Genomic DNA, 55,885 nt, shown 5'->3' with positions numbered 1-55,885 from the left:
TCCCGCCGCGCGGGCAGCAGGCCCCGTGCCTCGTAGTACCTGAGCGTGCGCGTGGTGGTCCCGGCCCGTTCGGCCAGCTCGCCGATTCGCATGCCTACGAACGTAAGCCTTGACGTCGGCGTCAAGGCAACACCGAGGTCAAGGCCGGCAAGGCAGAGCCCGGGCGGCTGAGCGACGGGGGGAGCATCTCAGCCGCCCGGGCGTCGGGGGTGGTCTCTGCCCGGGGAGGAGCGAGGGGTCAGGCCTTGGCCAGTTCCTTCTCGCCCTCCGTGCCGCCGCCGCGCTGCTCCGGCACCTCGGTGTCGTCGGCGGCGCCGCCGCCGTGGCCGTCGTCCAGCAGCGTCTTCTCGTCGAACGGCAGCCGGCCCGCGAGCACCTCGTCCACCCGCTCCCTGTCGATCTCCTTGGTCCAGGTACCGATCAGCACGGTGGCCACGGCGTTGCCCGCGAAGTTGGTCAGGGCACGGGCCTCGCTCATGAAGCGGTCGATGCCGACGATCAGGCCGACGCCGTCCACCAGGGCGGGCTTGTGGGACTGGAGACCGCCCGCGAGCGTGGCCAGGCCCGCCCCCGTCACACCGGCGGCGCCCTTCGAGGCGACCAGCAGGAACAGCAGCAGCGGGATCTGCTCGCCGATGCCCATCGGCGTGCCCATGGCGTCGGCGATGAACAGGGACGCCATGGTCATGTAGATCATGGTGCCGTCGAGGTTGAAGGAGTAGCCGGTCGGGACGGTGATGCCGACGACGGGCTTGCTGACGCCCAGGTGTTCCATCTTCGCGATGAGCCGCGGCAGCGCGGACTCGGAGGAGGAGGTGGACAGGATCAGCAGGAACTCACGGCCCAGGTACTTGAAGAACGTGAGGATGTTCAGGCCGGAGACGAGCCGCAGCATCGCGCCGAGCACGATGAAGACGAACAGGACGCAGGTGACGTAGAAGCCGAGCATCAGCACGGCGAGGCTCTTGAGCGCGTCGATGCCGGCGGAGCCGGTGACGGCCGCGATGGCGCCGAAGGCACCGATCGGGGCGGCCCACATGATCATCGCGAGGATGCGGAAGACGAGCCGCTGGATGTGCTCGATGCCGCGCAGGATCGGCTGTCCGGCGGAGCCCATGGCCTGCAGCGCGAAGCCGGCGAGCAGCGCGATGAGCAGGGCCTGGAGCACCTCGCCCTCGGTGAAGGCGGAGACGATGGTGGTCGGGATGATGCCGAGCAGGAACTCGCTGGTGTCCTTGGCCTCCGCGTCCACCTGTGCGTGCCCGGTCTCGCGGACGGCGTCGGTGACGGCGAGGCCGGTGCCCGGGTCGAGGATGTTGCCGACGACCAGGCCGATGGCGAGCGCCACCAGGGACATCACCAGGAAGTAGACGAGGGCGATACCGCCGACCGCGCCCACCTTGGCGGCCTTCCGCACGGAACCGATGCCCAGCACGATCGTGCAGAAGATGATCGGCGAGATCATCATCTTGATCAGGTTCACGAAGCCCGTGCCTATGGGCTTCAGCTCGACGGCGAAGTCCGGGGCGGCCAGGCCCACGGCGATGCCGAGCGCGACCGCGACGATCACCGCGATGTAGAGATAGTGGGTGCGGTCCCGCTTGGCGCGGGGTGTGGCAGGTGCCGTGTCGGCTGCGCTGGTCACGACTGCCCTCCTTGACGACGTCATCGGCATCACCGGCGTGCGGCTCACGTCCGGGGGAACTGTCCGGGGCGTTGCCCGCGGACGAAGGAATGCCGTGACTATCTCCCGTGCTGTGAGGGCGGTCACCCTTCCGTTCATTTAGTTCACGCTTAACCGGGGAGGCACACTGACGGCATGCGCATCCCGGTCCCGAGAGCCCGTAGCCTGGCCGGCCAGCTGTTCGCCATGCAGGCCGTGCTGATCGCGGTGCTCGTCGCCGGTTACGCGCTGTTCACCTACGTGAGCGACCGCAACCAGGCCGAGGACGCGGCGGGCCGCCAGGCGATGGCGGTCGCCCGCTCGATCGCCGACTCCCCGTCGGTGCGGGAGGCCATCCGTACCTCCGACCCGACGGCACCGCTCCAGCCGTACGCCCTGCGCGTGATGCGCGACACGGACGTCGACTTCGTCACGATCATGGATCCGGGGGGCATCCGCTGGACCCACCCCGACCCGGCGCAGATCGGCGGCCGCTTCCTCGGCCACATCGAGCCCGCCCTGCGGGGCGAGTCCTTCACCGAGACCTACACGGGAACCCTCGGCCCGTCCGTCCGCGCGGTCACCCCCGTCCACGACGGCCCGCGCATCGTGGGTCTGGTCAGCGCCGGCATCCGGGTCGAGGCGATCAGCGAGCGGGTACGGGGCCAGCTCACCGCCCTGATCGGCGCCGCGGGCGGCGCCCTCGTGCTGGGCGGCGTCGGCACCTACGTCGTCAACGCCCGCCTCCGCCGCCACACCCACGGCATGAACGCCACCGAGCTGAGCCGGATGCACGACTATCACCAGGCCGCCCTGCACGCGGTGCGCGAGGGGCTGCTGATGCTCGACGGCCAGTACCGGGTGGCGCTGATCAACGACGGCGGGCAGGAACTGCTCGGCGTGCCCGGTGACGTGGTGGGCCGCTCGGTGGCCGACCTGGGCCTGCCGGCCCCGCTGACGGGCGCGCTGCTGTCCTCGGAGCCACGGGTGGACGAGGTCCAACTGACGGCGGACCGGGTGCTGGTGCTGAACACGTCACCGGTGTCGGGCGGCGAGCGGCGCGGAACGGTCGTGACGCTGCGGGACGTGACGGAACTCCAGTCGCTGATGGGCGAACTGGACTCGGAGCGGGGTTTCACGCAGGCCCTCCGGTCCCAGGCGCACGAGGCGGCGAACCGCCTGCACACGGTGGTGTCCCTGATCGAACTGGGCCGGGCGGAGGAGGCCGTCGACTTCGCGACGGCGGAACTGGAGCTGGCCCAGGCCCTGACCGACCAGGTCGTCGCGGCGGTGAGCGAGCCGGTGCTGGCGGCGCTGCTGCTCGGCAAGACGGCCCAGGCGAACGAGCGGGGTGTCGAGCTGGTGGTGTCGGAGGACAGCGGCCTGGACGACGGGCTGCTGCCGCCGTCGCTGTCCGCCCGGGACCTGGTGACCATCCTGGGCAACCTGATCGACAACGCGGTGGACGCGGCGCAGGGCAGCGCCCGGGCGCGGGTGACGGTGACGGCGTACACGGCGGACGGCGAACTGGTCCTGCGGGTGGCGGACACCGGCGAGGGCGTGGATCCCGAGCACGCCGAACGGGTCTTCCAGCGGGGCTTCACGACCAAGCCGTCCGGCCCCGGTGGACGCGGGCTGGGCCTGGCCCTGGTCCGGCAGGCGGTGCACCGGCACGGCGGGACGCTGGCGGTGGCCGGGGCCGGTGACGGAGGAGCGGAGTTCGAGGTGCGGTTGCCGCTGTCCGAGGAAGCCCTGGCGAGCGGTGCGCCCGGTGCCGCCGCGGACACGGCCGGTACGGGCGCTGGAGGCCACGCATGACCCACGAGGAACCGATCCGTGTGCTGGTCGTCGAGGACGACCCCGTGGCGGCGGACGCTCATGTGATGTACGTGGGGCGCGTCCCCGGGTTCGTCGCCGTCGGGAAGGCGCACACGGGCGCGGAGGCGCGGCGGGCGCTGGAGCGGACGCCGGTCGATCTGCTCCTGCTCGACCTGCACCTGCCGGACGTGCACGGCCTGCAACTGGCGCGCTCGCTGCGGGCGGCGGGCCATCACGCGGACGTGATAGCGGTGACCTCCGCCCGGGACCTGGCGGTGGTGCGGGAGGGGGTGTCGCTGGGAGTCGTCCAGTACGTCCTCAAGCCGTTCACGTTCGCCACGCTGAGGGACCGTCTCGTGCGCTACGCCGAGTTCCGGGGCGCGGCGGGCGAGGCCAGCGGCCAGGACGAGGTGGACCGCGCCCTGGCCACCCTGCGGGCACCGACACCGGCGGCGCTGCCGAAGGGGCTGAGCGGACCGACGCTGGAACGCGTGACGTTCGCACTGCGCGAGGTCGAGGAGGGCCTGACGGCGGCGGGGGTGGCCGAGGCGATCGGCATCTCCCGCATCACGGCACGCCGTTACCTGGAACATCTGGTGGACGCGGGGAGAGCGGGCCGGAGTCCGCTGTACGGACAGGTGGGGCGGCCGGAACTGGTGTATCGGTGGGTGCGGGGGCAGCGGGGCCAGAGAGCAGAATGTCATGTCAATCCTCCGCAGACTCATTGACCTGACTAGACCACTCCTCATACGTTCACCGGGCCACAACCCCCAGGCCACAACGACGTAGGCCCCAGGAGGTCATGCTCGTGCGCCCCAACGCCTCCCTCCCCGCTCTCCTCGCACTGACCCTCGCCGCCGCAGGCACCCTCACGGCCTGCGGCGGCGGAGCCGGTAGTGATCCGGACACCGTGAAGGTCTCCTTCAAACAGTCGACGGACAACTCCGTGAAGGTGATGGACACCTATCTCGCGGACATCAAGAAGCAGTTCGAGAAGGCCAACCCGGGCAAGAAGGTCGAGCTCGTCCCGATCAAGGCCCCGGACTCGGAGTACTACACCAAGCTCCAGCAGATGCTCCGCTCCCCCAAGACCGCTCCCGACCTGGTCTACGAGGACACCTTCCTGATCAACTCCGACATCACCAGCGGCTACCTCAAGCCGCTCGACCCGTACCTCGCCAAGTGGCAGGACTGGAACCAGTTCATCGACACGGCGAAGGCCGCGGCCAAGGGCGAGGACGGGAAGACGTACGGCGTCCCGGACGGCACGGACACCCGGGGTCTCTGGTTCGACAAGGGCATCTTCGCGAAGGCCGGTCTGCCCGCCGACTGGCAGCCGAAGACCTGGGACGACGTCCTGGAGGCCGCCCGCACGATCAAGCGGAAGGTCCCCGGCGTCACCCCGCTCAACGTCTACACCGGCAAGCCCGTCGGCGAGGCCGCCACCATGCAGGGCTTCCAGATGCTGCTCTACGGCACGAACGACGGCGCCTCCGACCCCCTGTACGACGAGCAGTCCAAGAAGTGGATCGCCGGCGGCAAGGGCTTCAAGGACGCCCTCACCTTCGTCGAGACGGTCTACAAGGAGAAGCTCGGTCCGGACGTCTCCGACGCCCTCGACCCCAACATCGGCACCCGCGTCCGCGGCGAGCTCCTCCCCGAGGGCAAGCTCGGCATCAACCTCGACGGCTCCTGGCTCCCCCAGGACTGGCTGGAGGGCAGCGGCCACGAGTGGCCCGAGTGGTCGGACAAGCTGGGCCTCGCCGCGATGCCCACCCAGAACGGCCAGGCCCCCGGCAAGGTGAGCATGTCCGGCGGCTGGACCTGGGCGATCCCCGCCAAGGCGGGCAACCCTGACCTCGCCTTCGAGTTCATCAAGACGATGCAGACGAAGGCGAACGCCCAGAAGTGGTACATCGCCAACTCCGGCATCGCGGTCCGCGAGGACGTCGCCGCCGACCCGGCGTACGTCGACGCCCAGCCCGGCATCAAGTTCTTCACCGACCTGGTCGCCACCACCCACTACCGGCCCGCCTTCCCGGCGTACCCGAAGGTCTCCACCGCGATCCAGGAGGCGATGGAGGGCGTGACGACGGGAGACATGTCGGTCGAGGAGGCGGCGAAGGCGTACGACGAGGAACTGAAATCGGCGACGGACAACCAGGTGATCGAGAAGTGAGCCGCAGTTCATGACGACAGCCCCCGCCACGGGCTCCGGCACCGGTCCCGGCCTCGCCAAGAGGCCGGACCCGGTCGGCCCGGACCCCGCGCCGAAGCAGCGCAACCGCTCCCGCGTCCTCCTGCGGGCCCTGCCCCTGTCCCCCGCAGTGGTCCTGCTGGTGCTCTTCCTGGCCGGCCCGATCGCGTACTGCGCCTGGATCGCGTTCACCGACCTCCAGCTGACCGGCCAGGCGCAGGAGTCGTTCGTCGGCTTCGAGAACTTCCGTACGGCGTTCGGGGACAAGGCGTTCCTGAACGCGGTGTGGCTGACCCTGGTCTTCACGGTCGTCTCGGCGCTGATCGGCCAGAACACCCTCGGCCTGGGGCTGGCGGCGCTGATGCAGCGGGCGTCGAAGCCCCTGCGCACCCTCACCGGCGGCATCGTCATCACGGCGTGGGTCCTGCCGGAGGTCGTCGCCGGCTTCCTCCTCTACGCCTTCTTCCGCCGCGAGGGCACCCTGAACGCCATCCTGGACTGGCTCCATCTCCCCTCTCAGAACTGGCTGTTCACCCTTCCGATCCTGGCGGTGTCGTTCGCGAACGTGTGGCGGGGCACGGCGTTCTCGATGCTGGTCTACTCGGCGGCACTGGGCGAGATCCCCAAGGAGATCACGGAGGCCGCGGAGGTCGACGGCGCGGGCGGCTGGCGCCGCCTGTGGCACATCACCCTCCCGATGATCCGCCGCTCGATCGGCACGAACCTCATGCTGATCACCCTTCAGACGCTCTCCGTCTTCGGCCTGATCTGGGTGATGACGAGGGGCGGTCCGGGCGGCAAGAGCCAGACGCTCCCGCTCTTCATGTACGAGGAGGCGTTCCAGAAGAGCATGATCGGCTACGGTACGGCGGTCGCCCTCCTGCTCCTCGTCGTGGGCTCCCTGTTCTCGGTGATCTATCTGCGCCTGCTGCGGACGGAGGTCTGAAGCGCCATGTCCCGAACCCCCTCCTCCCGCACGACCACCCACCGCCTGGCCGCGGACGCCGGCCTCCTGGTGGTGGCCGCCGCCTTCTCCCTCCCGCTGCTGTGGGTGATCCTGGCCTCACTGGATCCCGGCGCCGACCTTCAGGTGCAGCTCCCGGACGGCGTGACGCTGGACAACTTCGACGCCGTCCTGAGGCCGGAGATCACCTTCACGCCGCTCCTCAACAGCCTGCTCCTGTGCGGCGGCGGCACCCTGCTGACCGTGGCGTGCGCCGCCCTCGCCGCCTACCCGCTGTCCCGCTTCCGCTCCCGCCTCAACCGCCCGTTCCTGCTGACGATCCTCTTCGCGACGAGCCTGCCCATCACGGCGATCATGGTTCCGGTGTACGCCCTGTTCGTGCAGGTGAACCTGATCGACACGATGGAGGGAACGATCTTCTTCTTCGCCGCCTCGCAACTCCCGTTCGCCATCTGGCTGATGAAGAACTTCATGGACGGCGTGCCGAAGGAACTGGAGGAAGCGGCCTGGACCGACGGGGCCTCGTCACTTCAGTCACTGCTGCGGATCGTGCTGCCGCTGATGGGGCCCGGCGTGGCGGTGGTGACGGTGTTCTCGTTCGTGATGATGTGGGGGAACTTCTTCGTCCCCTTCATGCTGCTGCTCACACCGGACCAGATGCCGGCGGCGGTGAGCATCAACGAGTTCTTCGGTAACCGCGGGACCGTGGTGTACGGCCAGCTGGCCGCCTTCTCGATCATCTACTCGACGCCGGTGATCCTGCTGTACGTGCTGGTGGCACGGCGGATGGGCGGGGGGTTCGCGTTGAGCGGGGCGGTCAAGGGGTGACAGGCCCGGCGGTGTCCGGTCGGCGGGTCACGGGGGAACCGTATGTTCCTACAATACGTGTTCCTGGCCGAACAGAGGGTAGTCAGGACACCGCCGCACCCCTAGCTTGTGCCCGTGCGCCAACCCCCGGTCAAACCGAACCAGCCCACCCCGCCGTTCAACGCCCCCGCCGCCCGCCGCCTCCGTGCCGCCCTCGGTATGGGGCCCGAGCACGTGGCCTACAGCATGCGCTCCTCGTACGGACTGCCGTACGTCACCCCGGACCTCGTCATCGCCTGGGAACGCGGGGTCACCCACCCCAGCAGCCCGGAACTTACCGCCCTCGCGGGCGTGTTGTGGTGCTCGCCGGGTGAACTGATCGGCCGTCCCCGCACCCTGCGCGAGCACCGCATCTCGCGCGGTCTCGCGCCGGAGGACGTCGCCCGCGGAGTCGGCCTCGAACTCGCCGCGTATCAGCGGATGGAGGAGAGCGACACCTGGCGCGGCAACGAGCGGCAGTCCGCCGCCCTCGCCGACGTCCTCGATCTCGACCTGCCCGACTTCGTCGCCGTCACCGGCCGCGAGGCCAAACTCGCCGACCTGCTGCACAGCGCGGTGACCACCCGCTGGCAGGCCTACGTCCGCCCGGTGGGCAGGACGGTGCCCCTGGACCGCGGCGTCCTGGAGGCCGTACTCCAGGAGCTGCACCGCGAGTACCAGGGGCAGATGGTCGCCACCCTCAGCTGGGGCGGCGGCGGCCAGGAGAGCGGCGACAACGGGCGGGAGTTCCTCGACCGCATCATCGACCACTTCTGGACGGCCGTCGACCGGAGCAGACCACCGGGGTACTGAACCGGCCCTAGAACACCGACTCCGCCTCGTCCATCCGGCCCTTCGGCACCGTCTTCAGCTCGGTGACCGCCTCCGCCAGCGGCACCATCACGACGTCCGTCCCCCGCAACGCGGTCATGCGGCCGAACTGCCCGCGATGCGCCGCCTCCACCGCATGCCAGCCGAAGCGCGTGGCGAGCACCCGGTCGTACGCCGTCGGGGAGCCGCCACGCTGGACGTGGCCGAGGATGACCGGCTTGGCCTCCTTGCCGAGGCGGCGCTCCAGTTCGTAGGCCAGTGCCGTGCCGATGCCCTGGAAGCGCTCGTGGCCGTACTGGTCGATCTCGCCCCTGCCGTAGTCCATGCTGCCCTCGACCGGGTGGGCGCCCTCGGCGACGCAGATGACGGCGAACTTCTTGCCGCGCGCGAACCGCTCCTCGACCATCTTCACCAGGTCGACCGGGTCGAAGGGGCGCTCGGGCAGGCAGATGCCGTGCGCGCCGGCGGCCATGCCGGACTCCAGCGCGATCCAGCCGGCGTGGCGGCCCATGACCTCGACGACCATCACCCGCTGGTGGGACTCGGCCGTGGTCTTCAGGCGGTCCATCGCCTCCGTGGCGACCCCGACCGCGGTGTCGAAGCCGAACGTCCGGTCCGTCGACGAGATGTCGTTGTCGATGGTCTTCGGCACGCCGACCACCGGCAGGCCCGCGTCGGACAGCATCCGGGCCGCCGTCAGGGTGCCCTCGCCGCCGATCGGGATCAGCGCGTCGATGCCGAACTCGTGGATCATGTCGGACGCGTTCTCACAGGCCTCGCGGAGCCGGTCGCGCTCCAGCCGCGAGGAGCCGAGGATCGTGCCGCCACGGGCGAGGATGCCGCTGACCGAGTCGAGGTCGAGGCCGCGGTAGCGACCGTCCAGCAGGCCCGCGTAGCCGTCCTCGAAGCCGATCACCTCGTCGCCGTACTGCGCGACCGCTCGGTGCACGACCGAGCGGATCACGGCGTTCAGGCCGGGGCAGTCGCCGCCTGCGGTGAGCACTCCGATGCGCATCGTGCTGTGTCTCCTGCTCGCTGTTGATACCGGTGAGCCACTGTCGATTGTTTCACGTCCCTCAGGCGCTCAGCACGACGACACCTTGACGGGCGCCTTATCTATGTCGAGGGGTATTGTCAAGAGGGTTCCGCTCGCCCCGGCGGGCGATTTTTACGGTCCGAGGAGCCCGGGGCCTCCGATTCTCCACCCGGTCGGCCCCATCACCCCCGATTCAGGCAGACGACTCAGACGAAACGGAGAGCACGCGTGACGCGCAGCGTGTACGTGACCGGTATCGACCGCGGCGACGGCCGCCAGGTCGTCGAACTGGGGGTCATGGAACTCCTGACCCGGCAGGTCGACCGGGTGGGCGTCTTCCGCCCCCTCGTCCACGACGGGCCCGACCGCCTCTTCGATCTGCTGCGCGCCCGCTACCGGCTGTCGCAGGACCCGGCCACGGTCTACGGCATGGACTACCAGGAGGCCTCCGCGCTGCAGGCCGAACGGGGGACGGACGAGCTGGTCTCCACGCTCGTCGACCGCTTCCACCTGGTCGCGCGGGACTACGACGTCGTCCTCGTCCTCGGCACCGACTACGCCGACACCCAGTTCCCGGACGAGCTGGCCCTCAACGCCCGGCTCGCCAACGAGTTCGCCGCGTCCGTGATCCCGGTGGTGGGCGGCCGCAAGCAGACCGCCGAGTCCGTGCTCGCCGAGACCCGCAACGCCTACCGGGCCTACGAGGGGCTTGGCTGCGACGTCCTGGCCATGGTCACCAACCGGGTCGCCCGCGAGGACCGCGACCGGATCGCCGACCGGCTCGACGCCCGCCTCCCCGTGCCCTGTTACGTCCTGCCCGACGAGCCCGCCCTGTCCGCACCGACGGTCGCGCAGATCGCCCACACCCTCGGCGCCAAGGTGCTGCTCGGCGACGAGTCGGGACTGGCCCGGGACGCGCTCGGGTTCGTCTTCGGCGGGGCCATGCTGCCGAACTTCCTGGCCGCCCTGACCCCGGGCTGTCTGGTCGTCACCCCGGGGGACCGCGCCGACCTGGTCGTCGGCTCGCTCGCCGCGCACAGCGCGGGCACCCCGCCGATAGCCGGCGTCCTGCTCACCCTGAACGAGGTGCCGAGCGACGACGTCCTCACCCTCGCCGCCCGCCTCGCCCCGGGCACCCCCGTGCTCTCGGTGGCCGGCAACAGCTTCCCCACCGCCGAACAGCTGTTCTCCCTGGAGGGCAAGCTCAACGCGGCCACCCCGCGCAAGGCGGAGACCGCGCTCGGCCTGTTCGAGCGCTACGTCGAGACCGGCGGCCTGCTCAAGCGGGTGAGCGCGCCGAGCAGCGACCGCGTGACGCCGATGATGTTCGAGCACAAGCTGCTGGAGCGGGCCCGCTCCGACCGCCGCCGGGTGGTCCTGCCGGAGGGCACCGAGGAGCGGGTGCTGCACGCCGCCGAGGTGCTGCTGCGCCGCGACGTGTGCGACCTGACCCTGCTCGGGCCCGTCGACCGGATCCGCAAGAAGGCCGCCGATCTGGGCATCGACCTCGGCGACTGCCGGATCGTCGACCCGGCCACCAGCGAGCTGCGCGACACCTTCGCCGAGAAGTACGCCGCCCTGCGCGCCCACAAGGGCGTGACCGTGGAGCTGGCGTACGACGTCGTCTCCGACGTCAACTACTTCGGCACCCTGATGGTCCAGGAGGGGCACGCCGACGGCATGGTGTCGGGCTCCGTGCACTCCACGGCGGCCACCATCCGCCCGGCCTTCGAGATCATCAAGACCAAGCCGGACGCCGCCATCGTCTCGTCCGTCTTCTTCATGTGCCTCGCCGACAAGGTGCTCGTCTACGGCGACTGCGCGGTCAACCCCGACCCGAACGCCGAGCAGCTCGCCGACATCGCCGCCCAGTCGGCCTCCACCGCCGCCCAGTTCGGCGTGGAGCCGCGGATCGCGATGCTGTCGTACTCCACCGGTACGTCGGGCTCGGGAGCCGACGTCGACAAGGTCCGCGAGGCCACCGAGCTGGTACGGCAGCGGCAGCCCGACTTCAAGATCGAAGGGCCGATCCAGTACGACGCCGCCGTCGAGCCGAGCGTCGCCGCCACCAAGCTGCCGGACTCCGAGGTGGCCGGGCAGGCCAGCGTGCTGATCTTCCCCGACCTCAACACCGGCAACAACACCTACAAGGCCGTGCAACGCTCCGCCGGCGCGATCGCCGTCGGGCCGGTGCTCCAGGGTCTGCGCAAGCCGGTCAACGACCTGTCCCGCGGCGCGCTCGTCCAGGACATCGTCAACACCGTCGCCATCACGGCGATCCAGGCCCAGTCCCCCAGCGAGAAGGCAGCCCAGCGGTGAGTTCCCGAGTCCTCGTCCTCAACTCCGGCTCCTCGTCGGTGAAGTACCAGCTGCTCGACATGAGCGACAGCAGCCGGCTCGCCGTGGGCCTCGTCGAGCGGATCGGCGAGGAGACCTCCCGGCTGAGGCACACACTCGTCGCCACCGGCGCGACCCGCGGCTTCGAGGCGGCGATCCCCGACCACGAGGCCGCGCTGAAGGCCGTGGCCGCGGAGCTGGCCAAGGACGGGCTCGGCCTCGACTCGCCAGAGCTGGCCGCGATCGGGCACCGGGTGGTGCACGGCGGGAAGCACTTCACCGAGCCGACCGTCATCGACGACGCCGTGCTCGCCGAGGTCGAGCGGCTGATCCCGGTCGCCCCGCTGCACAACCCGGCCAACCTCACCGGCATCCGCACGGCCCGCGCCCTGCGCCCGGACCTGCCGCAGGTCGCCGTCTTCGACACCTCGTTCCACACGACGATGCCGGAGTCGGCCGCGCGGTACGCGATCGACGTCCGGACCGCCGACGAGCACCGGATCCGGCGGTACGGATTCCACGGCACCTCGCACGCCTACGTCTCCCGGGCGACCGCGGAGCTGCTGGGCAAGGCACCGGAGGAGGTGAACGTCATCGTGCTGCACCTCGGCAACGGGGCGTCCGCCAGCGCCGTACGCGGCGGGAAGTGCGTGGACACCTCCATGGGGCTGACGCCTTTGGAGGGGCTCGTGATGGGTACGCGTTCCGGTGACATGGACCCGGCCGTCATCTTCCATTTGATGCGAGTTGGCGGAATGTCCGCCGACGAGATCGACACTCTTCTCAACAAGAAGAGCGGACTGATCGGCCTGTGCGGTGACAACGACATGCGCGAGATCCGCCGCCGGATCGACGAGGGTGACGAAGAGGCGCAACTCGCCTTCGACATCTACATTCACCGTCTGAAGAAGTACATCGGCGCCTATTACGCGGTGCTCGGACGGGTGGACGCCATCGCGTTCACCGCCGGGGTCGGCGAGAACGCGGCGCCCGTGCGGGAGGCCGCCGTGGCGGGCCTGGAGGAGCTGGGCCTGGTGGTGGACGACGAGCTGAACGCCGTACGCGGCGACGCACCGCGACTGATCTCGCCCGGGTACGCGCGCGTGGCGGTGGCCGTGGTGCCGACCGACGAGGAGCTGGAGATTGCGACACAGACGTACGCGTTGGTAAAGGCGTCCCAGGTCTCTTAGAACTGCCACAGAGGCTCGGAGACGCCCTCACCTGAGCGGCATCCCGCCCTTTTGTATTTTCCGCCAGACGGAATATTCCGCAGCGAAACAAACCGATAGGATCGCCCCATGCGCCGTTCGAAAATCGTCTGTACTCTCGGCCCCGCGGTCGACTCCCACGAGCAGCTTGTCGCGCTGATCGAGGCGGGCATGAACGTTGCCCGCTTCAACTTCAGCCACGGCACGCACGCCGAGCACCAGGGGCGGTACGACCGCGTCCGTGCCGCCGCCAAGGAGACCGGCCGGGCCATCGGTGTCCTCGCCGACCTCCAGGGCCCGAAGATCCGGCTCGCGACCTTCGCCGAGGGGCCGGTGGAGCTGGTGCGCGGTGACGAGTTCGTCATCACCACCGAGGACGTGCCCGGCGACAGGACGATCTGCGGCACGACCTACAAGGGCCTGCCCGGCGACGTCTCGCGTGGCGACCAGATCCTGATCAACGACGGCAACGTCGAGCTGAAGGTGCTGGACGTCGAGGGCCAGCGGGTGCGGACGATCGTCATCGAGGGCGGCGTCATCTCCGACCACAAGGGCATCAACCTGCCCGGCGCGGCGGTGAACGTGCCCGCGCTGAGCGAGAAGGACGTCGAGGACCTCCGGTTCGCGCTGCGCATGGGCTGCGACCTGGTCGCCCTCTCCTTCGTCCGGGACGCCAAGGACATCAACGACGTCCACAAGATCATGGACGAGGAGGGCCGGCGCGTCCCGGTCGTCGCCAAGGTGGAGAAGCCGCAGGCGGTGGCCAACATGGAGGACGTCGTGATGGCGTTCGACGGTGTGATGGTCGCCCGTGGTGACCTGGCCGTCGAGTACCCGCTCGAGAAGGTCCCGATGGTGCAGAAGCGCCTGATCGAGCTGTGCCGGCGCAATGCGAAGCCGGTGATCGTGGCGACCCAGATGATGGAGTCGATGATCACCAACTCCCGGCCGACCCGCGCCGAGGCCTCCGACGTGGCCAACGCGATCCTGGACGGCGCGGACGCGGTCATGCTGTCGGCGGAGTCCTCGGTGGGCGCCTACCCGATCGAGACCGTCAAGACGATGTCGAAGATCGTCCAGGCGGCCGAGGGGGAGCTGCTCTCCAAGGGCCTGCAGCCGCTCGTGCCCGGCAAGAAGCCGCGCACGCAGGGTGGTTCGGTGGCCCGCGCGGCCGCCGAGATCGCCGACTTCCTCGGCGGCAAGGGTCTGGTGGCCTTCACCAAGTCCGGCGACACGGCCCGCCGTCTGAGCCGCTACCGCGCGAGCCAGCCGATCATCGCGTACACGACGGACGAGTCCACCCGCAACCAGCTGTCGCTCAGCTGGGGCGTGGAGTCCCACGTGGTGCCGTTCGTGAACAGCACGGACGAGATGGTCGACCTGGTCGACCAGGAGATCGCGAAGCTCAACCGCTTCAACCCCGGCGACATCGTGATCATCACGGCGGGCTCGCCCCCCGGCGTCCCGGGCACGACGAACATGGTGCGGGTGCACCACCTGGGCGGCGCGAACGACTGAGCCCCACACCGGACTGTGGCCCGGTCCCCCGCGAGGCGGGGGACCGGGCCACAGTTCTTTTGCGGCTCCCGAACGGGTCTGTGGGGGCGGGCGGCTCAGTCCGTGATGTACGACGAGAGTCCCGGCACGGTCAGGGTGCCGCCGAACTGACCGGCCTGCTGGACCTTCACGTCCGTGAAGTAGATCAGCGGGATGTTCAGCGGGGGCGGGTTCTCCGGACTGAAGGTGATCGGGATCAGGCCGAAGAGGTTGCCGGAGATCTTCTCGGTGTACATCACCGTGTCCCCGTCGGTGATCGTGGACTTGGAGCCCTTGTCGGCCTGGACGTGGTGCGTCTTGCCCGACTGCTTGTCCTTCACCGTCTGGTGCAGGTCACCGATGTCCGTACCGTCGGATATGACGTACTTCAGGACTTCCTTGACGTTGCCGGACGCGGTCTTGACCTTCACGATGCCCTGGTAGTCGGCACCCTTGAGCGTCAGCGAACTGGCGTCCAGGTACCAGGGGTCGTCGGGCAGCAGGATCTCGTTGTCTATCCCGCCCTCGACGTCCGTGGCGAGCGGGCAGTCGTCCGGGTCCGTGGTGGAGCTCGCGGAAGGGCTGGGCGTCGGCGAGGCGGTTGCCTCGTCCGCCGCTTCCTCGGTCTCCTCGGCCGCGTCCGACGCCGCGTCGGTGGGCTCGTCCGCGCTGTCCCCGGCCGGGTCGGTGTCCTTCCCCGTGCCGGCCGTGTCCTCCCCGGAGTTGCCGGAGTCACCGGAGTCGTCCGTGGCGCCGGAGGCGTCGTCCTGCTCGGACGTGTCGTCCTCGTCGCCCGAGGACGCGGACGGCGTCGGCGTGGGAGCGGCCTGGCTCTCCTCGCCCTTGCCGATCCCGGTGATGCCGTCGACGACGCCCGTGATCGTGTCGCCGACGGCGTCCAGCACGCCACCGTTCCCGGCCCCGGACGCGCTCGGCGTCGGGTTCGCGTCCTGCGGCTCGGAGTCCTTGTCCGCGGAGGCCGACGGGGACGGCGCCGGCTCGGCCTCGTCGTCGGAACCTGAATCCGACGAAGAGCCGTTGCCCGACCCGTTGTTGTCCGTGGCCTCGTCACCCGGGGTCTCGGGCGACTGGGGGGAGTCCGTCGCCGTGGCCGACGGGCTCGGCTCGCCGGACTCGCTCTCGCTCGCCGAGGCGGACGGCGACGACGAGGCGGCGTCACCTTCCTTCAGGAGTTCGACGCAGTCCTCGTACTCCTCGGCCGTCAGGCTCTGTGGAGTCGGCCGGTCGTCGGCGAGTGCCAGCTTCGGCGTGAGGCCCATGCCCATGAGGATCGCGGTGGGCATCGCCGCCACGGCTATCGCGCGGCCGGCCGGCACCTGGAATCTGGTGAACAGAGGCTTCTTGGGGGCGGCATGACGCGGCCCCGTCCTCGCCGGTTGCGGGGCCGCAGAGCTTTCGCCCCGGACCTCGTCAGCCGACACGGTGCGCCCCCTTCGGCTCATCTGCCCGAAAGCCGTCGGCCGTGCCGTACGGGGAGTGCGGCTCGCCCGGCTCGACAGGGTTGTCCCCCATGGCATCGGGAGCGGAGTCGGGGGCGACGCCGTCACCGCCGTCGTCGACCGGGCCCCGGTCGGCGTCACGGAGGCCGGCGTCCTCGGACTCCGGCTCGCCCGGCGCCCAGGAGAGGGCGAGCGCGCCGCCGAGCATGGCCAGCAGGAAGCCGACCAGGAAGCCACCGATGTTGGAGACCACCAGGGACACCAACGCCAGGAGGATCGCCGCGACACCGGCGAAGAAGCGGGTGGCCTGCTGGAACCACATCGTCAGGCCCAGCGTGATGAGCAGCACGCCGATGATCAGTGAACCGGCACCCGCGGTGGTCGCCATCGCGAGCGACATGGTGCCCAACTTGAGCGTGGCGTACGGGAAATAGGCGATCGGCACCCCGCCGAGCAGGGTGAACAATCCCGCCCAGAACGGCCGGGTGCCCCGCCAGTCACGGAATCGCAGACGCAACCGGGCGACTGTCCCGGCGCTCTGGTCCGGAGTCTCGGCACTCATGGAAAACAGCTCCCTGGGTCCGGTGGAAGTTCGTACCGGCTCGGCCGTAGGGCGTGAAGAAGCCGGAAGTGTGGGTCGGTGAGGGTGCCGACGCTCGGACGGGCCGGGCCGGCGGGGCGGAGAAGCGAAGGCTTCCCCGCCCCCGAGGGCAGTTCAGCTACCCCGATACACCCCGGTGACGGGAGCCGTCAGTAGCACTCCATCTTGGGGTTCGCGCCGAGACGCATCGACAGACCGCTGAGCTTGAACGTGCCGGCCGAGGTCGCCCACGCCGTCTGCTCGACGCCGTAGAGGTCGGCCGACTCCGCCTGCTGGGCGAAGCCGCCCGGCAGAGTGGTGGCCCGGTCCTTGTTGGCGGGCCCGCGCGTCTTGTCCTGGACCGCAACACCGATGTCGATGTTCTTGAACTCCGCATCGGCGTCCAGCTGCGCGACGTCGATGTAGAGGTTCTCGGCCTCGACCGGCTTCTTCGGGTCGTTGCCGGCCTCGAGACGGAGGTAGATCGATCCCACGAAGGGGATGTCCGTCTTGACCGACTGGCACATCTTGGTGATCGTCGCCGTGTCGAACGACGAGATCGCGACCGGCACCTTCTTCTTCTTCTTGCCCTCGACGGTCTCATAGACCTCGTCTATGCCACCGTACTGGGCAAAGCCCTCACCGTGCAGGTGAGAGGCCTTCACCTTGAACTGCTGGCCGGAGACACTGAAGGACGCGGCCAGCGCGCCCTGCGCCAGACCGACACCCACACATGCCGCGGCGGCGACGCTGGGCACCATGACCACAGCGAACCGCTTCCATCTGGTCCCACCACGCACTGGGGACTCCATATTTCCTCCTTCTCGGACGTACATCTCCTGGCCCGGCTCGCCCCAAAGGCGGCTGTACCGGACAGGGATGGGAGAAGTGCTACGTCCTCGGGAAGGAGAGCGCCCGCACTCGGCGGCGCACAACGGCGCCCGAATCACCGGCGATCACCCCCGAGCGACAACCACTGGTCGCGCCTGACACGCATCACGCACAACCTTGCTGGACAGGCTTCACCGGGTGGGCGAAGACCCCCCTGCCCAAGAGCCGGCGCCAGGGGCGTCGGCTCTGCTCGGTGGGGACCCAGGAAGTCCCGCGGCCCGATTGGATGTCGGGGTACGGGAATGGACCGAGCGTCGCCGATCGTGGTGCATTCTCGCCGCCCGCACAAGGGGGTTCGTTACTCGCTAGTAACGGCCGGATAACCGAACAACGACCAGCTGGACTCGGTCAGCGACTCTGGGTGCCAACTAGGGGTAGGACAAAACTATTGATCGCTGGACAGAATCCGACAGATGAACGCCCATGACTTACTCGCAGTAACAGCGGCCGCGATTACCAAGATTTGGTAAAGCGCGGCCGCCCTGACGCCCCGTCGGACACTTCCTCACTCAGGGCTTACACGTCCCGACGTTCAGCAACTGACCAGGACCCGGCCCCCCGCACCGCTCAGAACAGCGCGCGCGCCAGCGCCCGGCGAGCCGCGGTCACCCGCGGATCGTCCCCGCCGACCACCTCGAACAGCTCCAGCAGCCGCAGTCGTACGGCATCCCGGTCGTCGCCCGCCGTGCGGCGCACGGCGTCGATGAGTCGCCCGAAGGCGTCCTCCACATGACCGCCCACCAGGTCCAGGTCGGCGGCCACGATCTGCGCCTGCGCGTCGGCCGGCCGGTCGGCCGCCTCCTTGCGCACCCGCTGCACGTCCAGCCCCTGCACGCGCTGGAGCAACTCCGCCTGCGCCAGACCGAGTTTGGCCTCCGGGTGGGCGGGGTCGTCGGCGAGCACGTTCTTGTACGCCTGGACGGCCGTGGTCAGATCACCCGCGTCCAACGCCTGTGCGGCGGCGTTCAGCAGGGCGTCGTAAGGGCCGACGGGAGCCTCCGCCGGCTCCTGCCCGCCCGGCTGGGCCTCCGGGTCGACGGTCAGGCCGGTCAGCCCGAAGCGCTGCTCGGCGACGGTGACCAACTGGTCGAGGGTCTCCCGGATCTGCGCCTCCGCGGCGGCACCCTGGAAGAGCGGCAGCGCCTGGCCCGCGACGACCGCGAAGACCGCCGGGATCCCCTGGATCCCGAACTGCTGCATCAGCATCTGGTTGGCGTCGACATCGATCTTGGCGAGGAGGAAGCGACCGTTGTACTCGACGGCAAGCCGCTCAAGCACCGGGCTGAGCTGCTTGCAGGGCTCGCACCACTCGGCCCAGAAGTCGATGACGACCGGGACCTCGGTGGAGCGCTGGAGGACGTCGCGCTCGAATCCGGCCTCATCGACGTCGATGACGAGATCGGCCGGGGAGACGGCCCCGCCGCCGCCCTCGCGCGCCGCTGCGGCGCGCGCCTGCTCGGCCTTGGCCTTGGCCTCCTGGGCCGCCTTCACCGCGGCGAGGTCGACGACGCCGCTCATGGACATGTTCCGTGGCTGCATGCGTCTATCCTCCCCCGTTACCCGGGCGTCTGTGAAAAGCGCCCTCGAAGCCGTGCGTGCGTTCGACGCCGGGTCCCCACCCCACGCCTGTGGTCGTCGCTCGTGCACGAGACGAAAGTCCCCGTACGACACGGGAGAGCAGGTCGAGCACGAGCTTTCGCTACGAGTCGTAGCGTAACGGCAGGGGGCGCCCCGTCGACAGCCTCGCCTGGTGATCTCCCTCACTGTCGGCCGAAACCCGCCGCACGCGGGCCCGGATATGGTCGAAAGATGCAGAGCCGCACCCCCGCCGGCCGCACGGGTCGCCCGCGCAGCGCCGCCGCCGACACCGCCATCCTGGCCGCGACCCGGGCGGCCCTGGTGGAACTCGGCTGGTCCAAGCTCACCTTGGGAGACGTCGCGGCCCGGGCCGGGGTTGCGAAAACGACGCTCTACCGCCGCTGGGCGGGCAAGAACGAACTGGTCGTCGACGCGGTGGCGGAACTCTTCGACGAACTGCGCCTGCCCGACCGCGGCACCCTGGGCGCCGACATCGAGGGCGTGGTGCTCCAGCTGGCCGCGATCCTGGACCGGCCGGAGGCCAAGAGCGGTCTGATGGCGGTGGTCGCGGAGTCGACCCGCGACCCCGCGCTGCGCGAACGCATCCGCGCGACGATCGTCGACCGCCAGAAGCGCCTGGTCGTGGTGGGCCGGGCCCGCGCACAGGCACGCGGCGAACTCCCGGCGGAGTCCGACCCCACCGACGCGGCCCGCACCGTGGACCTGATCTTCGACATGGTGGCGGGGGCGGTGGTCCACCGCTCCCTGGTCAGCGCGGAACCGGCGGACGCGGACTGGGCCCGCTCACTGACGCGGGTACTGCTGCTGGGGCTGGCGGGTGCGGCGACGGCCGAGCGGGCCGGGGAAGCGGGGGACGCCGGGCAACTCGAAAGCCCCGTACGGGAAGGAGGCGACGCGGACGCGGAGTGATCCCGGTGGATCCTCCTGGCTGAGCGCGCGAGAGGGCAGTCGGGGGCAGCGGGGAACAGCGGTCCGGGCTCTCGGCTGCCGTGCCGGAGTCCGGACCGCTGTGTCGTCGGCCGGGGTCCTCGTCGGGCCTAGAAGCCCGCCGGCTCCGTGTACACGCCCCACTCGTCGCGCAGGGCGTCGCAGATCTCGCCGAGGGTCGCCTCGGCGCGAACGGCCGTCAGCATCGGCTCGATCATGTTGGTGCCGTCGCGTGCGGCGTCGAGCATCGCGCCGAGTGCCGTGCGGACGGCCGCCTCGTCGCGGCCCGTGCGGCGCGCGGACAGCGCGCGTACCTGCTCGCGCTCCACCTCGTGGCTGACCCGCAGGATCTCCAGGTCGCCGGTGACGGAGCCGGTGTGGGCGTTGACGCCGACGACCCTCTTGTCGCCCTTCTCCAGGGACTGCTGGTAGCGGAACGCGGATTCGGCGATCTCGCCGGTGAACCAGCCGTCCTCGATACCGCGCAGGATGCCGGAGGTGATCGGGCCGATCGGGTGCCGGCCGTCGGGGTGCGCCCGCAGGCCGCGCTCCCTGATCTGGTCGAAGATCTTCTCCGCGTCGGCCTCGATACGGTCGGTCAGCTGCTCGACGAACCACGAACCGCCCAGCGGGTCGGCGACGTTGGCGACGCCGGTCTCCTCCATGAGGACCTGCTGGGTCCGCAGGGCGATCTCCGCGGCCTGCTCGGACGGCAGTGCGAGGGTCTCGTCGAGCGCGTTGGTGTGCAGGGAGTTCGTGCCGCCGAGGACCGCGGCCAGCGCCTCCACCGCCGTACGGACGACATTGTTGTACGGCTGCTGGGCGGTCAGCGAGACACCGGCGGTCTGGGTGTGGAAGCGCAGCCACTGGGCCTTGTCGGACGTGGCGCCGTACTCGTCCCGCATCCAGCGGGCCCAGATGCGGCGCGCGGCGCGGAACTTGGCGATCTCCTCGAAGAAGTCGAGGTGGGCGTCGAAGAAGAACGACAGGCCCGGGGCGAAGACATCGACGTCGAGCCCACGGCTCAGGCCCAGCTCCACGTACCCGAAGCCGTCCGCGAGCGTGTACGCCAGCTCCTGCGCGGCCGTCGCGCCGGCCTCGCGGATGTGGTAGCCGGAGACGGAGAGGGGCTTGTAGGCCGGGATGCGCGTCGCGCAGTACTCCATCAGGTCGCCGATCAGGCGGAGATGCGGCTCGGGCTGGAAGAGCCACTCCTTCTGGGCGATGTACTCCTTGAAGATGTCCGTCTGGAGCGTGCCGTTCAGGACGGACGGGTCGACGCCCTGGCGCTCGGCGGCGACCAGGTACATGCAGAAGACCGGGACCGCCGGGCCGCTGATCGTCATCGACGTGGTGACGTCGCCGAGCGGGATGTCGCGGAAGAGCACGTCCATGTCGGAGGCCGAGTCGACGGCCACCCCGCAGTGGCCGACCTCGCCGAGCGAGCGCGGGTCGTCGGAGTCGCGGCCCATCAGGGTCGGCATGTCGAAGGCGACCGAGAGGCCGCCGCCGCCGGCCGCGAGGATCATCTTGTAGCGCTCGTTGGTCTGCTCGGCGTTGCCGAAGCCGGCGAACTGCCGGATCGTCCACGTGCGCCCTCGGTAGCCGGTCGGATACAGGCCACGCGTGAAGGGGTACTCCCCCGGCCAGCCGATCCGCTCGAAGCCCTCGTAGGTGTCCCCGGGGCGGGGCCCGTACACCGGCTCCACGGGATCGCCGGAGAGCGTGGTGAAGTCCGCGTCGCGCTTGCGCGCCGCGTCGTACCGGGCCTGCCACCGTCGGCGGCCCTCTTCGATGGCGTCAGCGTCCATACCTTCGAATTTACTAGGACGTCCTAGTAAATGTCGACGGCTGGCGGCTGATTTGTTGGAGCGTCCGAGCAGTCGGGTGAACGGCTGCCGCCGCACGCACCCGTGTACGGCGGGAGACGGCGGTTGCGGCTAGGCCTTCACCGGGGCGGGTGAGTCCTGCGTGACCTGGGCGTCGAGCTCGCGGGAGATCTTCCGCTCGACGAAGAACGCCGCCGTCGGGATCGTGCCCGCCAGCAGCACCCACACCTGCTTGGCGACCGGCCACTTCGCCTTGGAGCCCAGGTCGAAGGCGAAGACGAGGTAGACCACGTACAACCAGCCGTGCGCGATGGAGACGACCTGCGTCGCGTCCGCGGCACCGTCCATCTTCAGGCCGTACTTGGCGATCATGCACAGGCACAGCAGGACCAGGAGCACACCGGTGACGTAGGCCATGACGCGGTAGCGGGTCAGCACGCTCTTTTTCATGCGATCGAGCGTAACGGCCCGTTCCGGGCGATCTTCCGTCGGGTCACTGCTCCTCGAAGTCGTTCGCCGAGACGCGCAGGGGGCGGAGCATGGCGAAGATCTCCGCGCACTCCTCCGCGTCGTAGGCACCCAGGCCGAAGTCCATCGCCATCAGGTCGCGGGTGGCCGACTCGACCACCTCGCGGCCCTTCTCGGTGATCACGGCGAGAGTGCCGCGGCCGTCGTTGGGGTTGGGGCGCCTGGCCACCAGGCCCGACTTCACCAGGCGGTCGACGGTGTTCGTGACGGAGGTCGGGTGCACCATGAGCCGCTCGCCGATCTTGGACATCGGCAGTTCGCCCGCCTTGGAGAAGGTGAGCAGCACCAGCGCCTCGTAGCGCGCGAACGTCAGGCCGTACGGCTTGACCACCGCGTCGACCTCGGCGAGCAGGATCTGGTGCGCCCGCATGATCGAGGTGATCGCGGCCATGGACGGCACGCTGCCCCAGCGCTGCTTCCAGAGTTCGTCGGCGCGGGCGATGGGGTCGAAGGGAAGGCTGAGCGGCTTCGGCACGTCACCAGACCTTACCCGCCGGTCATATCGTGGTCAGCCCTGTCTCGCGTATCGGTACGCGCGGGAAGACCCCGGCCGGTGGACCGGGCCGGGGTCCTTCCCGGTGCCGCTACGGGGCCAGGTGGCGTTCCACCGTCTCGACCTTGGACGTGAGGGCGTCCGTGACGCCGGGGCGGATGTCCGCCTTGAGGACCAGGGACACCCGCGGCGCCCTCGCCTCCACGGCGGCCACCGCGCGCTTCACGACGGCCATGACCTCGTCCCACTCGCCCTCGACGGACGTGAACATCGCGTCCGTACGGTTCGGCAGGCCGGACTCGCGCACCACGCGGACGGCGTCGGCGACGTACTCCCCCACGTCCTCGCCGACACCGAGGGGGGTGACGGAAAAGGCGACGATCACGCGCTCACGGCCCCTTCCTTACGGGCACGCTCCGCGATCACCGCGTCCTCGGCCTCGCGGCGCAGTTTGCGCTCGGCGAAGAAGCCGCCGGTGGGAAGCACGGAGAGGACGAAGTAGAGGGCGCCCGTGCCGAAGCTCCACTTGGCGCGGTTCCAGGCGTCCGCCCAGAAGATCACGTACAGGATGAACAGGACGCCGTGGACCGCGCCCATCACGGGGACCGCGTTGAATTCCGTGGTCCGCTTCAGCACCGAGCAGAGGAGCAGGATCAGGAAGGACACGGCCTCCGGGGCCGAGACCAGGCGGAGGCGGCGGAGGGCGGTGGCGGTCTTGAGATCCACGGGTCACCTTCGGTGGGAGATTCGCTGACGAGGCGGGTCGCTTTGTGAACGGACGCACAATCGCTCCGCCATTGTGGCAAACGGCCGGGCGGGCGAGGGCCCGGGGGTCCGGGTCCGGCTCCCCTAGGGGTGCGGTCGGGGTCCGTCCCGGGAAACTGACTCTGTCGGCGGAGCCAATCGGGCGATACCTTCACATCCGTGGCGATGTTCCGACTTCAAGGCAGCAAGGTGCTCGCCGTCGACATGACCGGGGACGCCGTGAAGGCGAAGAACGGCTCGATGGTCGCGTACGACGGGCAGATGGCCTTCAAGAAGCTGAGCGGCGGCGGTGAGGGCATACGGGGGATGGTGACCCGGCGCATCACCGGCGAGCAGATGACCCTGATGGAGGTGAAGGGGCAGGGGACGTGCTGGTTCGCGGACCGGGCCTCGGAGATCAACCTGGTGAGTCTCCAGAACGACAGGCTCTACGTGGAGTCGAGCAATCTGCTCGCGACCGACGGCGGGCTGCGGACCGGCACGTCCTTCACGGGGCTGCGCGGCGCCTCGCAGGGCAACGGGCTGTTCACGACGACCGTCGAGGGGCACGGGCAGGCGGCGATCATGTCGGACGGGCCGGCGGTGGTGCTGCGGGTCAGCGCGCAGTACCCCCTGACCGTGGACCCGGGGGCGTATGTGGCGCACCAGGGGAACCTGCGGCAGTCGTTCCAGTCCGGCGTGACCTTCCGCACATTGATGGGAGAGGGCGGGGGCGAGGCGTTCCAGATGCGGTTCGAGGGGGACGGGCTCGTGTACGTCCAGCCCAGTGAGCGGAACACGATCGCGGGGGATGTGTGACATGGGCTTCCGCGAGGTCAATTCGAAGATGGTCGAGGCGACCGTCATGCCGGGGCAGCGGCTGTTCAGCCAGCGCGGCGCCATGCTCGCCTACAAGGGCGAGGTGTCCTTCACCCCCAACATGGGCGGTGGCCAGGGCGGCATCATGTCGATGATCGGGCGCCGGGTCGCGAACGAGGACACCCCGCTGATGACCGTGGAGGGCAGCGGCACCGTGCTGTTCGGGCACGGCGGGCATCACGTGCAGGTGATCGACCTCACCGGGGACACGCTCTGCGTCGAGGCGGACCGGCTGCTCGCCTTCGAGGGAAGCCTCCAGCAGGGGACGATGTTCATGGGCTCCCAGGGCGGGGTGATGGGGATGGTGCGGGGGCAGGTCACCGGGCAGGGGCTGTTCACGACGACGCTCAAGGGGCACGGTTCGGTGGCCGTCATGGCCCACGGCGGGGTCTTCGAGATCCCGATCAGCCCGCAGCGTCCGGTGCACGTCGACCCGCAGGCCTATGTCGCCCACCACGGGGACGTGCGCAACAAGCTCTCCACCGCGCTGGGCTGGCGGGACATGGTGGGGCGCGGCTCCGGCGAGGCGTTCCAGCTGGAGCTGAGCGGCAGCGGCGCGGTGTACGTCCAGGCCTCGGAGGAGAAGCTGTGACCTACGGAACTCCGGGCGCCGGGCCCGTCGTGCACGACCCGATGACGCTGCCCGCCGACGAGAACGTGAACGCTTACACCTTCTGCGTGGAGCTGAAGGGGACCCAGTGGTTCCTGCAGAAGGGGAAGATGATCGCCTACTACGGATCGATCGACTTCAACGGCGTCGGGCACGGGCGATTGGACCGTCTTGTCCGTACGTCGTTCCATTCGCCACTGCACGCCGCGGACTGGGTCGTGGCGGAGGGCTCGGGCAAGATGCTCCTCGCCGACCGGGCCTTCGACGTGAATTCCTACGATCTGGAAGACGGCAACCTGACCATTCGCTCGGGCAACCTGCTCGCTTTTCAGCCAACTCTCGCGCTGAAGCAGTCGATCGTGCCGGGCTTTCTCACGCTCATCGGAACCGGAAAGTTCGTGGCCGCATCTAACGGTCCGGTGGTGTTCATGGAGCCGCCGATCCGGGTGGACCCGCAAGCGCTTGTCGGCTGGGCCGACTGCCCCTCGCCGTGCCACCACTACGACCATGGCTACATGACGGGCGTAATGGGCGGTCTACGTGCGATGACAGGCCTCGGCGGGGCCTCCGGGGAGGAGCATCAGTTCGAGTTCGTGGGAGCCGGTACGGTCCTGCTCCAGTCGACCGAGAACCTGATGGCCGAGCAGGCCACGGGAACGGTCCCGCACCAGGCCGGCGTACCCGGTGGTGGCGGGGTGACCGGAGGGCATGGACCGCAAGCCGGCGCACCGCGCCTTCCCGGACAGCTGGGGGACCTCCAGCGTCGCTTCGGGCTGTGAGCGGTAGTCTGCGGAGTGTGACGTCGAACGCGTGCGCACTGTCACACCACCCTCAGTAGTTCACATTTCAACCTCTTAGGTAGACTTCATTCATGGAGACCGAGACGGCCACGCGCTGGCTGACCGATGCGGAGCAGTGTGCCTGGCGCACCCACCTGGAGGTCAACAGGCTGTTGACGTACCAGCTCGAAAAGGACCTACAGCCGTTCGGCCTGACGATGAACGACTACGAGATCCTGGTGAATCTTTCCGAGTCGGACGATTTGCGGATGCGGATGAGCGATCTCGCCTCCGCCACCATGCAGTCCAAGAGCCGCCTCTCGCACCAGATCACCCGCATGGAGAACGCCGACCTGGTGCGGCGCGAGAACTGCGAGTCCGACCGCCGCGGGCTGTACGCGGTGCTCACCGACCACGGCATGGAGACGATGCAGAAGGTCGCGCCCCACCATGTCTCGTCCGTACGGCGGCACTTCATCGACCTGTTGCCCTCCGATTCCCTCACCGAACTCGACAAGGCCCTGAGGCCGATCGCGGACCATCTGCGCGGGCAGCGCGGCCGGCCCTGACAGCGAAGTCCTAGGCGAGCGGCAGGCGGAGTTCGAACAGGGCTCCGCCTGCCGGCGCGTCATGGACCGTGAGGGTGCCGCCGTGCCGGGCCGCGACGTCGCGCGCGATGGCGAGACCGAGACCGGCGCCGCCCTCGTCCCGGCTGCGGGCGTCGTCCAGCCGTACGAACCGCTCGAAGATCCGCTCCCGGTCCGCCCGGGGTACGCCGTCCCCGTCGTCCGCGACCTGGACGACCGCCCGGCCCCCGTCCCGCCGTACGGCCACGGTGACCGCCGAGCGAGCGTGCCGCTGGGCGTTGTCCAGCAGATTGGCCAGCACCCGCCCCAGCTGCCCGCGCGATCCGGCCACTTCGAACGACTCCGCGTCGACCGACACGCCCGTGCGGCCCGCGGCCTGCTCACGCGCCAGCTCGGCGACGTCGACCCGCGTGCCGGTGGGCCGCTCCCCCGCGTCCAGCCGGGCGAGCAGCAGCAGATCGGCGGCGAGCCTTTGCAGTCGTACGGTGTCCTCGACCGCGCCGTCCAGGTCCAGCAACTCCGGATGGGCCGCCGCCACCTCCAGCTGGGTGCGCAGGGAGGCGATCGGGCTGCGCAGCTCGTGCGAGGCGTCGGCGACGAAACGCCGCTGGCGGTCCACCGAGGTCTCCAGGGCGGCCAGCGTCTCGTTGGTGGTGCGGGCCAGGCGGGCGACCTCGTCGTGGGTGCCCGGTTCGGGGACCCGCCGGGAGAGGTCCTCGGAGGCGGTGATCTCCGCCATCTCGCTGCGGATGCCCTCCACCGGGCGCAGCGCGCGCCCGGTCACCAGCCAGGTCACCCCGGCGACGACGCCGAGCAACAGGGGGAAGCCGATCAGCATCACGGTCTGCGCGGTGCTCACGGCGTTCTGCTCGGCGGCCAGCGGACCGCCCGCGTACACGGTGTAGGTGCCTTGGCCGGGGACCTCGACCTGCACCTTCGCGAACCGGTAGTCCGCCTGGTCGCCGTCGATGGTCGCCGAGCCGTCCGTGATGGACGACTCCTCGGCGATCTCGCCCGGCTGGAGCGTGGCCCCGGCGGAGTCGTCGTCACCCGGATCGTCACCGGAGTCGTCGGAGTCGTCGTCGCCCGAGCGGCCCGAGTCGTCGGAGTCGTCGTCGCCCGAGCCGGTGCCCGGCTCGGGGGTGGGCGGCGGCTGCTTCTGCGGCCGGACGGCGTTCGTGCCCGTGCCGCTGATGCGCTCCAGCTTCTCGCTGGCCGCGACCAGCGTGCCGTCCTCGGCGACGACCTGGACGGGACGGTCGTCGTCGTCCAGGGACAGCTGGTCGGCACGCTTGCCGCCGGCCAGATCGGCCGCGACCGTCCGGGCGGAGCGCTCCGCCTCGGTTCCGGCCTGCTCGGTCAGGTTGGAGTAGAGGGACAGCAGGACGGCGGCCCCCGCGGCGATCAGGGCCACGGCGACGACGAGTGTGGCACCGAGCGTGGCCCGGGCCCGGACGGAACCGAACAGCCGGCTCATCTCGGCGCCTCCAGCCGGTAGCCGGCGCCCCGCACCGTACGGATCAGCCCCGCACCCAGCTTGCGGCGCAGCGCGCTGACGTACACCTCGACGATGTTCGGATCGCCCTCGTACGCGAAGTCCCAGACGTGCTCCAGGATCTCCGCCTTGGACACCACCTCGCCGGCCCGCACCGCGAGTTGCTCCAGCACGGAGAACTCCTTCGCGGTCAGGGCGATCTCGTCGTCGTCACGGGTGACCCGGCGGGCGGCGGTGTCGACGCGCAGGGGGCCGACCGTGAGGACCGGCGAGGCGCCGTGCTGGCCGCGGCGGCGCAGCAGGGCGCGGACGCGGGCGACCAGGACGACGTAGGAGAAAGGCTTGGTCAGATAGTCGTCGGCGCCCGTGTCCAGGCCCTCCGCCTCGTCGTACTCGCCGTCCTTCGCGGTGAGCATCAGGATCGGCACGTCGTTGCCGGCGGCGCGGAGGGTGGAGCAGACGCGGTAGCCGTTCATGCCGGGCAGCATGATGTCGAGGACGAGCAGGTCGTAGGGCGACTCGGCCGCCCGGTGCAGGCCCTCCAGGCCGTCGTGGACGACGTCCACGGCATAGCCCTCCGCCGTCAGGCCCTTGGCCAGGGACAGCGCGAGGCGTTTCTCGTCCTCCACGATCAGCAGCCGCATGCGCCAAGGGTCGCAAACCCAACCTGAAGTGATCTTCAGGCGGCTTCAGCGTGGCTTCAGGCGTCGGACGGCAGCGTGGTGGACGTCGCAACGACAAGCTCGAACTCGGGGAGGAACCCATGAAGCGCAACATCGTCATCGCCGCAGTGGTCGCGACCGCCGTGATCGGCGGTGGTACGACCCTGGCGTTCGCGGGCAGCGGCGGCGATTCGCCGGGTACGCCGACCGCGTCCGCGTCCACCGACGCGGTGGGCGCCGATCAGCGGGACGACCAAGAGGCCGACGACCGGGACGACGACGGCAGCGCCGTCCACGGCGCGCAGGTGACGGCCGCGGAGGCCGTCGAGGCGGCGCTGAAGGCGCGGCCGGGGACCGCGGTCTCGGCGGACCTCGACGACGACAGTGACGACAGCGACGACGACCGCGACGACCGGGGCGACGACCGGCGGGGCTGGGAGGTCGAGGTGCTCGGCCAGGGCACGACCTCGTACACGGTGCACGTGGACCCGGCGTCGGGGAGGGTGCTCGGCACGTCGGCCGACCGGGACGACGACGGTGACGACGACCGGGACGACCGGGCCGCGCTGAAGGGCGCCCAGGTCACCGCGGTGGAGGCGGCGAACGCCGCGTCCGCGAAGGGGTTCGTCACCTCGGTGGACCTCGATGACGACGACCGGGTGAACTCGTGGGACGTCGAGACCGGCGGCACGGACGGCAAGGAGGGCCACTGGAACGTCGACCTGAAGTCGGGCCAGGTCACCGCGGACCGGGACGACGACCAGGGCGACGACCGGGACGACGACCGTGGTGGCCGGGCCGACGACCGCGCGGACGACCGGGTCGAAAGCCGTGCGGACGACCGTTCCGACGACCGGGCGGAGGACCAGGCCGACGACCGGAACGACGACAACGGCAAGCAGCAGGACCAGGACGACGACAACGGCAAGGACGACGACGACCACGGTGACGACCGCGGCGAGGACTGACCGCGTCCGGGGCCAGGGTCCCTGGGGGCCACCACCCCCAGGGACCCACTGCCCCCAGGGCGGCGCCCTGGGCTCACGCCCCGTCCGTGACCCCCGCCACCAGCTCGTCCGCCGCGCGGTAGGGGTCCAGTTCGCCGGCCACTATCCGTTCCGCGAGCGCGCTCAGGCGGCGGTCGCCGTGGAGGTCCGCGATGCGTTCCCGCAGCGCCGTGACCGCGATGGTCTCGACCTCGCGGGAGGCCCGGGACAGCCGGCGCTCCGTCAGGACGCCCCGTTCCTCCATCCAGGCGCGGTGCTTCTCCAGCGCCTCCACGACCTCGTCGACGCCTTCGGCGCGTGCGGCGACCGTCTTGACGATCGGCGGGCGCCAGTCGCCGGGGGCGCGGGACTCGCCGAGGCCGAGCATGTGGTTCAGTTCGCGGGCCGTGGCGTCGGCGCCGTCGCGGTCCGCCTTGTTGACGACGTAGACGTCGCCGATCTCCAGGATTCCGGCCTTGGCCGCCTGGATGCCGTCGCCCATACCGGGGGCGAGGAGGACGACCGAGGTGTCGGCCTGGGAGGCGATCTCCACCTCCGACTGGCCGACGCCCACCGTCTCGACGAGGACCACGTCGCAGCCCGCCGCGTCCAGCACGCGGATCGCCTGCGGCGCGGCCCAGGCGAGGCCGCCGAGGTGGCCCCGGGTGGCCATGGAGCGGATGTAGACGCCGGGGTCGGAGGCGTGGTCCGACATCCGGACCCGGTCACCGAGCAGGGCTCCGCCCGAGAACGGGGACGACGGGTCGACCGCCAGGACGCCGACCCGCCTGCCCTGCTTGCGGTACGCCGTCACCAGCGCCGAGGTCGTGGTGGACTTCCCGACGCCCGGGGAGCCGGTGAGGCCGACCACGTACGCCCCGCCGGTCAGGGGGGCCAGCGTCGCCATGACCTCCCTGAGCTGCGGGGACGCCCCCTCCACCAGCGAGATCAACCGGGCCACGGCACGCGGCCGGCCCTCTCTCGCCTGGGCCACCAGCGTGGAGACGTCCTGCATCACAGCTCCGTTCACATCACCGACAAAACAGACTGACGACTGCTCAGTGCTTCGGTACCCGCACGATCAGCGCGTCACCCTGACCGCCACCACCGCACAGCGCCGCCGCGCCGACGCCGCCGCCACGCCGCTTCAGCTCCAGCGCCAGGTGGAGTACGAGACGGGCCCCGGACATCCCGATCGGGTGACCCAGGGCAATGGCGCCGCCGTTGACGTTCACCCTTTCGCTGGACACCCCGAGGTCCTTCATTGACTGCACGGCGACAGCGGCGAAGGCCTCGTTGATCTCGATCAGGTCGAGGTCCGAGACCTCCAGGCCCTCCTTCTTCAGGGCGTGCCCGATGGCGTTGGACGGCTGGGACTGGAGGGAGTTGTCGGGGCCCGCGACGTTGCCGTGCGCGCCGATCTCCGCGATCCACTCCAGGCCGAGCTCCTCGGCCTTCGCCTTGCTCATCACCACGACCGCGGCCGCGCCGTCGGAGATCTGCGAGGACGAGCCCGCGGTGATCGTGCCGTCCTTGGCGAACGCCGGGCGCAGCTTGCCCAGCGACTCGGCCGTGGTGTCGCCGCGGATGCCCTCGTCCTTGCTGAAGACGACCGGCTCGCCCTTGCGCTGCGGGATCTCGACCGGGGTGATCTCGGCCTCGAAGATGCCGTTCTTCTGCGCGGCGGCGGCGCGCTGGTGGGACAGCGCGGCGATCTCGTCCTGCTCCGGGCGGGCGATGCCGAGCCGGGTGTTGTGCTTCTCCGTGGACTCGCCCATGGCGATGTTCTCGAAGGCGTCGGTCAGGCCGTCGTGGGCCATCGCGTCGAGCATCTCGACCGCGCCGTACTTGAAGCCCTCGCGGGACTTCGGCAGCAGGTGCGGGGCGTTCGTCATGGACTCCTGGCCACCCGCCACGACCACGTCGAACTCGCCGGCGCGGATCAGCTGGTCGGCGAGGGCGATGGCGTCGAGGCCGGAGAGGCACACCTTGTTGATGGTCAGTGCCGGGACGCTCATCGGGATCCCGGCCTTGACCGCGGCCTGGCGCGCCGGGATCTGCCCGGCCCCGGCCTGGAGCACCTGGCCCATGATCACGTACTGCACCTGGTCGCCGCCGATTCCCGCGCGGTCGAGGGCGGCCTTGATCGCGAAGCCGCCGAGGTCGGCTCCGGAGAAGGACTTCAGCGAACCGAGCAGCCGTCCCATCGGGGTGCGGGCACCCGCGACGATGACGGAAGTCGAGCCGTTCTTTGCAGAAGACATGAGCTGCGATCCCCTTCCGGCCTGCACTGGCCGAGGAGTGAACGAGGGTTTACTTCGAATGTACTGAGCGGTACTCCACCGCGTCATCGGGCTGTCGGTGTGATCGCGCGCACGTTGCGTAACCACCTCCGGAGCGCTGCACTGAATCCATGCTGACGCGAATCGACCACATCGGGATCGCCTGTCACGACCTCGACGCGACTGTCGAGTTCTACCGGGCCACGTACGGCTTCGAGGTGTTCCACACCGAGGTCAACGAGGAGCAGGGCGTACGCGAGGCCATGCTCAAGATCAACGATACGTCCGACGGCGGATCCTCGTACCTGCAGCTCCTGGAGCCGACCCGGGAGGACTCCACGGTGGCGAAGTGGCTCGCCAAGAACGGCGAGGGTGTGCACCACATCGCCTTCGGTACGGCGGATGTCGACGGGGACGCGGCCGCGATCAAGGACAAGGGCGTACGCGTTCTGTACGAGGAGCCCCGGCGCGGCTCCATGGGGTCACGGATCACCTTCCTGCACCCCAAGGATTGTCACGGCGTACTGACAGAACTGGTCACTTCGGCGCCTGTTGAGTCACCTGAGCACTGATGCTCGTACATATGGGCCGGTAGGGTTGGGGGCGGTCGTCGCTTCCACACGGGCGATCGCATTCCGGGGTCCGGGTTTCGGGGGACGAGCGTCGGGGCAGCAGCCCATGCTCCGTCGTTGATCTGACACCATTCCCCGGGGGCCCCGTTCGGCGGATGGACGGAGCTCGTTTGGAGAGACTTGCGACCAGGGGACGGATGGGACCGCGCAGTGCGGGGCTACGAGAGCCAGGAGCGAGAGCCGGCGGCTGACGTCGACCACCTCACTCGGTTCGAAGCCGAGATGAAACGGCTGAGGACCGAGCGGGAAAAGGCCATCCAGCACGCCGAGGACCTCGGCTACCAGGTCGAGGTGCTGCGCGCCAAGCTGCACGAGGCGCGGCGCACGCTCATGACCCGGCCTGCCTATGACAGCGCCGACATCGGCTATCAGGCCGAACAGTTGCTGCGTAATGCCCAGATGCAGGCGGACCAGATCCGGGCGGACGCCGACCGTGAGCTGAGCCAGGCACGGGCGCAGACCCAGCGGATCCTGCAGGAGCACGCCGAGCAGGCGGCCCGGCTCCAGGCCGAGCTGCACGCGGAGGCCGTGTCCCGCCGGCAGCAGCTCGACCAGGAGCTCGCCGAGCGCCGGCAGACCGTCGAGTCGCACGTCAACGAGAACGTGGCCTGGGCCGAGCAGCTGCGGGCCCGCACCGAGCAGCAGGCCCGCCGTCTCCTGGAGGAGTCCCGCACCGAGGCCGAGCAGGCCATGGCGGCCGCGCGGGCGGAAGCCGAGCGGCTGACCGCCGAGGCCCGCCAGCGTCTGCAGAGCGAGGCCGAGAGCGCCCGCGCGGAGGCCGAGCAGCTGCTGCGCCGGGCCCGTACGGACGCCGAGCGGCTGCTGAACGCCGCCTCCACGCAGGCCCAGGAGGCCACCGACCACGCCGAGCAGCTGCGGACCTCGACCGTCTCGGAGTCGGACGCCGCCCGCCGCCTGGCCGGCGAGCTGAGCCGGGCCGCCGAGCAGCGGATGGCCGAGGCCGAGGAGGCGCTGCGCAAGGCGCAGTCCGAGGCGGAGAAGCTGGTCACGGAGGCCAAGGAGGCCGCGACCAAGGCCCTCTCCGGCGCCGAGGCGGCGAACGAGACCCGCACGCGCACGGCCAAGGAGCAGGTCGCCCGGCTCGTCAGCGAGGCCACGAAGGAGGCCGAGGCCACCAAGGCGGAGGCCGAGCAGGTCGTCGCGGACGCCCGGGCCGAGGCCGAGAAGATCGTCGCGGAGGCCGGCGAGAAGGCCCGTTCGGCCACCGCCGAGGAGACCGCGAGCCAGCTCTCCAAGGCGGCCAGGACCGCCGAGGACGTGCTGAACAAGGCGTCGGAGGACGCCAAGAAGACCACCAAGGCGGCCACCGAGGAGGCCGAGCGGATCCGCCGTGAGGCGGAGACCGAGGCCGACCGGCTGCGCGCCGAGGCGCACGACATCGCCGAGCAGCTCAAGGGTGCGGCGAAGGACGACACCAAGGAGTACCGCGCCAAGACCGTCGAACTCCAGGAGGAGGCACGGCGGCTGCGCGGCGAGGCCGAACAGCTGCGCGCCGAGGCGGTCGACGAGGGCGAGAAGATCCGCGCGGAGGCCCGTAAGCAGGCCGTGGCGCAGATCGAGGAGGCGGCCAGGACCGCCGAGGAGCTGCTCGCCAAGGCCAAGGCCGACGCCGACGAGCAGCGGCAGAGCGCGACCACGGACAGCGAGAAGGTCCGCACCGAGGCGATCGAGCGCGCCACCACGCTGCGCCGGCAGGCCGAGGAGACGCTGGAGCGCACCCGCAAGGAGGCCGAGCGGCACCGCGCGGAGGTACTGGAGCAGTCCGAGGGCATCCGCAACGACGCCGAGCGGGCCGCACGGGAGCTGCGCGAGGAGACCGAGCGGGCCGTCGAGTCCCGCCACGCGGAGGCCGCCGACGAGCTGACGCGGCTGCACACCGAGGCGGAGACCCGGCTCGCCGCCGCCGAGCAGGCGCTGACCGACGCCCGCGAGGAGGCCGAGCGGATCCGCCGGGAGGCCGGCGAGGAGACCGAGCGGCTGCGCGCCGAGTCGGCGGAGCGGATCCGCACGCTCCAGGCGCAGGCCGAGGCGGAGGCCGAACGGCTGCGCGACGAGGCCGCGTCCGACGCGTCCGCCTCGCGGGCGGAGGGCGAGTCCATCGCCGTACGCCTGCGGTCGGAGGCCGCGGCGGAGGCCGAGCGGCTGAAGTCGGAGGCGCAGGACACCGCCGACCGGGTACGGGCCGAGGCACAGGCCGCGGCCGAGCGGCTGGCGCAGGAGGCGTCCGAGACGCTGGCCGCCGCGCAGGAGGAGGCCGCCCGGCGCCGCCGCGAGGCCGAGGAACTCCTCGGCTCGGCCCGCCAGGAGGCCGACCAGGAGCGCGAGCGGGCCCGCGAGCAGAGCGAGGAGCTGCTGGCCTCGGCGCGCAAGCGCGTGGAGGAGGCGCAGGCCGAGGCCGTGCGCCTGGTGGAGGAGGCCGACCGGCGCGCCACCGAGATGGTGTCCGCGGCCGAGCTCCATGCCCAGCAGGTACGCGACTCGGTAGCCGGGCTGCACGAGCAGGCGCAGGAGGAGATCTCCGGGCTGCGCAACGCCGCCGAGCACGCGGCGGACCGCACCCGCCGGGAGGCGCAGGAGGAGGCGGACCGGGTCCGCGCCGACGCGTACGCCGTGCGGGAGCGGGCCACCGAGGACGCGGGCCGGCTCCGGCGGGAGGCTAGCGAGGAGTCGGAGGCCGCCAAGGCGCTGGCCGAGCGCACCATGTCGGAGGCGATCGCCGAGTCGGAGCGGCTGCGCGCCGAAGCGGCCGAGCACGCCCAGCGGGTGCGCACCGAGGCGTCGGACGCCATCGCCGAGGCCGACCAGGCGGCGGCGCGTACGCGTGCGGACGCCCGCGAGGACGCCAACCGGATCCGGTCGGACGCGGCGACGCAGGCGGACACCCTCATCACCGAGGCGCGCCACGAGGCGGAGCGGCTCCAGTCGGAGACCGTCGCCGAGGCCGAGCGGGTGCGCGGCGAGGCGGTCGCGAAGGCCGAGAGGCTGATCGGGGACGCGAGCGGCGAGGCGGAGCGGCTGCGTGCCGAGGCCGCGGAGACGGTCGGGTCGGCACAGCAGCACGCCGAGCGGATCCGCACCGAGGCCCAGCGGGTCAGGGCGGAGGCCGCCCAGGAGGCCGACCGGGTCACCACGGCCGCGCGCGAGGAGGCCGAGCGGACCCTGGACGAGGCGCGCAAGGAGGCCAACAAGCGGCGTTCGGAGGCGGCCGAGCAGGTCGACACGCTCATCACGGAGACCACGTCCGAGGCCGACAAGCTGCTCACCGAGGCGCAGCAGCAGGCGCAGAAGACGACCGCGGACGCCGAGGCGCAGGCCGACTCCATGGTGGGCGCGGCCCGCAAGGAGGCCGACCGGCTGGTGTCCGAGGCGACGGTCGAGGGCAACGGACGGGTGGAGAAGGCCCGTACGGACGCGGACGAACTGCTCGTCGGCGCGCGCCGGGACGCGACCGCCATAAGGGAGCGGGCCGAGGAGCTGCGGGCGCGGATCACCGCGGAGATCGAGGAGTTGCACGAGCGGGCCCGCCGGGAGGCCGCGGAGACCATGAAGTCGACCGGCGACCGCTGCGACGCGCTCATCAAGGCCGCCGAGGAGCAGCTCGCCAAGGCACAGGCGAAGGCCAAGGAGTTGGTGTCGGAGGCCAATTCCGAGGCCGGCAAGGTGCGCATCGCCGCCGTCAAGAAGGCGGAGGGCCTGCTGAAGGAGGCCGAGCAGAAGAAGGCGGCGCTGGTCAAGGAGGCCGAGGAGCTCAAGGCGGAGGCCGTGCAGGAGGCCAGGCGCACCGTCGAGGAGGGCAAGCGCGAACTGGAGGTCCTGGTGCGCCGGCGCGAGGACATCAACGCCGAGATCTCGCGGGTGCAGGACGTGCTGGAGGCGTTGGAGTCCTTTGAGACTCCGTCAGCCGGCAAGGACGGCACGGTCAAGGCCGGCGCGACGGTCGGCGCCCCTCGATCGGGTGGGAAGTCTTCGGAGGGCTAGCCCCGGGGTGCGATTCCGGTGCGTTCGGGCGCTTTGACCAAGTCTTCGACTTGGCCTTTGGCAAGCAGTCCTGGGGTTAGCCACTCAAAAGGGGTGTCATTCTCCAGATCAAACACGCATCCGCTCGATGACACACCGCTTCGGCCCCTAGGATTCCACCTATCACCTCACCGGTCTCATTCGACAGGAACCCCATGAGCGACACTTCCCCCTACGGCTTCGAGCTTGTGCGGCGTGGGTACGACCGCGCTCAGGTGGACGAACGCATCTCGAAGCTCGTCTCCGACCGTGACAGCGCTCTGGCCCGCATCACCGCTCTCGAGAAGCGCATCGAGGAGCTCCACCTCGAGACGCAGAACGCCCAGGCTCAGGTCACCGACGCCGAGCCGTCCTACGCCGGTCTCGGCGCACGTGTCGAGAAGATCCTCCGCCTCGCCGAGGAAGAGGCCAAGGACCTGCGCGAGGAGGCCCGGCGCGCGGCCGAGCAGCACCGCGAACTCGCCGAGTCGGCCGCCCAGCAGGTGCGCAACGACGCCGAGTCCTTCGCGGCCGAGCGCAAGGCCAAGGCCGAGGACGAGGGCGTCCGGATCGTCGAGAAGGCCAAGAGCGACGCCTCCCAGCTGCGCTCCGAGGCGCAGAAGGACGCGCAGTCCAAGCGCGAGGAGGCGGACGCGCTCTTCGAGGAGACCCGCGCCAAGGCCGCGCAGGCCGCCGCCGACTTCGAGACGAACCTCGCCAAGCGCCGCGAGCAGTCCGAGCGCGACCTGGCGTCCCGTCAGGCCAAGGCCGAGAAGCGCCTGGCCGAGATCGAGCACCGCGCCGAGCAGCTGCGCCTGGAGGCCGAGAAGCTGCGCACCGACGCCGAGCGCCGCGCCCGCCAGACGGTGGAGACCGCCCAGCGCCAGGCCGAGGACATCGTGGCCGACGCCAACGCCAAGGCCGACCGTATCCGTTCGGAATCCGAGCGCGAGCTGGCCGCCCTCACCAACCGTCGCGACTCGATCAACGCCCAGCTGACGAACGTGCGCGAGATGCTCGCCACGCTCACCGGCGCCGCGGTGGCCGCGGCCGGTTCGCCGGCCGAGGACGAGCCGGTCTCCCGTGGGGTGCCCGCGCAGCAGTCCCGGTAACCAGCCGGCGTACAGCTGCTGAACTCCTGCGGAGCCCTCTGCCACCGAGGTGGCAGAGGGCTTTGGGCCGTTTTGGCGTGGCCGCATGATCGAGCTGGCGGGCCTGGACCACCCCTCCGCCGGGGACGTCCGGATCGACGGCAAGCACGACCAGCTCAGGGATCCGGTGAGGTACATCGGCGCCCTGCTCGACGCCAAGGCCGTGCACGGCGGCCGCTCCGCCTACGACCATCTGCTGTGCCTTGCCCAGGCCAACGGCATTCCCGCCCGGCGGGTGCACGAGGTCCTCGACACCGTCGGCCTCACCGCGGTCGCGAGGAAGAAGGCCAAGGGCTACTCCCTGGGTATGGGTCAGCGGCTCGGCATCGCGGGCATCCACTGGACATGACCCTCATCGCGGTGTTCTCGATGGGCGTCGCGGCGATGCTGCGCTCGCCGATGCTGTCGTTGGGCATCCTGATGCCGTTCTTCTTCCTGATCTCCAACATCCTCGGCAACGTCTCGGCGACGAAGGAGCTCGGCCGTTACCTGCCCGTCCAGGCCGGCAGCAACATCATGCAGGTGGTGACCCCGGTGGGGGACGACAGCCCCTACGGCCCGTGGGGCGGGCTGGGCATCATGGCGCTGTGGGTGGTGGCGGCACTGATCGGCAGTTACGTGCTGCTGAAGCGCCGGGACGCGTAGCGACCCCTGAGGTTCGCACCGTCTTTTACCTGCTCTTGGAGGGAACCGTCAGCGCCTCGGTATCCTCCTAACCCTTACGGGGGCGTGTGCCCCGCTGTCCTGAACCATTCGATGGGTGCGGAGCATGATCGAGGCAGACGGCCTGACCAAGCGGTACGGCGACAAGACCGCGGTGTACAACCTCTCCTTCCAGGTGCGGCCCGGGGCCGTCACCGGCTTCCTCGGCCCGAACGGCTCGGGCAAGTCGACGACGATGCGGATGATCCTCGGGCTGGACAATCCGACGGCGGGCAGGGTGACCATCGGCGGCTTCCCCTACCGCAAGCTGCCGAACGCGCCCCGGCACGTCGGTGCCCTGCTGGACGCCAAGGCGGTGCACGGCGGCCGCTCGGCCCGCAACCACCTGCTGTCCCTGGCCCAGCTGTCCGGCATCCCGGCCCGGCGCGTCGACGAGGTGCTCGGCGTGGTGGGCCTGCAGGACGTGGCCCGGCGGCGCTCCAAGGGCTTCTCCCTCGGCATGGGCCAGCGGCTCGGCATCGCCGCCGCGCTGCTCGGCGACCCGCAGGTGCTGCTCTTCGACGAGCCGGTCAACGGCCTCGACCCCGAGGGCATCCTCTGGGTGCGGAACCTGATGAAGGCGCTCGCGGCGGAGGGCCGCACCGTCTTCGTCTCCTCGCACCTGATGAGCGAGATGGCGCTGACCGCCGACCACCTGATCGTCATCGGGCGCGGCCAGCTGCTCGCCGACATGAGCGTGCGGGACTTCATCGCGGCCAACTCCGCGGGCTTCGCGCGGGTACGGACGCCCGACACCGAGCCGCAGCTGCGCGAGAAGCTGGCCTCGGCGCTGGCCGAGGCGGGCGCCCATGTACTGCCCGAGCAGGACGGCGCGCTGCGGGTGACCGGGCTGCCGCTGCCGCGCATCAGCGACATCGCGCACGACACGGACGTACGGCTGTGGGAGCTGTCGCCGCACCAGGCCTCGCTGGAGGAGGCGTACATGCGGATGACCCAGGCCGTCGTCGACTACCGCTCGACCGTCGACCAGAAGGCGGGCCTTCAGCAGCAGCTGCCGCCGGGCGCGCAGCCGCCGATGCCGATGCCGGTGCCGGGTCAGGGCCAGCCGGGCTGGTACGCCCCGCCGCCGCCCCAGCAGGGCGGGCAGCCGTTCGCGATGCCGCAGGGCCGGCCCGGGGCGGTGCCTCCGGGGCCGTACGGCGCCCCCTCCGACCCGGGCGCGCCCGGGCCGGGCCACCCGAACCCGTACGCGCAGCAGGCGCCGCAGGCGGCCGCACAGCCGGTCCCGCAGCCGCCCGCCGCCCAGCCCGCGCCCCAGGCGCAGCCCCCGGCCGCTCCGCCGGCCGCCCAGCCCCCCGCCTCCTCCCCCGCCGCCCCCTCCCACGAGACCACGCCCGAGGACGCCCGATGAGCACGCCCCAGCCCCCCATGCCGCAGGCCGCGCCCGGCGCGCCGTACGCCGGTTACACCTCGCCGATCCCCGTCGTCCGCACGCATCTCGGGCACGCGCTCGCCTCGGAGTGGACGAAGATCAAGTCGGTGCGTTCCACGATGTGGACGCTGGGCGTGTTCATCCTGCTGGTCGTCGGCATCGGCCTGTCCGCCGGAGCGCTGGTCGCGGCGAACACCTCCTCGGAGTCGGACCTCGGCGGTGAGTCCGCCCTGTCCCTCGGCTTCTTCGGGCTGCTGCTCGGCAGCATGTGCATCATCACGCTCGGCGTGCTGACCACGGCCTCCGAGTACGGCACCGGGATGATCCGGACGACGATGACCGCCTGCCCGCCGCGCGGCCGGGTGCTCACGGCGAAGGCGATCGTGTTCTTCTCGCTCGCGTTCGTGGTGACCCTCGTCGCCTCCGGCTTCGTCGCCTTCGTCCAGGTCGGCATGGTGAGCGCGGCCCGGGAGCCCTCGGGTGCGGAGTGGCTGAAGGGAACGGTCGGCGTCTCGCTCTACATCGCGCTGCTCGGGCTGCTCTCGCTCGTCGTCGGCTCGATCGTCCGGCACTCGGCGGGCGCCATCACGATCATGATCGCGGCGGTGCTGGCCCCGCTGGTCATCGCGATGTTCATGTTCGCGTCCTCGCTGGAGGACGTGCGCCAGGCCCTGTTCGAGTACTCGATCCCGAACCAGCTGAGCATCTTCTACGCCAACTCGCTGTCCGAGTCCGGCCCGTCCGGCTGGGACCCGCTGTGGATCATGCTCGGCGTGACGGCCGCCGCGTCCGCCGGCGCCTACGCCCTGCTGGAGAAGCGGGACGTGTAGAAGCACGTGCCGTACGCCACAGGGAGCAGGACGACACCTGGAACACAGGACCGAGTCCGCTAGAACTTCGGCGCGTCACGGGACCGCCGCACCCGCGTGGTGCGGCGGTCCCGCGCGTTCCAGCACGCCTTGTGCCAGTGCCGGCGGTCGTCGACGCCCGCGTGCTCCGGCCAGGCCACCACGTGCGGCACGGCGGACGGAATCAGCTGGTCGCAGCCCGGGCAGCGGTACGTCTTGCCCTCGGAACTGGCCCCGGCCACATGGCGCACGCTCCAGCCCTCGCCCTGCCAGTCCTCCGAGGTCTGCCAGCCTCCGTAGCGGCCCCGGCCGTCGTCCTCGGCGCTCCGGCCGGACGAGCCGGCGGCCTTGAAACCGTTCGGACGGTTGCGACGCGGGGACACAGGACACCTCACGGAGCTATACAGGAACCGGGTCCTGTCCAGCCTACGCGGCCCGGAGACGGGTACGCGGAAAGCGGCGAACCTGACAAGTCCCCCACTCCTACCGTCCATTCTGCTGACAATCCGGAAATCTCTTCGCCAGGCCGTGTCCTCGGCACGTGTCAGACGGTTATGCCGGGTGGGGGAGCTCCGTGTCGGAGCCAAGGAAGCAGGAAGAGCGATGCGCGTAGGAACATTCGTGTTGGCGGCCCAGTTCCCGGGCCAGGGCCAGGGGGAGGCGCTGCACCGCGCGGTCCGCTCCGCGGAGATCACCGAAGAGGCGGGCCTCGACTCGGTCTGGCTGGCCGAGCACCACTTCGTGCCGTACGGCACCTGCCCGTCGGCGATCACGCTGGCCGCCCTGGTGCTGGGCCGCACGAACCGTATCCGCGTCGGTACGGCGGTCAGTGTGCTGCCCACCACGCACCCGGTCGCCCTCGGGGAACAGGCCGCGCTGCTGCACGTGACGAGCGGCGGCCGCCTCACGCTGGGCGTCGGGCGCGGGGGCCCGTGGGTGGACCTGGAGGTCTTCGGCGCCGGGCTGGAGGCGTACGAGAAGGAGTATCCGGAATCACTCGATCTGCTCATGCGCTGGCTGCGCGATCCGGCGGTGGAGGGGCCCGGCGGCCGCTTTGCCTTCCGTGAAGTCCCGGTCGTGCCACGGCCGTCGGAGTGCCTGACGGAGACCGACGGCCCAGAGGTGCTCGTCGCGTGCACCTCCCCGGCGAGTGTGCGGATGGCAGCCGAGCGCGGGCTGCCGATGCTGCTCGGCATGCACGTCGGCGACGAGGAAAAGGCCGAGATGGTCGCCCTGTGGCGGCAGCACGCGCGCGCGGTGGGGCGCCCGGCGGACGAGATCCGCGCCGCCGCCCATGTGTCGGCCGGCGTCTGCCAGATCGCGGACCGGCGCACCGACGCCGCGGAGACACTGCTGAAGACGATGCCGGGATGGCTCAAACAGGGTCTCGACGCCCATGTCACGGTGGACGGCAGGGAGCGCCGGATGCGCGATCCGCTGGCGTACACCGAACTCCTCTGCGGCCTGCACCCGGTGGGCACCCCCCGGCTGTGCGCCGACCGGCTGGCGGCGACCAGCGAGCGCACGGGCGTCTCACGCTTCGCCCTGCTCGTGGAGGGCTCCGGGGACCTGGCGGCCACGGAGGAGAACGTACGGCGGCTGGGCGCCGAGGTGCTGCCTCAGCTGACGTGAACGCCCCCGCAGCGCGGGAGGCCTGCCGCTCCGGTACAGATCGCACCTCCCGCGTACGGAGCGGCAAGCAAGCCGTTCACCGCCTCAGCAGTCCCGGAGCTCCGGGGACTGGTTCAGCAGCTGACCACGGATCGAGGTGAAGCGGGCCAGCCTCTCGTCCACCGAGGGGTCCAGCGGGAACACCGCCACCCGGTGGCAGTTCTGGAAGGCCAGCCGCACACCGAAGTGCCGCTGAAGCGCACCGCGGATGGCGTCACTCGCGAGCGCACGCAGCAGCTGACCGCGTGCCTGCTCGTCCGGCGGGGGCGTCTGGTTGTCGGCGAACTCTCCGCCGTCCACCTTCAGCTGGACCGCCAGGGAGCTGATCATCTCCCATGCGTAGGGCAGGGAGGTCCGGACGCAGTCGACGAATTCAGCTTCGTCGACCTCGCCTCGCTCGGCCTGTTCGAGTAGGGCCGGTGAGACGTCGAGCGACATGGGTTCTCCTCTCGCACCCCCAACCAGCAGGGGTTGCCGGACAGATGAGGGAGCACGCGAAAGCGAACACGCTGTGTACACACATCGCGACCTCCCGTTTAATACGGTAGGCAACGGACGGTGACCGCACCAGGAGAATGCACACACAGGCAGATCCCAGTGGGCACACAATCGGCCACTACCGAACACGGTCATCCAGGACAACAAGGGTGGCCCGGAGGTCCTCCTCCGAGTGCGGGGGCAGGTGGGCGAATCGCGTCCACAGCAGCGCGTCGAGTAGCGTTGCCGACCATGCGTCTCGTCATTGCCCGGTGCTCCGTCGACTACGCGGGCCGGCTCACCGCTCACCTTCCCACCGCCCCCCGTCTGATCCTGGTGAAGGCGGACGGCAGCGTCTCGATCCACGCGGACGACCGGGCCTACAAGCCCCTGAACTGGATGTCGCCGCCCTGCACGCTGAAGGAGGGCACCGGTGAGGAGGCCGGCGTCTGGACCGTCGTCAACAAGGCGGGCGAGAAGCTGATCATCACGATGGAGGAGGTCCTGCACGACTCCTCGCACGAACTGGGCGTCGATCCCGGCCTGATCAAGGACGGCGTGGAAGCGCACCTGCAGGAACTGCTCGCCGACCGCATCGAGATCCTCGGCGACGGCTACACGCTGATCCGCCGCGAGTACATGACGGCCATCGGCCCGGTCGACATCCTGTGCCGGGACGCCGACGGACAGACGGTCGCGGTGGAGATCAAGCGGCGCGGCGAGATCGACGGTGTGGAACAGCTCACGCGCTATCTGGAGCTGCTGAACCGCGATCCCCATCTGGCGCCGGTCCGGGGCGTCTTCGCCGCCCAGGAGATCAAGCCGCAGGCACGCGTCCTGGCGACGGACCGCGGGATCGGCTGCCAGGTGCTGGACTACGACGCCATGCGGGGCATCGAGGACGACAAGCTGCGGCTGTTCTGAGGGACTTCCGGTACGCCGGTGAGGGCCGGGTCCGGCGGTGCGGACCCGGCCCTTGTGTGTCGGCGAACTCAGATCACCTGTTCCGAGCTGCTGGGCGTGCCCACGGCGCTCGACTCCGGGGCGCCGGCCGTGGTGCTCTCGATGGGAGAGCCGGCGCTGTTCGACGTGGAGGGGGACGACGTCGGCGGTTCCGACGTCTCCGTCGGCGGTGGAGAGCTCTCGGTGGGCGGTTCGGAGGTCTCCGTCGGGGGCTTGGACGTCTCGGTCGGGGGCTTGGTGGACGACGGCGGCTTCGGCGACATCGACGGCGACCCCGGCGTACCACCCCCACCGGTGTTGTCCGTGCCGCTCGGCTCGTCGGACGGCTCCCCCGCTCCCGAACCCGTGCCCGGAGCCTGTGGCGTCGGATCGTCCGTCGTGCCGAACGTGCCGTCGGGACCCGGATCCGTCGGGCGGCTGGTCGCCGTGCCGGTGTCGCCGTCCTGGCCCGCCTCGTCGGCGCCCAGGCTGTCGTCGCCGGGTTCCTGGCTGGCGGACGGGTTGACGCCGACCTGCTCGGACGGGCTCTCGGCGTCGTTGTTGGAGGTGGCGCCGAGCGTCACGACCGTGCCGAGCACCGCCACGAGCAGCGCGCCCGCGCCGGCCGCGACGAGATTGCGCCGGGCGAGGCCGCGCAGGCCGCCGCCCCTGCCGCGTCCGGACGCCGCTCCGGGCGTGGAGCGGTGGGTGACGAGGGCCGGGGTGGTCTCGGGCCGTTGCAGCGACGGGAACTCCGCGAGAACCGCCGGGACTCCGCCGGGCGGCGACGCCGACTCCTCGTGGCGCGCGTCGGGCACCTCGTCTCCGGCGGTGGCGCCGAGCGCGAGCGTCGCCACGACGCCGGGGGCCGTGCCCTCCCGGTCGGTCACCAGGGCGAGGGCGCGGCGGCCGGCCACGGTGCCGCGCTTGTCGGCGAGGGCGCCGCGCAGCCCGATGGACGCCTCCAGCTCGGCGCGGGCCCGGTCGAGCCGTCCCTCGCAGAGCGCGAGAATGCCCAGTTCGTGGTGGAAGTAGGCCTGTTCGGTGACGTCCCCGGCAAGGCGCGCGGCCTCGACGCCGGAGCGCAGTGCCCGTTCCCAGGCGCTCCAGTGCAGGCCCGCGGCGAAGGCGGGCGCGGCCGTGCGGGCCAGCTGCACGGTGGGGCTCTCCCCGTCCTCGGCCACAGGCGTGGTCGCCGGGACGATGGCCGCGAGAGCGGTCAGGAGGGCGTCCGCCTCGGCGCACACCCGCTCCGGGGTGACCGAGGGATGCCCGGCCCACCAGGCGTAGTGCCGGGCGGCCGTCAGGGCGCCGCCCTCGGGGTCGTCGGCGTACCCGGCGGCCTCCAGCTGGGTCTGCACTCCGGCGGCGAGCCGGTAGCGGGCGCCGACCGGGGAGACCAGCGCGCAGCCGAGCAACTCGCCCAGCGCGGCGTCCGCGTGGGTGTCGCCGACCAGGGCGGGCAGGTGGGCCTGGTGGGGCACCTCACCGCCGAGCGCCACGGAGATCCGCAGGGCGGCTCGGGCGGAGGCGCTGAGCCGGGAGGCGAGCAGCGCGGCGGGCGCGGCGCCCTCGGCGAGCGAGGGCAGCGGGATGTCCTCACCGACGGGCGGGCCGGGGACGGCGTCGAAGGGCTCGTCGACGGGGATGTCCTGGAAGACGCCGAACTCGTCGAGCGCGTCGGCGCCGGCGCGCAGCCGGTCGCGCTGCCGCAGCAGGGCGCCGGCCTGGACGAACCGCAGCGGCAGGCCCTCGGACTCGAACCAGAGGTCGCCGGCCCAGTTCACCTCGTCCTCGGTGAGCGGCCGGCCGACGGCGTGTTCCAGCAGTTCCAGGCCGCCGGCGCGGTCGAGGCCTTCGAGGACGACCTCCTCGACGGCCGCCTCGGCGGACGGCGCGGGCACGTCCGGGGTGGCGGCGATGAGGAAGGCGCACTCCGGGGTGGCGTCCAGCAGCTCGTCGAGCGCGGCGCCGCCCAGCTCGATGTCGTCGAGGACGACGACCGCGCCGATCTCCCCGACACAGGCGAGAAGTTCGTCCTGTTCCGGCCGGTGCAGGGTCGCGCTGTGGACGGCGTAGAAGAGGTCGTGCAGCAGATCGCCCGCGGTGCGGTGGAAGCCGGTGAGGCGGACGACACCGTCGGGGGCGAGGTCCGCGCAGTCCTCGGCGACGGTGTCGAGGAGGGTGGTGCGGCCGGAGCCGCCGGGGCCGGTGAGGCGCACGGAGCGGCCGCGGGCGAGCAGCCGTACCAGCCGCTCGCGTTCGTCCTGTCGACCGAGGAGCGGCAGGGTGGGCCGGCTCGGGCCGGGCGGGACCGGTGGGGCCGCGGCGCGGGCCACTTCGGTGCGCTGGGCCGGGGTCAGCTTCTCGGGCCTGCCGGGGCGTTCGCCTGGCGGGCAGAGTTCTATCTCGCTGCCGTCGACGGGGTTGACGGTGAGCAGGAAGTCGCCGGAGACCAGCTGCACCGTGCGGGCGAGTGCGGGCGCGTGCTGGCCGAAGTCGGATGTGAGGGAGTCCCGGGGAGGGCGCTGGCGCGGCGCGTTGCCGTCACCGTCCTGGCCGTACTCCTCGGGTTCCCGGTTGTTCGGGTCCATAGGTTCAAGCCCCCCAAAAGCATCGGGTGCGTCGAGCCCCTCCCGGCCTTGCCGCACACCGCGCTGTCGCTTCTGGTCCGGGCCCGCACGAGGGTGGATCAGACGCGGGCGACCGAACCCTAAACCTTCGGTCAGTATCTACGACAGGCCGGGGTGCCACCGGGTCCGAGACGTCACAGTCTCGTGAGGATTGCGCGCGTCGGGCGATTCGCCGTGAGCTGCCCGGTCTCCTCCGGCCCTGGTGACACTCCTGGTCGGGGGGTCACACGCGGGGCAGGGACTCCACCCCGATGCCGCCCTCGATCGCCAGGATCCGGTGCAGCCTGGTGGCCACCAGCAGGCGCTGCATCTGCGGCGGTACACCGCGCAGCACGAGCCGCCGGCCACAGCGGCCGGCCCGCCGGTGGGCACCCATGATGACCCCGAGTCCGGTGGCGTCCCACGAGTCCAGTTCGGACAGGTCGAGGACGAGGTCGCCGTCGCCGTCGTCGACGGCCGAGTGCAGGACCGTACGGGCGTCCGCCGCGGTGCGGACGTCGAGGCGGCCCCCGACGACCACCTCGGCGTGGTCGCCCCTGATGTGCATATGCGCTCCCGTGAGTGCGGTGACGTACTCCAAGACGGTGGCTGTGCAACGTCTGACTGCTTCTGGGGCGGCGCGGTTGCTGCTTGTAAGCGAACCGATACCGAATTCACCCCGAGGTGTGATGTCTCAGGGGGTGTGCACCGTTTCAGTGCTTGTAGAAGCCCTGCCCGCTCTTGCGTCCGATGTCACCGGCGTCAACCATCCGGCGCATCAGCTCCGGTGGGGCGAACTTCTCGTCCTGGCTCTCGGTGTAGATGTTGCTCGTGGCGTGCAACAGGATGTCGACACCGGTGAGGTCGGCCGTGGCCAGCGGGCCCATGGCGTGACCGAAGCCCAGCTTGCAGGCGAGGTCGATGTCCTCGGCCGACGCGACGCCCGACTCGTACAGCTTGGCGGCCTCGACGACGAGCGCCGAGATGAGCCGGGTGGTGACGAAGCCGGCCACGTCGCGGTTGACGACGATGCAGGTCTTGCCGACCGACTCGGCGAACTCCCGCGCGGTGGCGAGCGTCTCGTCGCTGGTCTTGTAGCCGCGGACCAGTTCGCACAGCTGCATCATCGGGACCGGTGAGAAGAAGTGCGTGCCGACGACCCGCTCCGGGTGCTCCGTGGCGGCCGCGATCTTGGTGATCGGGATGGCGGAGGTGTTGGAGGCGAGCACGGCGTCCGGGCGCACGATCTTGTCGAGGGCGCGGAAGATCTCGTGCTTGACGTCCAGCTTCTCGAAGACGGCCTCGACGACGATGTCGGCGTCGGCGGCGGCGTCCATGTCGGTGGTCGCGGTGATCCGGGCGAGGGCGGCGTCGGCGTCGTGCGCCTCCAGCTTGCCCTTGCTGACGAACCTGTCGTACGAGGCCTTGATGCCGTCGGTGCCACGCTTGAGTGCCTCGTCGGTGACGTCACGCAGGACCACGTCCCAGCCCGCCTGGGCGGAGACCTGGGCGATGCCGGAACCCATGAGACCGGCGCCGATGACGGCGAGCTTCCGTGCCACTGACGACTCCCCTTGTGATGCTTACCCGCTGTTTACGTATGCCTCTCCGGCGGACCCTAGCGCTCGTGAGGGTCCGTGTGACCGGTAAGTAATGCGCGTCACGTCTCACATGACGGACATCACACCGGCCCGGCTCATAGGGCGCCTCGTACGGCGTAGTTGAGCGCCTTCTCCCCCAACAGCTCCTCGATGTCGTCGAGGAGCACCAGCATCTCGCGCGGCACCTCGGCCGGGGCGCGGCCGGCGAGCATCTCCGGCCGATGGCGACGAAGACGGCTCCACAGCCGGGAGCGCAGCGTGGGCGCGTCATGAAGGACGCGCATGAAACGGGTCGTAACCCTCCATCAGCCCCACCCGGTGCGATAGCGCCTCGACTTCGGACGCATCTCGCGCAGCACGGCCCGGGCGGCGGACTCCCCCGCATCCCGGGCACGCACCCGGCGCGAGAGTCGCCCGGTGACTTTGGCGGAGCGGTCGAGGAAGAAGTCCTCATTGGCCGGGAAGCAGTTGTGGACGGTGTTGACCGAGACGTCGGCGGCCTCGGCCACGTCCGCGCACTGGGACAGCGCGCCGCACTTGCGGTCGAGCGCGTGGGTGACGCCCGCCGGCCGGCTGGCCCTGCTGCTGGGGCGCGTCCTGCGGGAGGCCACGGCGTTCGTCTTCCAGGCGGTGCGCTGGTCCTCGCGGCGCCGGTCATGGGTCTCAGGGCCCGACGGTCCACGCGCTCACCATGCCGGCGATGCTGCTGTCCGGACTGATGCTGCCGAGGGCGCTGGGACCGGCGTGGCTGGACGTGCTCTCGCACCCCGTGCCGTTCCGCTGTCCGGTGGACGCGGTGCGCGCCGCGTACGTCGGCGACCACGCGGGGCCGCCCCTGTCCCACGGCCTCCTGGTGGCCGTGGGCCTCGCCGTGCTGTCGGTGACGGTGGGCACACGCGTGTTCCGAACCGCCGGGGCGTAACTACGCTGGTCTCATGGTCAATCTGACGCGCATCTACACCCGTACCGGCGACCAGGGCACCACCGCCCTCGGTGACATGAGCCGGGTCGCCAAGACCGATCTGCGGATCTCGGCCTACGCCGACGCCAACGAGGCCAACGCGGTGATCGGCACGGCGATCGCGCTGGGCAGCCTGGACGCGGAGATCGTCAAGGTCCTCACCCGCGTCCAGAACGACCTGTTCGACGTGGGCGCGGACCTGTGCACGCCGGTCGTGGAGAACCCCGAGTTCCCGCCCCTGCGGGTCGAGCAGTCGTACATCGACAAGCTGGAGGCCGACTGCGACCACTTCCTCGAAGGGCTGGAGAAGCTCCGCTCCTTCATCCTGCCGGGCGGCACGCCGGGCGCCGCCCTGCTGCACCAGGCCTGCACCGTCGTACGGCGGGCCGAGCGCTCCACCTGGGCGGCACTGGAGGCTCACGGAGAGACGATGAACGCCCTCACCGCGACCTACCTCAACCGGCTATCGGACCTGCTTTTCATTCTCGCCCGGTCGGCCAACAAGGACGTCGGAGACGTTCTGTGGGTCCCGGGCGGGGAGCGCTGACCCCGTCACAGGGGGCGCCTTCTTCGGCCAGAGGGCGTACGACAGGGCGATCAGGCCGTGGATGCCCGCCGTGCGCCAGGCGGTGAGGATCCAGCTCTCCAGGGAGCCGGAGCGGCTCGGGTCGTCCACGTACCGGATGGCGATCAGCAGGAGCACGCTGGCCACCGAGGCGGCGACGACCGTGCCGAGCCAGATCCGGCCCTCGTGCCGAGCCCGTGCCATGCCGTGGCGCGGCGGCTTCGCGGGCGGCGCGGCGCCGCCGAGGCGGTGCGCGGCGTGGCCGTCGAGCCACTTCACCGTGCGGTGGCCGTGGCCGACGGTGTAGCCGATGTAGAGGGCGGCCAGACCGTGCGTCCAGCTCGGGTCCGCCCCGTTCCTGAGGTCGATCGCGGTGGCGACCAGCAGCACGACCTCCAGCAGCGGTTCGAGCAACAGCAGGCCCAGCCCCGTACGGCGCATCCGCAGCACGTAGCGGGAGAACAGTCCCGCGGCCAGCAGCACCCAGAAGCCGACCTCGCAGACGATGATCAGCGTGACGATCACGGCTCACTCCTCTCGGTCACCCTTCAAGGCTCCCGTCGGGATCCGCCGGTTTCGTCGTCACCGGTGACGAACCGCCACTGCATCCTTCGATGTACCCGCGGACCGTTCCGCAGGATCAGGCGCGGCCCACGTCCCCCGTGTTGGATGGTGCCATGGCCGTACGACTCCCCCGCCCGCACCGCTTCGACCTGTACGTCGGGCTGGCCGGCCTGCTCGGCGGGCTGCTGCTGTGGGGCATCGGCCTGGGGCTGCGCCCGGCCGACGAGGCGATGGTGCTGCTGCCCGGCGCCTGGCCGCTGCTGGTGCCGCTGGTGGTGACGGCGGGCTGCGAGGTGCTGCGCCGGACCGCCCCGCGTACCGCCCTGCTGACCGCCACCGCCGCGCTGATCATGGACACCGTCACGCAGGGCAGCCTGGTCACCGTCCTGATGTACACCGACGTCATGTACGCGGCCGTCCTGTACGGCACCCCCGCCTCGGCCCGCCGCATCCCCCGCATCACCGGCCTGCTCACGGTGGCCGGGACGATCGTGCCGTTCGCGATGTGGCGGGTGCCGGAGGCGTTGCTGATCGGTGTCGCGACGGGCATCGTCGCCTTCGCGCCCGCCTCCACCGGCCTGATCGTGCGCAACCACCGCGAGGCCGCCGACGCCGCCCGGCTGCGCGCCGAGCAGACCGCGCTGCTCGCCGAGATGGACCGCACACAGGCCGTCACGGCGGAACGCGCCCGGATGGCCCGGGAGTTGCACGACATGGTCGCCAACCACCTCTCCGCGATCGCCATCCACTCCACGGCCGCGCTCTCGCTCGACGACCCGGACACCACCAGAACGGCCCTTGAGGTCATCCGCGAGAACAGCGTCGAGGGGTTGGCGGAGATGCGCCGCCTGATCGGGATCCTGCGCGACGACAGCGGCGACACCGGACCGGCCGCCGCCCCCACCCTCGACGGTTTGGGCGCCCTGCTCGGCACCGCCCAGGCCAACGGCCTCGACGTCGCCCTCGACGCCGCGTACGGCGAGGGGCTGCCCGCGCCGGTGGAACTCGCGGCGTACCGGATCGTGCAGGAGTCCCTCACCAACGCCCTGAAGCACGCCGGCCCCGGCCGGGTCTCGGTCGCGCTGCGGCGGCGGGACGGCTCGCTGGACATCACCGTGACCAGTCCGTACGGCGACCGCGACGGGCCCCGGGCACCTGGCTCCGGCGCCGGCCTGGTCGGGATGCGGGAGCGGGCCGCCCTGCTGCACGGCACCTTCGAGGCGGGTCCCGAGGACTCCCCCGAGGGCAAGATCTGGGCGGTACGGGCGACACTGCCGGTCGGTGAGGACGAGGAGGCTTCCCAATGCTGAAGTCAAGCCACCGCGATGACAGGCGGTGTGACTTGGTAGCACCGTCGGTCACGGATCTGGGCCCACAGGACGTTGACGCGTCGGCGGGCGAGGGCGAGCACGGCCTGGGTATGGCGTTTGCCCTCGGCCCGTTTGCGGTCGTAGAACTGCCGCGAGTTGGGGTCGAACTGGATACTCACCAGCGCCGAGGTGTAGAAGACCCGTTGCAGGCGCCGGTGGTAGCGCTGAGGACGGTGGAGGTTGCCGCTGACCTTGCCCGAGTCGCGCGGCGCGGGGGTCACTCCCGCGAAGGCGGCAAGGCGGTCGGGGCTGGGGAATGCGTCCAGGCTGCTGCCAATGGCGACGAGGAACTCGGCGCCGAGGACGGAGCCGATGCCGGGCAGGGACTGGATCACCTCGGCGAGTTCATGCTCGCGAAACCGGCCCTCAATGAGCTTGTCGGTCTCGGCGATCTTCTCGTTGAGGGCCATCACCTCCCTCGCCAAGGTGTGCACCATCCTCGCAACGGCGCTCTCGCCGGGGACGGCAGTGTGCTGCCGTTCAGCGGCCTCGGTGGCTTTGGTGGCCAGGGCCTCAGCGTTGCGGACCTTGCGGTTGCCCAGCCAGGTGGTCAGCCGACGCAGGCCCGTGCGGCGGATCGCTGCTGGCGTCTGGTAGCCCGTCAGGAGCGTCAGTGCCCCGGTGGTGCCCATGTCCAGCACACGTTCCAGGGCCGGGAACATGCTGGTCAGCAGGGACCGGAGCCGGTTGGTGGTGCGGGTGCGTTCGGCGACCAGGTCGACGCGGCGCTCGGTCAGCAGTCGCAGTTCGACGGTGGCGTCGTCGTCGGGGCGGATCGGTTGCAGGTCACGTCGCATGCGGGCCTGGTCGGCAATGACGCGGGCGTCACGGGCGTCGGTCTTGCCCTGGCCGCGGTAGCCGTCGGAGGCGCGGTTGACCGCGACGCCGGGGATGTAGACGAGCTCCTGGCCGTGGTTAACGAGCAGCGCGATCAGCAGGGCCGGCTCGCCGCCGGTCATGTCCAGCGCCCAGGTGACGTTCCGGCCGTCGGCGAGGTCCAGGACCTCGTCGAGCAGTTTCAGCAGTTCGGGCTCGTCGTTGGCGACCCGCCGGGACAGCAGCGTCTCACCCTCGCTGTCCATGACCAGACAGTGGTGGTGGGTCTTGCCGCAGTCGGTTCCGGCCCATATCCGGCTCATCGTTCTCCAGCTCGTCGTGCGTGCAGTACGTACCACAGACGACCTCGCCGGCATTGCTCTACGCAGCGACTTGTTCGCAGTTCCCAATCGGCGGCCGAGTCGTCGTGGGGAGCCGGGCGGCCAAGCCTCCAGAGCCATCTTCGGCAGCAGCATGAAAGCCACACCCGGCTCCCCTGGATGCCACAACCCTACGAATGGCTGGGGCAGACCCAGGAGGAAGGTAGAGCGGCATGAGGCCGCCGTACGGCCGCCGCGCCCGCGGCCCGGAGCCGTCGCGGTCGCGGTCGCGGTCGCGAAGCCACCGTGGAACAGCCGTCGAAGGAGTGACCCCATGATCCGCGTGCTCGTCGCCGAGGACCAGTCCGCCGTGCGCGCCGGGCTGGTGCTCATCCTGGGCAGCGCGCCCGACATCGAGGTGGCCGGCGAGGCCCACGATGGCGAGCAGGCGGTGGCGCTGGCCCGCGAACTGCGGCCCGACCTGGTGCTGATGGACATTCAGATGCCGCGGCTGGACGGGGTGTCCGCGACCCGGCAGGTGGTGGCGGAAGGGCTGGCCGACGTGCTCGTCCTGACCACCTTCGACCTCGACGAATATGTGTTCGGCGCGCTGCGCGCGGGCGCCTCCGGCTTCCTGCTGAAGAACACGGACGCGAAGGATCTGCTGGAGGCGGTGCGCACGGTGGCGCGCGGCGAGGGCCTGATCGCCCCGGCGGTCACCCGGCGGCTCATCGCCGAGTTCGCCGCCAAGCCGGTGCGGGAGCCGAAGGCCGACCCCTCGGTGCTGGACAGCCTCACCCGCCGCGAACGCGAGGTGCTGTCCTGTCTGGGCGAGGGGATGTCCAACGCCGACATCGCGGTCCGCCTCGACATGGCGGAGGCGACGGTGAAGACGCACGTCAGCCGGTTGCTGGGCAAGCTGGAACTGCGCAGCCGGGTCCAAGCGGCAGTACTGGCCCAGGAGTTGGGGATCCAGCACCCATAAGGGGACAGTGGTCCAGACCTATTGACCTATGGTCCAGACCTTTCTATTCTCGCGGGCACTGAGGGTCTGATGGCTCAGTCATGCCCCCGACAACCCCATAAGGAGGCGCAGCATGCGCTTCAGACACAGAGTCGCGGCAGGGTTCGCGACCCTGCTGCTCCCGTTCGCCGGCCTGGTGGGTCTCGCCGCCCCCGCCCAGGCAGCCACCGAAGCCACCGCCACCTACGCCAAGACCCAGGACTGGGGCTCCGGCTTCGAGGGCAAGTGGACCGTCAAGAACACCGGTACCACCACCATCAACTCCTGGACCGTGGAGTGGGACTTCCCCTCCGGTACGTCGGTCACCTCCGGCTGGGACGCCGACTTCACCTCGTCGGGCACCCACTGGACCGCCAAGAACAAGTCCTGGAACGGCACCCTCGCCCCCGGCGCCTCCGTCTCCTTCGGCTTCAACGGCTCCGGCTCCGGCGCCCCCGCCAACTGCAAGCTCAACGGCGGCAGCTGTGACGGCGGCTCGGTCCCCGGCGACAATCCGCCCTCCGCGCCGGGCACCCCCTCGGCCTCCGACATCACCAACACCTCGGTGAAGCTGTCCTGGAGCGCCGCCACCGACGACAAGGGCGTCAAGAACTACGACGTGCTGCGCGGCGGCGCCAAGGTCGCGACTGTCACCGGCACGAGCTGGACGGACACCGGCCTGACCGCCGGCACCGACTACTCGTACACCGTCCAGGCCCGTGACACCGCCGACCAGACCGGCCCGGTCTCCGGCGCCCGCGCGGTCCGCACCACCGGCGGCGGCACAGACCCGCAGCCCGGCACGAAGATCAACCTCGGCTACTTCACCGAGTGGGGCGTCTACGGCCGCAACTACCACGTCAAGAACCTGGTGACCTCCGGCTCCGCCTCGAAGATCACCCACATCAACTACGCGTTCGGCAACGTCAAGAACGGTCAGTGCACCGTCGACGACACCTTCGCCGCGTACGACAAGGCCTACACCGCCGACCAGTCCGTCAGCGGCACCGCCGACGCCTGGGACCAGCCGCTGCGCGGCAACTTCAACCAGCTGCGCCAGCTGAAGGCCAAGTACCCGCACATCAAGGTGCTGTACTCCTTCGGCGGCTGGACCTACTCCGGCGGCTTCGGCCAGGCGGCGCAGAACGCCGCCGCGTTCGCCAAGTCCTGCAAGGCCGTCGTGGAGGACCCGCGCTGGGCCGACGTCTTCGACGGCATCGACATCGACTGGGAGTACCCGAACGCCTGCGGCCTGACCTGCGACACCTCCGGCCCGGCGGCGTTCAGGACCCTGATGTCCGCGCTGCGCGCCGAGTTCGGCTCCAACTACCTGGTCACCGCGGCCATCACCGCCGACGGCTCCAACGGCGGCAAGATCGACGCGGCCGACTACGGCGGCGCCGCGCAGTACCTCGACTGGTACAACGTGATGACGTACGACTACTTCGGCGCCTTCGACGCGGACGGCCCGACCGCCCCGCACTCCCCGCTCACCTCGTACCCCGGCATCCCGGCGGCCGGCTTCAACTCCGCCGACGCGATCGCCAAGCTGAAGTCGAAGGGCGTCCCGTCCGCCAAGCTGCTGCTCGGCATCGGCTTCTACGGCCGTGGCTGGACCGGCGTCACCCAGTCCGCCCCCGGCGGCTCGGCGACCGGCGCCGCCCCCGGCACCTACGAGCCCGGCATCGAGGACTACAAGGTCCTCAAGAACTCCTGCCCGGCCAACGGCACCGTCGCCGGCACGGCCTACGCGCACTGCGGCAGCAACTGGTGGTCGTACGACACCCCGTCGACGATCGCCGGGAAGATGGCCTGGGCCAAGAGCCAGGGCCTGGGCGGCGCGTTCTCCTGGGAGTTCAGCGGCGACACCAGCAACGGTGAGCTGGTCACCGCCATCAGCAACGGGCTGAAGTAGCCCCTGGCGTGTGAGATCTAGGCGACGTTGACGCGCTGACCGGGCGGGGCTGCCTCCAGCCACGCGAGGAAACCGGTCAGCGCGTCTTCGCTCATGGCGAGTTCGAGACGCGTGCCCCGGTGCAAGCAGGCGAGGATCACCGAGTCGGAGAGCAGCGCCAGCTCCTCCTCGCCCTCGGGCAGGCGTCGGCCGGCCACCTCGATCGCGGAGCGCTCCAGGACGCGGCGGGGGCGGGGGGCGTAGGAGAAGACGCGGTACCACTCCACGCGGTCGCCGTTGTAGCGGGCCACACCGTAGGCCCAGCCTTTGCCGCCGGTGTCCGGTTTCTCGGGGACGTCCCAGCGCAGGCTGCAGTCGAAGGTGCCGCCGGAACGCTGGATGAGCCTGCGGCGCAGGCCGAAGACGAACAACCCCAGCACCACCAGGGCGACGACAATTCCGCACACAGTCAGAGCGAGGACCATCGACACCGACCTCCTCGTCTCCTAGGTAACGGAACGTAAAAAGCACCCATATCTGCCTCAGCCGCGGTCGGCACCGGATTGCTCCGGTGCCGAC

At 70.6% G+C, this 55,885-nt stretch carries 50 protein-coding genes and 4 pseudogenes (1 of these 54 cut by a window edge); 29 read left to right on the top strand and 25 right to left on the bottom strand.

Annotated features, from left to right (window positions below; all coding sequences use genetic code 11):
- Together ACFV6X_RS30145 and ACFV6X_RS30140 are read right to left on the bottom strand one after the other, a co-directional pair.
- Positions 1 to 92: the 5' end (the start) of a MerR family transcriptional regulator gene (locus ACFV6X_RS30145; RefSeq protein ID WP_385388793.1), read on the bottom strand. 334 nt of this gene lie to the left of the window's left edge; the window shows 92 of its 426 coding nt (coding positions 1-92); its start codon is at positions 90 to 92; the stop codon falls past the left edge of the window.
- A gap of 146 nt (positions 93 to 238) precedes the next feature.
- The gene (locus tag ACFV6X_RS30140; RefSeq protein WP_385388790.1) at positions 239 to 1,645 is read right to left on the bottom strand and encodes a cation:dicarboxylate symporter family transporter; all 1,407 of its coding nucleotides are present in this window, start codon (positions 1,643 to 1,645) and stop codon (positions 239 to 241) included.
- Between the two features lie 174 nt (positions 1,646 to 1,819).
- Here ACFV6X_RS30140 and ACFV6X_RS30135 point away from each other — a divergent pair, with 174 nt between their 5' ends.
- The 6 genes from ACFV6X_RS30135 to ACFV6X_RS30110 all read left to right on the top strand — a co-directional run bounded on the left by ACFV6X_RS30135 (position 1,820) and on the right by ACFV6X_RS30110 (position 8,301).
- Positions 1,820 to 3,481: an ATP-binding protein gene (locus ACFV6X_RS30135; protein WP_385388788.1), complete on the top strand. Its 1,662-nt coding sequence runs from the start codon at positions 1,820 to 1,822 to the stop codon at positions 3,479 to 3,481.
- Positions 3,478 to 4,209 (top strand): response regulator, encoded by a 732-nt coding sequence (locus ACFV6X_RS30130; protein ID WP_385388785.1) that lies wholly within the window; start codon positions 3,478 to 3,480, stop codon positions 4,207 to 4,209. The genes ACFV6X_RS30135 and ACFV6X_RS30130 overlap by 4 nt, the downstream gene beginning before the upstream one ends.
- Positions 4,210 to 4,283: 74 nt before the next feature.
- Positions 4,284 to 5,660, top strand: a complete 1,377-nt coding sequence (locus ACFV6X_RS30125; protein WP_385388782.1) for an extracellular solute-binding protein — start codon at positions 4,284 to 4,286, stop codon at positions 5,658 to 5,660.
- A 10-nt stretch (positions 5,661 to 5,670) separates the two neighbouring features.
- On the top strand, positions 5,671 to 6,624 hold the full coding sequence (locus tag ACFV6X_RS30120; protein WP_385388779.1) for a carbohydrate ABC transporter permease: 954 nt from the start codon (positions 5,671 to 5,673) through the stop codon (positions 6,622 to 6,624).
- 6 nt (positions 6,625 to 6,630) lie between these two features.
- On the top strand, positions 6,631 to 7,470 hold the full coding sequence (locus ACFV6X_RS30115; RefSeq protein WP_385388777.1) for a carbohydrate ABC transporter permease: 840 nt from the start codon (positions 6,631 to 6,633) through the stop codon (positions 7,468 to 7,470).
- Positions 7,471 to 7,584: 114 nt separating this feature from the next.
- Entirely contained in the window at positions 7,585 to 8,301 is a 717-nt protein-coding gene (locus tag ACFV6X_RS30110; protein ID WP_385388774.1) for a helix-turn-helix domain-containing protein, read from the top strand.
- A 7-nt stretch (positions 8,302 to 8,308) separates the two neighbouring features.
- Here the strand turns inward: ACFV6X_RS30110 and ACFV6X_RS30105 are convergent, their stop codons facing one another.
- Positions 8,309 to 9,334 carry an ATP-dependent 6-phosphofructokinase gene (locus ACFV6X_RS30105; RefSeq protein ID WP_385388773.1) on the bottom strand — a complete coding sequence of 342 codons (1,026 nt, stop codon included), beginning with the start codon at positions 9,332 to 9,334 and terminating at the stop codon, positions 8,309 to 8,311.
- A 249-nt stretch (positions 9,335 to 9,583) separates the two neighbouring features.
- Here ACFV6X_RS30105 and pta point away from each other — a divergent pair, with 249 nt between their 5' ends.
- From pta to pyk, 3 genes are all read left to right on the top strand, one after another.
- A complete protein-coding gene (gene pta, locus ACFV6X_RS30100) occupies positions 9,584 to 11,674 on the top strand; it encodes a phosphate acetyltransferase (protein WP_385388770.1) in 2,091 nt (696 codons plus the stop codon).
- Positions 11,671 to 12,882, top strand: coding sequence for an acetate kinase (locus ACFV6X_RS30095; protein WP_385388767.1), 1,212 nt, complete (start codon positions 11,671 to 11,673; stop codon positions 12,880 to 12,882). Before pta ends, ACFV6X_RS30095 begins: the two co-directional genes overlap by 4 nt.
- Before the next feature lie 108 nt (positions 12,883 to 12,990).
- Positions 12,991 to 14,418 (top strand): pyruvate kinase, encoded by a 1,428-nt coding sequence (gene pyk / locus ACFV6X_RS30090; protein ID WP_385388765.1) that lies wholly within the window; start codon positions 12,991 to 12,993, stop codon positions 14,416 to 14,418.
- Between the two features lie 95 nt (positions 14,419 to 14,513).
- Here the strand turns inward: pyk and ACFV6X_RS30085 are convergent, their stop codons facing one another.
- The 4 genes from ACFV6X_RS30085 to ACFV6X_RS30070 all read right to left on the bottom strand — a co-directional run bounded on the left by ACFV6X_RS30085 (position 14,514) and on the right by ACFV6X_RS30070 (position 18,906).
- The gene (locus ACFV6X_RS30085; protein WP_385388762.1) at positions 14,514 to 15,878 is read right to left on the bottom strand and encodes a hypothetical protein; all 1,365 of its coding nucleotides are present in this window, start codon (positions 15,876 to 15,878) and stop codon (positions 14,514 to 14,516) included.
- The gene (locus ACFV6X_RS30080; protein WP_385388760.1) at positions 15,868 to 16,458 is read right to left on the bottom strand and encodes a DUF6114 domain-containing protein; all 591 of its coding nucleotides are present in this window, start codon (positions 16,456 to 16,458) and stop codon (positions 15,868 to 15,870) included. Before ACFV6X_RS30080 ends, ACFV6X_RS30085 begins: the two co-directional genes overlap by 11 nt.
- 188 nt (positions 16,459 to 16,646) lie before the next feature.
- The gene (locus tag ACFV6X_RS30075) at positions 16,647 to 17,288 is read right to left on the bottom strand and encodes a DUF6230 family protein (RefSeq protein WP_385388757.1); all 642 of its coding nucleotides are present in this window, start codon (positions 17,286 to 17,288) and stop codon (positions 16,647 to 16,649) included.
- Between the two features lie 646 nt (positions 17,289 to 17,934).
- The gene (locus tag ACFV6X_RS30070; RefSeq protein ID WP_385388754.1) at positions 17,935 to 18,906 is read right to left on the bottom strand and encodes a tetratricopeptide repeat protein; all 972 of its coding nucleotides are present in this window, start codon (positions 18,904 to 18,906) and stop codon (positions 17,935 to 17,937) included.
- Between the two features lie 270 nt (positions 18,907 to 19,176).
- Between ACFV6X_RS30070 and ACFV6X_RS30065 the strand changes: the two genes are divergently transcribed.
- Positions 19,177 to 19,875 carry a TetR/AcrR family transcriptional regulator gene (locus tag ACFV6X_RS30065; RefSeq protein ID WP_385388752.1) on the top strand — a complete coding sequence of 233 codons (699 nt, stop codon included), beginning with the start codon at positions 19,177 to 19,179 and terminating at the stop codon, positions 19,873 to 19,875.
- A 128-nt stretch (positions 19,876 to 20,003) separates the two neighbouring features.
- On the opposite strand, the gene ACFV6X_RS30060 is transcribed toward ACFV6X_RS30065, so the two are convergent.
- The 5 genes from ACFV6X_RS30060 to ACFV6X_RS30040 all read right to left on the bottom strand — a co-directional run bounded on the left by ACFV6X_RS30060 (position 20,004) and on the right by ACFV6X_RS30040 (position 23,469).
- Positions 20,004 to 21,704, bottom strand: coding sequence for a methylmalonyl-CoA mutase (locus ACFV6X_RS30060; protein ID WP_385388751.1), 1,701 nt, complete (start codon positions 21,702 to 21,704; stop codon positions 20,004 to 20,006).
- A gap of 129 nt (positions 21,705 to 21,833) precedes the next feature.
- The gene (locus tag ACFV6X_RS30055; protein WP_385388748.1) at positions 21,834 to 22,172 is read right to left on the bottom strand and encodes a DUF3817 domain-containing protein; all 339 of its coding nucleotides are present in this window, start codon (positions 22,170 to 22,172) and stop codon (positions 21,834 to 21,836) included.
- Between the two features lie 43 nt (positions 22,173 to 22,215).
- Positions 22,216 to 22,725: a MarR family winged helix-turn-helix transcriptional regulator gene (locus tag ACFV6X_RS30050; RefSeq protein WP_385388745.1), complete on the bottom strand. Its 510-nt coding sequence runs from the start codon at positions 22,723 to 22,725 to the stop codon at positions 22,216 to 22,218.
- A gap of 109 nt (positions 22,726 to 22,834) precedes the next feature.
- On the bottom strand, positions 22,835 to 23,128 hold the full coding sequence (locus tag ACFV6X_RS30045) for an MTH1187 family thiamine-binding protein (RefSeq protein WP_385388742.1): 294 nt from the start codon (positions 23,126 to 23,128) through the stop codon (positions 22,835 to 22,837).
- Positions 23,125 to 23,469, bottom strand: a complete 345-nt coding sequence (locus tag ACFV6X_RS30040; protein WP_385388740.1) for a DUF3817 domain-containing protein — start codon at positions 23,467 to 23,469, stop codon at positions 23,125 to 23,127. The genes ACFV6X_RS30045 and ACFV6X_RS30040 overlap by 4 nt, the downstream gene beginning before the upstream one ends.
- Positions 23,470 to 23,673: 204 nt before the next feature.
- On the opposite strand from ACFV6X_RS30040, the gene ACFV6X_RS30035 reads away from it, so the two are divergent.
- From ACFV6X_RS30035 to ACFV6X_RS30020, 4 genes are all read left to right on the top strand, one after another.
- Positions 23,674 to 24,306, top strand: a complete 633-nt coding sequence (locus ACFV6X_RS30035; protein ID WP_385388811.1) for an AIM24 family protein — start codon at positions 23,674 to 23,676, stop codon at positions 24,304 to 24,306.
- 1 nt (position 24,307) lies between these two features.
- Positions 24,308 to 24,958, top strand: a complete 651-nt coding sequence (locus ACFV6X_RS30030; protein WP_385388737.1) for an AIM24 family protein — start codon at positions 24,308 to 24,310, stop codon at positions 24,956 to 24,958.
- Positions 24,959 to 24,999: 41 nt separating this feature from the next.
- The gene (locus tag ACFV6X_RS30025; protein ID WP_385388809.1) at positions 25,000 to 25,755 is read left to right on the top strand and encodes an AIM24 family protein; all 756 of its coding nucleotides are present in this window, start codon (positions 25,000 to 25,002) and stop codon (positions 25,753 to 25,755) included.
- A gap of 92 nt (positions 25,756 to 25,847) precedes the next feature.
- A complete protein-coding gene (locus ACFV6X_RS30020) occupies positions 25,848 to 26,324 on the top strand; it encodes a MarR family winged helix-turn-helix transcriptional regulator (protein WP_385388734.1) in 477 nt (158 codons plus the stop codon).
- Between the two features lie 10 nt (positions 26,325 to 26,334).
- Here ACFV6X_RS30020 and ACFV6X_RS30015 read toward each other — a convergent pair whose 3' ends face one another.
- Positions 26,335 to 27,819 (bottom strand): ATP-binding protein, encoded by a 1,485-nt coding sequence (locus tag ACFV6X_RS30015; protein ID WP_385388731.1) that lies wholly within the window; start codon positions 27,817 to 27,819, stop codon positions 26,335 to 26,337.
- Entirely contained in the window at positions 27,816 to 28,481 is a 666-nt protein-coding gene (locus tag ACFV6X_RS30010; protein WP_385388729.1) for a response regulator transcription factor, read from the bottom strand. The genes ACFV6X_RS30015 and ACFV6X_RS30010 overlap by 4 nt, the downstream gene beginning before the upstream one ends.
- A 119-nt stretch (positions 28,482 to 28,600) precedes the next feature.
- Between ACFV6X_RS30010 and ACFV6X_RS30005 the strand changes: the two genes are divergently transcribed.
- Positions 28,601 to 29,467, top strand: coding sequence for a PepSY domain-containing protein (locus tag ACFV6X_RS30005; RefSeq protein WP_385388726.1), 867 nt, complete (start codon positions 28,601 to 28,603; stop codon positions 29,465 to 29,467).
- Positions 29,468 to 29,540: 73 nt separating this feature from the next.
- On the opposite strand, the gene meaB is transcribed toward ACFV6X_RS30005, so the two are convergent.
- Positions 29,541 to 30,500, bottom strand: coding sequence for a methylmalonyl Co-A mutase-associated GTPase MeaB (gene meaB / locus ACFV6X_RS30000; protein ID WP_385388723.1), 960 nt, complete (start codon positions 30,498 to 30,500; stop codon positions 29,541 to 29,543).
- Positions 30,501 to 30,543: 43 nt separating this feature from the next.
- On the bottom strand, positions 30,544 to 31,749 hold the full coding sequence (locus ACFV6X_RS29995; protein ID WP_385388720.1) for an acetyl-CoA C-acetyltransferase: 1,206 nt from the start codon (positions 31,747 to 31,749) through the stop codon (positions 30,544 to 30,546).
- 149 nt (positions 31,750 to 31,898) lie between these two features.
- Between ACFV6X_RS29995 and mce the strand changes: the two genes are divergently transcribed.
- The 7 genes and pseudogenes from mce (at position 31,899) to ACFV6X_RS29960 (ending at position 40,492) form a co-directional block, all read left to right on the top strand.
- The gene (gene mce, locus ACFV6X_RS29990; RefSeq protein WP_385388717.1) at positions 31,899 to 32,339 is read left to right on the top strand and encodes a methylmalonyl-CoA epimerase; all 441 of its coding nucleotides are present in this window, start codon (positions 31,899 to 31,901) and stop codon (positions 32,337 to 32,339) included.
- Positions 32,340 to 32,549: 210 nt separating this feature from the next.
- On the top strand, positions 32,550 to 36,398 hold the full coding sequence (gene scy / locus ACFV6X_RS29985; protein ID WP_385388714.1) for a polarized growth protein Scy: 3,849 nt from the start codon (positions 32,550 to 32,552) through the stop codon (positions 36,396 to 36,398).
- Between the two features lie 194 nt (positions 36,399 to 36,592).
- Entirely contained in the window at positions 36,593 to 37,528 is a 936-nt protein-coding gene (locus ACFV6X_RS29980; protein WP_385388711.1) for a cellulose-binding protein, read from the top strand.
- A gap of 49 nt (positions 37,529 to 37,577) precedes the next feature.
- Positions 37,578 to 37,901, top strand: a pseudogene (locus ACFV6X_RS29975) (ABC transporter ATP-binding protein); the annotation flags it as partial.
- Positions 37,898 to 38,212: pseudogene (locus ACFV6X_RS29970) on the top strand (ABC transporter permease); the annotation flags it as partial. The pseudogenes ACFV6X_RS29975 and ACFV6X_RS29970, both read left to right, overlap by 4 nt.
- Positions 38,213 to 38,336: 124 nt before the next feature.
- Entirely contained in the window at positions 38,337 to 39,641 is a 1,305-nt protein-coding gene (locus ACFV6X_RS29965) for an ABC transporter ATP-binding protein (RefSeq protein WP_385388708.1), read from the top strand.
- Complete coding sequence (locus tag ACFV6X_RS29960; RefSeq protein WP_385388706.1) at positions 39,638 to 40,492, top strand: ABC transporter permease; 855 nt, start codon at positions 39,638 to 39,640, stop codon at positions 40,490 to 40,492. The genes ACFV6X_RS29965 and ACFV6X_RS29960 overlap by 4 nt, the downstream gene beginning before the upstream one ends.
- A 59-nt stretch (positions 40,493 to 40,551) precedes the next feature.
- Here the strand turns inward: ACFV6X_RS29960 and ACFV6X_RS29955 are convergent, their stop codons facing one another.
- A complete protein-coding gene (locus ACFV6X_RS29955; RefSeq protein WP_385388704.1) occupies positions 40,552 to 40,893 on the bottom strand; it encodes an ATP/GTP-binding protein in 342 nt (113 codons plus the stop codon).
- Positions 40,894 to 41,113: 220 nt separating this feature from the next.
- Between ACFV6X_RS29955 and ACFV6X_RS29950 the strand changes: the two genes are divergently transcribed.
- Entirely contained in the window at positions 41,114 to 42,142 is a 1,029-nt protein-coding gene (locus ACFV6X_RS29950; RefSeq protein ID WP_385388702.1) for an LLM class flavin-dependent oxidoreductase, read from the top strand.
- An 84-nt stretch (positions 42,143 to 42,226) separates the two neighbouring features.
- Here ACFV6X_RS29950 and ACFV6X_RS29945 read toward each other — a convergent pair whose 3' ends face one another.
- A complete protein-coding gene (locus ACFV6X_RS29945) occupies positions 42,227 to 42,619 on the bottom strand; it encodes an SCO5389 family protein (protein ID WP_385388700.1) in 393 nt (130 codons plus the stop codon).
- 291 nt (positions 42,620 to 42,910) lie between these two features.
- Here ACFV6X_RS29945 and nucS point away from each other — a divergent pair, with 291 nt between their 5' ends.
- The gene (nucS, locus tag ACFV6X_RS29940) at positions 42,911 to 43,582 is read left to right on the top strand and encodes an endonuclease NucS (protein WP_385388697.1); all 672 of its coding nucleotides are present in this window, start codon (positions 42,911 to 42,913) and stop codon (positions 43,580 to 43,582) included.
- Between the two features lie 68 nt (positions 43,583 to 43,650).
- Here nucS and ACFV6X_RS29935 read toward each other — a convergent pair whose 3' ends face one another.
- The 4 genes and pseudogenes from ACFV6X_RS29935 to ACFV6X_RS29920 form a co-directional block, all read right to left on the bottom strand.
- Positions 43,651 to 46,194: an ATP-binding protein gene (locus ACFV6X_RS29935; protein ID WP_385388695.1), complete on the bottom strand. Its 2,544-nt coding sequence runs from the start codon at positions 46,192 to 46,194 to the stop codon at positions 43,651 to 43,653.
- A 262-nt stretch (positions 46,195 to 46,456) separates the two neighbouring features.
- Positions 46,457 to 46,780 (bottom strand): STAS domain-containing protein, encoded by a 324-nt coding sequence (locus tag ACFV6X_RS29930; RefSeq protein WP_365452203.1) that lies wholly within the window; start codon positions 46,778 to 46,780, stop codon positions 46,457 to 46,459.
- Between the two features lie 145 nt (positions 46,781 to 46,925).
- Positions 46,926 to 47,774: a 3-hydroxyacyl-CoA dehydrogenase family protein gene (locus ACFV6X_RS29925; protein WP_385388693.1), complete on the bottom strand. Its 849-nt coding sequence runs from the start codon at positions 47,772 to 47,774 to the stop codon at positions 46,926 to 46,928.
- Positions 47,775 to 47,908: 134 nt separating this feature from the next.
- Positions 47,909 to 48,328 (bottom strand): annotated as a pseudogene (locus ACFV6X_RS29920) (TetR/AcrR family transcriptional regulator); the annotation flags it as partial.
- Between the two features lie 40 nt (positions 48,329 to 48,368).
- Here ACFV6X_RS29920 and ACFV6X_RS29915 point away from each other — a divergent pair.
- Together ACFV6X_RS29915 and ACFV6X_RS29910 are read left to right on the top strand one after the other, a co-directional pair.
- Positions 48,369 to 48,735 (top strand): annotated as a pseudogene (locus tag ACFV6X_RS29915) (ABC transporter permease); the annotation flags it as partial.
- A gap of 13 nt (positions 48,736 to 48,748) precedes the next feature.
- Positions 48,749 to 49,321: a cob(I)yrinic acid a,c-diamide adenosyltransferase gene (locus tag ACFV6X_RS29910; protein WP_385388691.1), complete on the top strand. Its 573-nt coding sequence runs from the start codon at positions 48,749 to 48,751 to the stop codon at positions 49,319 to 49,321.
- On the opposite strand, the gene ACFV6X_RS29905 is transcribed toward ACFV6X_RS29910, so the two are convergent.
- Positions 49,238 to 49,864, bottom strand: coding sequence for a hypothetical protein (locus tag ACFV6X_RS29905; RefSeq protein ID WP_385388687.1), 627 nt, complete (start codon positions 49,862 to 49,864; stop codon positions 49,238 to 49,240). The two genes, ACFV6X_RS29910 and ACFV6X_RS29905, sit on opposite strands and share 84 nt — an antisense overlap.
- 152 nt (positions 49,865 to 50,016) lie before the next feature.
- Between ACFV6X_RS29905 and ACFV6X_RS29900 the strand changes: the two genes are divergently transcribed.
- Positions 50,017 to 51,213, top strand: a complete 1,197-nt coding sequence (locus ACFV6X_RS29900; RefSeq protein WP_385388684.1) for a sensor histidine kinase — start codon at positions 50,017 to 50,019, stop codon at positions 51,211 to 51,213.
- A 2-nt stretch (positions 51,214 to 51,215) separates the two neighbouring features.
- Here ACFV6X_RS29900 and ACFV6X_RS29895 read toward each other — a convergent pair whose 3' ends face one another.
- A complete protein-coding gene (locus ACFV6X_RS29895; protein WP_385388682.1) occupies positions 51,216 to 52,412 on the bottom strand; it encodes an IS110 family transposase in 1,197 nt (398 codons plus the stop codon).
- A 331-nt stretch (positions 52,413 to 52,743) separates the two neighbouring features.
- Here ACFV6X_RS29895 and ACFV6X_RS29890 point away from each other — a divergent pair, with 331 nt between their 5' ends.
- Both ACFV6X_RS29890 and ACFV6X_RS29885 read left to right on the top strand, forming a co-directional pair.
- Positions 52,744 to 53,394 (top strand): response regulator, encoded by a 651-nt coding sequence (locus tag ACFV6X_RS29890; protein ID WP_385388679.1) that lies wholly within the window; start codon positions 52,744 to 52,746, stop codon positions 53,392 to 53,394.
- A gap of 112 nt (positions 53,395 to 53,506) precedes the next feature.
- Positions 53,507 to 55,327 carry a glycosyl hydrolase family 18 protein gene (locus ACFV6X_RS29885; protein WP_385388676.1) on the top strand — a complete coding sequence of 607 codons (1,821 nt, stop codon included), beginning with the start codon at positions 53,507 to 53,509 and terminating at the stop codon, positions 55,325 to 55,327.
- Between the two features lie 17 nt (positions 55,328 to 55,344).
- Here ACFV6X_RS29885 and ACFV6X_RS29880 read toward each other — a convergent pair whose 3' ends face one another.
- Positions 55,345 to 55,791, bottom strand: coding sequence for a DUF2550 domain-containing protein (locus ACFV6X_RS29880; protein ID WP_365452219.1), 447 nt, complete (start codon positions 55,789 to 55,791; stop codon positions 55,345 to 55,347).
- Positions 55,792 to 55,885 lie beyond the last annotated feature (94 nt).

The organism is Streptomyces sp. NPDC059861, from assembly GCF_042731435.1.
GTDB lineage: Bacteria > Actinomycetota > Actinomycetes > Streptomycetales > Streptomycetaceae > Streptomyces.
The sequence above is the reverse complement of the archived record's forward strand: the minus strand, read 5'-3'. Positions and strand labels throughout refer to the sequence as shown.

Bases quoted from the DNA above. Each gene is read 5' to 3' on its own strand.
- ACFV6X_RS30135 (WP_385388788.1), top strand. From the start codon at position 1,820: ATGCGCATCCCGGTCCCGAGAGCCCGTAGCCTGGCCGGCCAGCTGTTC.
- ACFV6X_RS30130 (WP_385388785.1), top strand. From the start codon at position 3,478: ATGACCCACGAGGAACCGATCCGTGTGCTGGTCGTCGAGGACGACCCC.
- ACFV6X_RS30125 (WP_385388782.1), top strand. From the start codon at position 4,284: ATGCTCGTGCGCCCCAACGCCTCCCTCCCCGCTCTCCTCGCACTGACC.
- ACFV6X_RS30120 (WP_385388779.1), top strand. From the start codon at position 5,671: ATGACGACAGCCCCCGCCACGGGCTCCGGCACCGGTCCCGGCCTCGCC.
- ACFV6X_RS30115 (WP_385388777.1), top strand. From the start codon at position 6,631: ATGTCCCGAACCCCCTCCTCCCGCACGACCACCCACCGCCTGGCCGCG.
- ACFV6X_RS30105 (WP_385388773.1), bottom strand. From the start codon at position 9,334: ATGCGCATCGGAGTGCTCACCGCAGGCGGCGACTGCCCCGGCCTGAAC.
- pyk (WP_385388765.1), top strand. From the start codon at position 12,991: ATGCGCCGTTCGAAAATCGTCTGTACTCTCGGCCCCGCGGTCGACTCC.
- ACFV6X_RS30080 (WP_385388760.1), bottom strand. From the start codon at position 16,458: ATGAGTGCCGAGACTCCGGACCAGAGCGCCGGGACAGTCGCCCGGTTG.
- ACFV6X_RS30075 (WP_385388757.1), bottom strand. From the start codon at position 17,288: ATGGAGTCCCCAGTGCGTGGTGGGACCAGATGGAAGCGGTTCGCTGTG.
- ACFV6X_RS30070 (WP_385388754.1), bottom strand. From the start codon at position 18,906: ATGCAGCCACGGAACATGTCCATGAGCGGCGTCGTCGACCTCGCCGCG.
- ACFV6X_RS30065 (WP_385388752.1), top strand. From the start codon at position 19,177: ATGCAGAGCCGCACCCCCGCCGGCCGCACGGGTCGCCCGCGCAGCGCC.
- ACFV6X_RS30060 (WP_385388751.1), bottom strand. From the start codon at position 21,704: ATGGACGCTGACGCCATCGAAGAGGGCCGCCGACGGTGGCAGGCCCGG.
- ACFV6X_RS30055 (WP_385388748.1), bottom strand. From the start codon at position 22,172: ATGAAAAAGAGCGTGCTGACCCGCTACCGCGTCATGGCCTACGTCACC.
- ACFV6X_RS30035 (WP_385388811.1), top strand. From the start codon at position 23,674: ATGTTCCGACTTCAAGGCAGCAAGGTGCTCGCCGTCGACATGACCGGG.
- ACFV6X_RS30030 (WP_385388737.1), top strand. From the start codon at position 24,308: ATGGGCTTCCGCGAGGTCAATTCGAAGATGGTCGAGGCGACCGTCATG.
- ACFV6X_RS30025 (WP_385388809.1), top strand. From the start codon at position 25,000: ATGACGCTGCCCGCCGACGAGAACGTGAACGCTTACACCTTCTGCGTG.
- ACFV6X_RS30020 (WP_385388734.1), top strand. From the start codon at position 25,848: ATGGAGACCGAGACGGCCACGCGCTGGCTGACCGATGCGGAGCAGTGT.
- ACFV6X_RS30015 (WP_385388731.1), bottom strand. From the start codon at position 27,819: ATGAGCCGGCTGTTCGGTTCCGTCCGGGCCCGGGCCACGCTCGGTGCC.
- ACFV6X_RS30010 (WP_385388729.1), bottom strand. From the start codon at position 28,481: ATGCGGCTGCTGATCGTGGAGGACGAGAAACGCCTCGCGCTGTCCCTG.
- ACFV6X_RS30005 (WP_385388726.1), top strand. From the start codon at position 28,601: ATGAAGCGCAACATCGTCATCGCCGCAGTGGTCGCGACCGCCGTGATC.
- meaB (WP_385388723.1), bottom strand. From the start codon at position 30,500: ATGCAGGACGTCTCCACGCTGGTGGCCCAGGCGAGAGAGGGCCGGCCG.
- ACFV6X_RS29995 (WP_385388720.1), bottom strand. From the start codon at position 31,749: ATGTCTTCTGCAAAGAACGGCTCGACTTCCGTCATCGTCGCGGGTGCC.
- mce (WP_385388717.1), top strand. From the start codon at position 31,899: ATGCTGACGCGAATCGACCACATCGGGATCGCCTGTCACGACCTCGAC.
- ACFV6X_RS29980 (WP_385388711.1), top strand. From the start codon at position 36,593: ATGAGCGACACTTCCCCCTACGGCTTCGAGCTTGTGCGGCGTGGGTAC.
- ACFV6X_RS29965 (WP_385388708.1), top strand. From the start codon at position 38,337: ATGATCGAGGCAGACGGCCTGACCAAGCGGTACGGCGACAAGACCGCG.
- ACFV6X_RS29960 (WP_385388706.1), top strand. From the start codon at position 39,638: ATGAGCACGCCCCAGCCCCCCATGCCGCAGGCCGCGCCCGGCGCGCCG.
- ACFV6X_RS29950 (WP_385388702.1), top strand. From the start codon at position 41,114: ATGCGCGTAGGAACATTCGTGTTGGCGGCCCAGTTCCCGGGCCAGGGC.
- ACFV6X_RS29945 (WP_385388700.1), bottom strand. From the start codon at position 42,619: ATGTCGCTCGACGTCTCACCGGCCCTACTCGAACAGGCCGAGCGAGGC.
- nucS (WP_385388697.1), top strand. From the start codon at position 42,911: ATGCGTCTCGTCATTGCCCGGTGCTCCGTCGACTACGCGGGCCGGCTC.
- ACFV6X_RS29935 (WP_385388695.1), bottom strand. From the start codon at position 46,194: ATGGACCCGAACAACCGGGAACCCGAGGAGTACGGCCAGGACGGTGAC.
- ACFV6X_RS29930 (WP_365452203.1), bottom strand. From the start codon at position 46,780: ATGCACATCAGGGGCGACCACGCCGAGGTGGTCGTCGGGGGCCGCCTC.
- ACFV6X_RS29910 (WP_385388691.1), top strand. From the start codon at position 48,749: ATGGTCAATCTGACGCGCATCTACACCCGTACCGGCGACCAGGGCACC.
- ACFV6X_RS29900 (WP_385388684.1), top strand. From the start codon at position 50,017: ATGGCCGTACGACTCCCCCGCCCGCACCGCTTCGACCTGTACGTCGGG.
- ACFV6X_RS29895 (WP_385388682.1), bottom strand. From the start codon at position 52,412: ATGAGCCGGATATGGGCCGGAACCGACTGCGGCAAGACCCACCACCAC.
- ACFV6X_RS29890 (WP_385388679.1), top strand. From the start codon at position 52,744: ATGATCCGCGTGCTCGTCGCCGAGGACCAGTCCGCCGTGCGCGCCGGG.
- ACFV6X_RS29885 (WP_385388676.1), top strand. From the start codon at position 53,507: ATGCGCTTCAGACACAGAGTCGCGGCAGGGTTCGCGACCCTGCTGCTC.
- ACFV6X_RS29880 (WP_365452219.1), bottom strand. From the start codon at position 55,791: ATGGTCCTCGCTCTGACTGTGTGCGGAATTGTCGTCGCCCTGGTGGTG.